This window comes from Alphaproteobacteria bacterium, from assembly GCA_030680745.1.
Classification (GTDB): domain Bacteria; phylum Pseudomonadota; class Alphaproteobacteria; order JAUXUR01; family JAUXUR01; genus JAUXUR01.
Map to the genome: position 1 here is coordinate 57672 of JAUXUR010000073.1, position 57671 is coordinate 115342.

General features: G+C 34.0%; 50 protein-coding genes and 1 riboswitch (2 of these 51 cut by a window edge). Of the genes, 29 read left to right on the top strand and 21 right to left on the bottom strand.

From position 1 onward, the window contains the following. The 3 genes in view from Q8L85_08505 to Q8L85_08515 are tightly spaced (each overlapping or abutting the next) and all read left to right on the top strand, a layout consistent with a single transcriptional unit that may run on beyond the window. Positions 1-60 carry the end of a proline--tRNA ligase gene (locus tag Q8L85_08505; GenBank protein ID MDP1724724.1) on the top strand. It extends 1248 nt beyond the left edge of the window, so only the last 60 of its 1308 coding nucleotides appear in the window; the start codon falls outside the window, past its left edge; it ends in the stop codon at positions 58-60. Next, positions 57-1295: a lipoprotein-releasing ABC transporter permease subunit gene (locus Q8L85_08510; GenBank protein MDP1724725.1), complete on the top strand. Its 1239-nt coding sequence runs from the start codon at positions 57-59 to the stop codon at positions 1293-1295. Before Q8L85_08505 ends, Q8L85_08510 begins: the two co-directional genes overlap by 4 nt. Then, entirely contained in the window at positions 1288-1986 is a 699-nt protein-coding gene (locus Q8L85_08515; protein MDP1724726.1) for an ABC transporter ATP-binding protein, read from the top strand. The genes Q8L85_08510 and Q8L85_08515 overlap by 8 nt, the downstream gene beginning before the upstream one ends. Before the next feature lie 145 nt (positions 1987-2131). On the opposite strand, the gene Q8L85_08520 is transcribed toward Q8L85_08515, so the two are convergent. Beyond that, a complete protein-coding gene (locus Q8L85_08520; GenBank protein ID MDP1724727.1) occupies positions 2132-4816 on the bottom strand; it encodes a hypothetical protein in 2685 nt (894 codons plus the stop codon). A 605-nt stretch (positions 4817-5421) separates the two neighbouring features. Here Q8L85_08520 and Q8L85_08525 point away from each other — a divergent pair. From Q8L85_08525 to Q8L85_08560, 8 genes are all read left to right on the top strand, one after another. Beyond that, positions 5422-7386 carry a DUF2608 domain-containing protein gene (locus Q8L85_08525; protein ID MDP1724728.1) on the top strand — a complete coding sequence of 655 codons (1965 nt, stop codon included), beginning with the start codon at positions 5422-5424 and terminating at the stop codon, positions 7384-7386. Between the two features lie 246 nt (positions 7387-7632). Further along, positions 7633-7803 carry a hypothetical protein gene (locus tag Q8L85_08530; protein MDP1724729.1) on the top strand — a complete coding sequence of 57 codons (171 nt, stop codon included), beginning with the start codon at positions 7633-7635 and terminating at the stop codon, positions 7801-7803. Positions 7804-7845: 42 nt separating this feature from the next. After that, positions 7846-9696 carry a lipase family protein gene (locus Q8L85_08535; protein MDP1724730.1) on the top strand — a complete coding sequence of 617 codons (1851 nt, stop codon included), beginning with the start codon at positions 7846-7848 and terminating at the stop codon, positions 9694-9696. A 164-nt stretch (positions 9697-9860) separates the two neighbouring features. Next, positions 9861-11045 carry a hypothetical protein gene (locus tag Q8L85_08540; GenBank protein MDP1724731.1) on the top strand — a complete coding sequence of 395 codons (1185 nt, stop codon included), beginning with the start codon at positions 9861-9863 and terminating at the stop codon, positions 11043-11045. A 78-nt stretch (positions 11046-11123) separates the two neighbouring features. Beyond that, on the top strand, positions 11124-11615 hold the full coding sequence (locus Q8L85_08545; GenBank protein ID MDP1724732.1) for a YbgC/FadM family acyl-CoA thioesterase: 492 nt from the start codon (positions 11124-11126) through the stop codon (positions 11613-11615). Positions 11616-11643: 28 nt separating this feature from the next. Then, positions 11644-12327: a protein TolQ gene (tolQ, locus tag Q8L85_08550; protein MDP1724733.1), complete on the top strand. Its 684-nt coding sequence runs from the start codon at positions 11644-11646 to the stop codon at positions 12325-12327. A gap of 2 nt (positions 12328-12329) precedes the next feature. Further along, positions 12330-12800, top strand: a complete 471-nt coding sequence (locus tag Q8L85_08555; protein ID MDP1724734.1) for a biopolymer transporter ExbD — start codon at positions 12330-12332, stop codon at positions 12798-12800. Further along, positions 12800-13756 carry a hypothetical protein gene (locus Q8L85_08560; protein ID MDP1724735.1) on the top strand — a complete coding sequence of 319 codons (957 nt, stop codon included), beginning with the start codon at positions 12800-12802 and terminating at the stop codon, positions 13754-13756. Before Q8L85_08555 ends, Q8L85_08560 begins: the two co-directional genes overlap by 1 nt. Positions 13757-14080: 324 nt before the next feature. Here the strand turns inward: Q8L85_08560 and Q8L85_08565 are convergent, their stop codons facing one another. Next, entirely contained in the window at positions 14081-16543 is a 2463-nt protein-coding gene (locus Q8L85_08565; GenBank protein MDP1724736.1) for a hypothetical protein, read from the bottom strand. A 444-nt stretch (positions 16544-16987) separates the two neighbouring features. Between Q8L85_08565 and tolB the strand changes: the two genes are divergently transcribed. Beyond that, positions 16988-18310 (top strand): Tol-Pal system beta propeller repeat protein TolB, encoded by a 1323-nt coding sequence (tolB, locus tag Q8L85_08570; protein MDP1724737.1) that lies wholly within the window; start codon positions 16988-16990, stop codon positions 18308-18310. 121 nt (positions 18311-18431) lie between these two features. Continuing rightward, positions 18432-18938, top strand: coding sequence for a peptidoglycan-associated lipoprotein Pal (gene pal, locus Q8L85_08575; protein MDP1724738.1), 507 nt, complete (start codon positions 18432-18434; stop codon positions 18936-18938). Between the two features lie 48 nt (positions 18939-18986). Here pal and Q8L85_08580 read toward each other — a convergent pair whose 3' ends face one another. The 8 genes from Q8L85_08580 to Q8L85_08615 all read right to left on the bottom strand — a co-directional run bounded on the left by Q8L85_08580 (position 18987) and on the right by Q8L85_08615 (position 28028). Next, on the bottom strand, positions 18987-19286 hold the full coding sequence (locus Q8L85_08580) for a hypothetical protein (GenBank protein ID MDP1724739.1): 300 nt from the start codon (positions 19284-19286) through the stop codon (positions 18987-18989). A gap of 428 nt (positions 19287-19714) precedes the next feature. Next, a complete protein-coding gene (locus Q8L85_08585) occupies positions 19715-23338 on the bottom strand; it encodes a vitamin B12-dependent ribonucleotide reductase (protein MDP1724740.1) in 3624 nt (1207 codons plus the stop codon). A 282-nt stretch (positions 23339-23620) separates the two neighbouring features. Further along, positions 23621-23938 carry a hypothetical protein gene (locus Q8L85_08590; protein MDP1724741.1) on the bottom strand — a complete coding sequence of 106 codons (318 nt, stop codon included), beginning with the start codon at positions 23936-23938 and terminating at the stop codon, positions 23621-23623. A gap of 267 nt (positions 23939-24205) precedes the next feature. Then, positions 24206-24511, bottom strand: a complete 306-nt coding sequence (locus tag Q8L85_08595; protein ID MDP1724742.1) for a hypothetical protein — start codon at positions 24509-24511, stop codon at positions 24206-24208. 81 nt (positions 24512-24592) lie between these two features. Beyond that, positions 24593-25042, bottom strand: a complete 450-nt coding sequence (locus Q8L85_08600) for a hypothetical protein (GenBank protein ID MDP1724743.1) — start codon at positions 25040-25042, stop codon at positions 24593-24595. A gap of 657 nt (positions 25043-25699) precedes the next feature. Beyond that, complete coding sequence (locus Q8L85_08605; GenBank protein ID MDP1724744.1) at positions 25700-26905, bottom strand: porin; 1206 nt, start codon at positions 26903-26905, stop codon at positions 25700-25702. A gap of 89 nt (positions 26906-26994) precedes the next feature. Next, positions 26995-27495 (bottom strand): hypothetical protein, encoded by a 501-nt coding sequence (locus tag Q8L85_08610; protein MDP1724745.1) that lies wholly within the window; start codon positions 27493-27495, stop codon positions 26995-26997. A 20-nt stretch (positions 27496-27515) separates the two neighbouring features. Next, the gene (locus Q8L85_08615) at positions 27516-28028 is read right to left on the bottom strand and encodes a response regulator (protein MDP1724746.1); all 513 of its coding nucleotides are present in this window, start codon (positions 28026-28028) and stop codon (positions 27516-27518) included. A gap of 95 nt (positions 28029-28123) precedes the next feature. Between Q8L85_08615 and Q8L85_08620 the strand changes: the two genes are divergently transcribed. The 5 genes from Q8L85_08620 to Q8L85_08640 all read left to right on the top strand — a co-directional run bounded on the left by Q8L85_08620 (position 28124) and on the right by Q8L85_08640 (position 32541). Then, entirely contained in the window at positions 28124-28873 is a 750-nt protein-coding gene (locus Q8L85_08620) for a YebC/PmpR family DNA-binding transcriptional regulator (GenBank protein ID MDP1724747.1), read from the top strand. A 143-nt stretch (positions 28874-29016) separates the two neighbouring features. Next, a complete protein-coding gene (gene ruvC / locus Q8L85_08625) occupies positions 29017-29520 on the top strand; it encodes a crossover junction endodeoxyribonuclease RuvC (GenBank protein ID MDP1724748.1) in 504 nt (167 codons plus the stop codon). Between the two features lie 142 nt (positions 29521-29662). After that, positions 29663-30292: a Holliday junction branch migration protein RuvA gene (ruvA, locus tag Q8L85_08630; GenBank protein MDP1724749.1), complete on the top strand. Its 630-nt coding sequence runs from the start codon at positions 29663-29665 to the stop codon at positions 30290-30292. A gap of 68 nt (positions 30293-30360) precedes the next feature. Then, entirely contained in the window at positions 30361-31332 is a 972-nt protein-coding gene (gene ruvB, locus Q8L85_08635) for a Holliday junction branch migration DNA helicase RuvB (GenBank protein MDP1724750.1), read from the top strand. A gap of 162 nt (positions 31333-31494) precedes the next feature. Then, positions 31495-32541 (top strand): GGDEF domain-containing protein, encoded by a 1047-nt coding sequence (locus tag Q8L85_08640; GenBank protein ID MDP1724751.1) that lies wholly within the window; start codon positions 31495-31497, stop codon positions 32539-32541. On the opposite strand, the gene Q8L85_08645 is transcribed toward Q8L85_08640, so the two are convergent. The 6 genes from Q8L85_08645 to Q8L85_08670 all read right to left on the bottom strand — a co-directional run bounded on the left by Q8L85_08645 (position 32542) and on the right by Q8L85_08670 (position 38481). Continuing rightward, positions 32542-33114, bottom strand: a complete 573-nt coding sequence (locus Q8L85_08645) for a hypothetical protein (GenBank protein ID MDP1724752.1) — start codon at positions 33112-33114, stop codon at positions 32542-32544. It lies immediately after the preceding gene. 341 nt (positions 33115-33455) lie between these two features. Beyond that, positions 33456-34064 carry a COQ9 family protein gene (locus tag Q8L85_08650; protein MDP1724753.1) on the bottom strand — a complete coding sequence of 203 codons (609 nt, stop codon included), beginning with the start codon at positions 34062-34064 and terminating at the stop codon, positions 33456-33458. Next, on the bottom strand, positions 34065-34277 hold the full coding sequence (locus Q8L85_08655) for a hypothetical protein (GenBank protein MDP1724754.1): 213 nt from the start codon (positions 34275-34277) through the stop codon (positions 34065-34067). Positions 34278-34285: 8 nt separating this feature from the next. Continuing rightward, positions 34286-35515, bottom strand: a complete 1230-nt coding sequence (locus tag Q8L85_08660; protein ID MDP1724755.1) for a phosphoglycerate kinase — start codon at positions 35513-35515, stop codon at positions 34286-34288. Continuing rightward, on the bottom strand, positions 35505-35972 hold the full coding sequence (locus Q8L85_08665) for a cyclic nucleotide-binding domain-containing protein (protein ID MDP1724756.1): 468 nt from the start codon (positions 35970-35972) through the stop codon (positions 35505-35507). The genes Q8L85_08660 and Q8L85_08665 overlap by 11 nt, the downstream gene beginning before the upstream one ends. Beyond that, on the bottom strand, positions 35962-38481 hold the full coding sequence (locus Q8L85_08670; GenBank protein MDP1724757.1) for an ABC transporter transmembrane domain-containing protein: 2520 nt from the start codon (positions 38479-38481) through the stop codon (positions 35962-35964). Before Q8L85_08670 ends, Q8L85_08665 begins: the two co-directional genes overlap by 11 nt. A 124-nt stretch (positions 38482-38605) precedes the next feature. Here Q8L85_08670 and Q8L85_08675 point away from each other — a divergent pair, with 124 nt between their 5' ends. The 5 genes from Q8L85_08675 (at position 38606) to Q8L85_08695 (ending at position 43390) form a co-directional block, all read left to right on the top strand. Continuing rightward, positions 38606-39784 carry a hypothetical protein gene (locus tag Q8L85_08675; protein MDP1724758.1) on the top strand — a complete coding sequence of 393 codons (1179 nt, stop codon included), beginning with the start codon at positions 38606-38608 and terminating at the stop codon, positions 39782-39784. An 8-nt stretch (positions 39785-39792) separates the two neighbouring features. Beyond that, a complete protein-coding gene (locus tag Q8L85_08680; protein ID MDP1724759.1) occupies positions 39793-40830 on the top strand; it encodes a COX15/CtaA family protein in 1038 nt (345 codons plus the stop codon). Positions 40831-40981: 151 nt separating this feature from the next. Next, positions 40982-41737 carry a uracil phosphoribosyltransferase gene (gene upp / locus Q8L85_08685; protein ID MDP1724760.1) on the top strand — a complete coding sequence of 252 codons (756 nt, stop codon included), beginning with the start codon at positions 40982-40984 and terminating at the stop codon, positions 41735-41737. A 446-nt stretch (positions 41738-42183) separates the two neighbouring features. Then, on the top strand, positions 42184-42636 hold the full coding sequence (locus tag Q8L85_08690; GenBank protein ID MDP1724761.1) for a MarR family transcriptional regulator: 453 nt from the start codon (positions 42184-42186) through the stop codon (positions 42634-42636). After that, positions 42629-43390 (top strand): glutathione S-transferase family protein, encoded by a 762-nt coding sequence (locus tag Q8L85_08695; protein ID MDP1724762.1) that lies wholly within the window; start codon positions 42629-42631, stop codon positions 43388-43390. The genes Q8L85_08690 and Q8L85_08695 overlap by 8 nt, the downstream gene beginning before the upstream one ends. Positions 43391-43470: 80 nt before the next feature. On the opposite strand, the gene Q8L85_08700 is transcribed toward Q8L85_08695, so the two are convergent. Beyond that, positions 43471-44352 (bottom strand): DMT family transporter, encoded by an 882-nt coding sequence (locus tag Q8L85_08700; protein ID MDP1724763.1) that lies wholly within the window; start codon positions 44350-44352, stop codon positions 43471-43473. A 231-nt stretch (positions 44353-44583) separates the two neighbouring features. Between Q8L85_08700 and Q8L85_08705 the strand changes: the two genes are divergently transcribed. From Q8L85_08705 to Q8L85_08720, 4 genes are all read left to right on the top strand, one after another. After that, the gene (locus tag Q8L85_08705; GenBank protein MDP1724764.1) at positions 44584-45693 is read left to right on the top strand and encodes a glycosyltransferase 61 family protein; all 1110 of its coding nucleotides are present in this window, start codon (positions 44584-44586) and stop codon (positions 45691-45693) included. 121 nt (positions 45694-45814) lie between these two features. Beyond that, a riboswitch (cobalamin riboswitch) is annotated at positions 45815-46030 on the top strand. 112 nt (positions 46031-46142) lie between these two features. Further along, positions 46143-47948, top strand: a complete 1806-nt coding sequence (locus Q8L85_08710; GenBank protein ID MDP1724765.1) for a TonB-dependent receptor — start codon at positions 46143-46145, stop codon at positions 47946-47948. 228 nt (positions 47949-48176) lie between these two features. Then, a complete protein-coding gene (locus Q8L85_08715; protein ID MDP1724766.1) occupies positions 48177-49883 on the top strand; it encodes a hypothetical protein in 1707 nt (568 codons plus the stop codon). Between the two features lie 369 nt (positions 49884-50252). After that, the gene (locus Q8L85_08720; GenBank protein ID MDP1724767.1) at positions 50253-51305 is read left to right on the top strand and encodes a hypothetical protein; all 1053 of its coding nucleotides are present in this window, start codon (positions 50253-50255) and stop codon (positions 51303-51305) included. Here Q8L85_08720 and Q8L85_08725 read toward each other — a convergent pair. Continuing rightward, complete coding sequence (locus tag Q8L85_08725; protein ID MDP1724768.1) at positions 51298-51549, bottom strand: hypothetical protein; 252 nt, start codon at positions 51547-51549, stop codon at positions 51298-51300. The two genes, Q8L85_08720 and Q8L85_08725, sit on opposite strands and share 8 nt — an antisense overlap. 116 nt (positions 51550-51665) lie before the next feature. Here Q8L85_08725 and Q8L85_08730 point away from each other — a divergent pair, with 116 nt between their 5' ends. Beyond that, on the top strand, positions 51666-52595 hold the full coding sequence (locus Q8L85_08730) for a hypothetical protein (protein ID MDP1724769.1): 930 nt from the start codon (positions 51666-51668) through the stop codon (positions 52593-52595). Here the strand turns inward: Q8L85_08730 and tmk are convergent. Genes tmk through Q8L85_08745 form a run of 3 tightly spaced genes read right to left on the bottom strand, consistent with a single transcriptional unit; the run spans position 52592 to position 55702 of the window. Then, positions 52592-53260, bottom strand: a complete 669-nt coding sequence (gene tmk / locus Q8L85_08735) for a dTMP kinase (GenBank protein ID MDP1724770.1) — start codon at positions 53258-53260, stop codon at positions 52592-52594. The genes Q8L85_08730 and tmk overlap by 4 nt on opposite strands. Continuing rightward, positions 53261-54541, bottom strand: a complete 1281-nt coding sequence (locus tag Q8L85_08740) for a D-alanyl-D-alanine carboxypeptidase family protein (protein ID MDP1724771.1) — start codon at positions 54539-54541, stop codon at positions 53261-53263. A 6-nt stretch (positions 54542-54547) separates the two neighbouring features. After that, positions 54548-55702, bottom strand: coding sequence for a septal ring lytic transglycosylase RlpA family protein (locus Q8L85_08745; protein ID MDP1724772.1), 1155 nt, complete (start codon positions 55700-55702; stop codon positions 54548-54550). A gap of 581 nt (positions 55703-56283) precedes the next feature. On the opposite strand from Q8L85_08745, the gene Q8L85_08750 reads away from it, so the two are divergent. Beyond that, on the top strand, positions 56284-57671 hold the 5' portion of the coding sequence (locus Q8L85_08750; GenBank protein MDP1724773.1) for a hypothetical protein. It continues 355 nt past the right edge of the window; 1388 of the gene's 1743 nt are visible here — the first part of the coding sequence; the start codon lies at positions 56284-56286; the stop codon falls past the right edge of the window.

Below are 57671 nucleotides of genomic sequence, written 5' to 3' on the forward strand. Positions count from 1 at the left end.
GAACTTAGCCTTGAATCAGCGCTCAATCACATGACTAAAAATAATGCGAGAGCTGCATGAGGAGTCTCGTTGGCTTTATCGCATGGCGTTATTTACGCTCTAAACGAGATGAAGGCTTTATTTCTATCATCGCATGGCTTTCATTGATTGGCATCATGCTTGGGGTTGCAACACTTATTATTGTAACCTCCGTCATGAGTGGTTTTCATAAAGAATTAATACGCAACTTTATCGGCTTTGGCGGCCATTTAACTATTAGTGAACCTTATGGCCTCATCAAAGATTATGATGATCTGTCTTTAAAAATAAAGACAATCAAAGGTGTCACCCACGTCTCGCCTTTTATACAAGGCCAAGTTTTAGCAAGTGCCAAAGGCAATGCTGCAGGCGCGCTCGTTCGTGGCGTTACCCCCGAGGATATGGAAACACGAGACGCCTTTCGCAATGCAATTGTACAGGGATCATTAGATGCTTTTAAACAAGGTGGCATTTTAATTGGCCATCGATTAGCAGACCAATTAGACCTTCATGAAGGTGACCGGATTGAACTTGTTGCAGCAATCGGCAATGTAACCGCTTTCGGGACTATTCCACGCTCAAAATCTTATATTGTGGGTGGCATTTTCAATCTAGGTTTTCAACAATATGATCTAGGCGTCATTTTTATGCCTTTAGAAGAATCCAAAGTCTATTTTAAAAAATATGACGGTGTTGATAGTCTTGAAATTTTTACAAATGACCCTGAAAACACTCATTTTTTCAGACATGAGATCGTTAAATTAGCTGAACGCGGTCTAAATGTTCTTGATTGGAAACAAATGATTGGCTCGCTCGTCAATGCGCTTGCTGTTGAACGTACAACCATGTTTATTATCCTAACCATGATTATTTTAGTGGCCTCTCTTAATATTATTTCAAGCATGATTATGCTTGTTAAAACAAAAGGTAAGGATATTGGCATCTTGCGCACCATGGGCGCCACACGCGGTTTTATTATGCGTGTCTTTTTTTGGAGTGGTGCAAGTGTGGGCATTATCGGCACTATCTTTGGCACCATATTAGGCATTGTATTTACCAAGAATATTGACGCAATGCGGAAATGGGTTTTATCCTTTAGTGGTGTCGACCTTTTCGATCCGCATGTATATGGTTTTACTAAACTACCCGCTGAACTTAATTTTCTAGAAATTTTACTCATTGTCAGTATTGCATTAGGACTCACATTTTTAGCAACCCTGTATCCATCCTGGAAAGCCGCGAAACTTGATCCTGTTGAGGCTTTACGCTATGAGTGATCCCTTTTTAACATTAGAACATATTTCACGCACATTCCATCAAGGTGATCGCGATATCCACGTCCTGAATGATGTGACGCTTCATCTTTACCCCAAACAAATCACGGCCCTGTTAGGACCATCTGGTGCTGGCAAATCAACCATTTTACACATTGCAGGATTGCTTGAAAAACCGAGCAAAGGTGACGTCAAAATTGCGGGCAAATCAACACGTCGTGCCTCTGACGGAGACCGCACCAAAATACGTCGTCAGCAACTTGGTTTTGTGTATCAAGCGCATCATTTATTGCCTGAATTTTCAGCCCTTGAAAACGTCATGCTACCATTGCTTCTAAATGCTACCCCTAAAGATAAAGCAAAAGATAAAGCAACTCAACTTTTGGAACGTGTCGGTCTTAAAGATAGACTTAACCATCGCCCAGCACAAATGTCGGGTGGGGAACAACAACGTGTGGCCATCGCACGCGCGCTTGCCAATAAGCCAAAGCTTTTACTCGCGGACGAACCCACAGGAAATTTGGATCCGCATACTGCAGAATCCGTCTTTCAAATGTTAATTCAAATTGTCCGAGAAGAAGAATTATCGATTCTTATTGCCACCCACAATCATGAATTATTGCCCTTCATGGATCGCATTTTGAAAATGGAAGATGGCAAGATTATTGAAATGAATGCGACACGTGTGGATTGAGGCTTTTTACAGCCCGAATCATTCAAACAAAATTACTCACAAGCCCCACTTAGCTTTCAAATAGCTAGCGGGGCTTCTGAATTTGTATGCACGTACCTACAAATGAGAAATTTCTATCTTACACTCACGTGCAAAAAAACCTTAATCACTCCTCCTCAGAAGAAGTGTCTTCAGAACTTTCAGAATCATCATCCTCTGACGCATCATAGGAAGAACTTGAAGAAAAAGATCTTTCATTTTCCTGAAGACCAAACAATTCTGCCTCAGCTTCTAAATCAAGATCTGAAGTGCCCGTCTCTTTCATCAAAATGGATTTTATACGGTTACCAATATCATCACCCTCTAAAGAGCGCTCATGCAGTTTTTTAAACAAAGGAACTAGTGCACCTTCTTTACAATCGCCACCATGATTTTTAAAAGTGATGGGCTTCATAGCTGAAAAGCGAATCATAGCATGACCGCCTTTTCCTTCATCTGAACAAAACCTACCACCCATTTTTGTGACCATGGATTCTATTTGATCTGGCCGCCACTTTATCTTTGCAAGTGATTTTACGCGACCAAAAAAAGTTTTTATCTTTTTACCCGCACGAAACGCTTTCGTCGCGAAATCTGGCAAAAATGTCGAACCATAAGAAAAAGCAGATCTTAAAGATGAACCAACATGATCTCGTTGTTTGGAATCAACCTTATTTAATGCCTTGCTAGCCTGCAAATCTAATTCCTTCATATTTTCAAGACTATCGTCTTTTTTTGTCTTTTTCTTTTCCTTTTTAAGTGAAAGATTTTGCACATAAGTCCGTGCGCTTTGCCCCATACCAGAGTTATCAGCACGCGGCATATTTGTACCATAAGCTTCACTGACTATAGACAAGTTTGAAAGAGAAACAGATGACGCTAAGCTTGAAAGTGGAACAGATGACGGCACACTTGAAGAAGAATCAGCGGAAGATGAGCTACCAAACCATTTTTTTCGCTTACTCCTTTTGTCGGACTCAGAAGAAGAACTTGAATAGGAACTGCTTCCGCTAGAATTTTTTTGAGTTTTGGCCTTACCACCTTTTTTACCTTTTTGAAGTTTTTCAGAAACAAAAGCTTTCACTTTTTCACCACTAGACTTCGTACTTTTCTTTAAATCTTTAACTATTGAGGGCGCCTTATTAACATTCTTCGGCAACTCAACGCCTAAAGAGGGCGAATATGAGGAAGATGGGGAAGCTGAAGAGGAAGAGGAAAACACAACATTCAAAGAATATACAATTTTTTTACATAATATTGCCATGTGTGTACCGAAGCCCCTCAATTGTTTCTTAATACTAGCAAGGCAAACTTCATCACAAGAAACATCACAATCATCTATAAGTGGAATAATAAGGAGAACGTTATATATTTCATCTTGATCAATACATTCACCAGCTTCAACAATCTTAACAAGCTCTACACAAACAGCATCAAACACACTCTTGAATCTTGCCAAACGTTCCCTTAAACTATCATTAGAAAAATTTTCTCTAGTAAATACATCATAATAATAATTCACCAAAAACACCAAAGATCTTGCACCACCCCGTTGAGCACTTTTCGTAAGTACTTTGGCAAAAGAAGATATATCTTCATCATGCTCAATGGCTCCTTCATAATTTTTTGAAACACATTTTAAAAAACCTACACCTTCATAAATTTTTCCAGCCTTAACAAAACAACCAATGTCTTGATAAATCTTTGCAAAAAAGGAGACTAAATCAATATTTTTTTTTATAATATTAAAATCATCATTTAGTATATTTTCGAAAATACCTTTTTTTTCCAAATATCCCATAAGGGTTTTAATACGATTTTTTTCTATTGTATAATCTTTAAAAGTAATTTTTTCTCCAACACAACAAATAATTCTTACAATTTCTTTATATATTGGATTTTCTTTATCACTCTTAAAAAAAACATCAGGAAGAATTCCAATAATATCAATCAAGTGGTCTGACTTACCCACTAAAGCAAGATCCTTAATAATACATAAAACATCTTCTTTAAAATCATCTGAAATTCTATCAGCGTATAAATTAAAAAATTTTTTTTGATAGTTATTAAATTTTGAAAATCCATTCAACCTTTCTCCATCTACATAATATGTAAATATTTTTAAAATCAAATCAATTGGATCCAATGTAGATAGTAATTTTTCTGTAAATTTATTTTTGTGCTTTGCATTACAAAGAAAATCAACCAAACAAAGATTAAGCTGAATCGCTTCGTCAGTTTTTTCATTGTATTGCTTCAGCTGTGCCAAAAGTCGATATACCGAGGACGAGGCCGCCAATATATCGTTATCCATAATTAAATATCCAGATCTATTTCTTAGTATCTCAAGGTCATTTTTAAATTTTTCAAATATAGGAATAAAATGTATATTTTTATTAAATTCATTTGTACCCTTAAGAAAATGCCCCATCACAATAATAAAAAGATTTATTTTTCTTATTATTATCGCATCGTTTAAATCCGACAATTTTGACTTTCGATTGAAAGCCAAATGCATTTCGCTATTGTTGTTTTTAAAAACATGCCCATTTAAATTTTTAGCAATAGCGTCTTCAATTAAAGTTTCATAATCATTATCTTGAACAGACCCATTTTGCATTATTTGTTGTCTAAGAACTGTAAAAAAAGCATCACATTCCACAAATAAAGAATTAAGCTCTAAACGCGGATCGGAGATAGAAGAAGAACTAGAGGAAGAACTAGAGGAAGATTCATCACCAATTGCATAAGAAAAGCCCTGATGGGCAAAAACACTAAAGATAAGTGACGCCAGAAATAGTTTTAGTTTCATTTTAAAATTCCTTTCAATTAAAAATAATAACAAAAATTATATTAGTATTTTTTTTAAAAAAAATCAATTATTTTTATAAAAAAAATTCATACATATAAATAATAAAAATAAACTTTACTTTATTTAAAATTAATTTAGAAAGTTAATACATTAAAAAATAAAAATTAATTTATAAATTAATTAAAAAATATAAAATACCATTTTATTAAAAAAGAAAACCTATTAGATAATAAGTAAATAAACAAATTATAACATCTTTAATAAAAAAAACGTTTTTTCTAAAGAAGTAAAAAACTTTCAACACATATTCCACTATAAAAAGACCCAGAAAAAATCTGCGCAATTATTGAAACATCTACACCACCATCCTGATAATAAAATTTTACATTTTAAAAAAAATTTGACATAATAAATCTTACTCTATACAAAGATTAAAATAATTATTTGGCAAACACCCACCTACTTCAAACGATGGAGGGCACAAAGATGTATAATTTTAGGTTCGCAATTCAGGCCCAAAGAATACCTGTATTTGTGTGCACTTTTTCCTCTTGACGCACATTTCATAATAATTCAAGTATATATACTTAAAAAATGAGGATATCATGCGCATTTATTTACTCCTTTTTATGCTTTTTTGTATCAAAAATTCAGCGCATTGCGAAATAATAAAAGTCTCAACTTATGAAAAAGCAGCAGCCATTATTTCTACAGCAGATGAAAATACCTGGGTTATTTTTGACGTTGATGAAGTGCTTATTACTTTTCAAAATCCACTTATGCCAAAACATGTAGATCAGCTCAGTCAATACGTTTATGCACAAAACAATGATTTTAATCTTATTGATTTATTATACACACCCTACAAAATGAAACTTATTCATGCTGAATGGCCCAGTCTTATTCACTCCCTACAAAGCAGAGACATTAAAACAATTGCACTCACCAAAGCATCAACTGGCAAATTAAGTCATTTTGAAAATCTTACAGACTTAAGATATGATACGTTAAAAAAATTCAATATTCATTTCAATCGCTCTTTTCCAAATCTTGAATCTAAGACATTCGCGAAACGAGATCCTTATAAAAGTTATGCTTTTCCATTATTTTCAAATGGCATTATTTATACCTGCGGATTTTCAAAGACAGCATATCTAGAAGAATTTATTAAATATTCAAAGCAAAAACCAACCAAAATTATTTTTATTGATGATCAAGAAAACAATACAAAAGAAATGGAAATATTTTGTCGAAAAAATAATATTGAATCTATAAGCATCCATTATACTTTCATTGAAGAAAACGAGAAATCTACTTTTTCTGTGGAAAAGGCTCAACAAACATTTGAACAATTGCAAAAAGATAATATATTTTTGAGCTCAATGACCCCTCCCATTTTTCCACAACAAGAACCCACTCTTTTAAACTTAATGCAAAGTGCAACAATAGATAATATTCAAGACGCACCTTTTGTTGATCATGTTGAATGGGCAAAAGAAATTTATACCTCCATTCAAGAAACCATGGAAAATAGAAAAAAACGTGACAGTCTAACACAACCCAACATATCACTTTTACACAAGTTATTTACTGAAACAAAAAAAACAACGGCAGAACAAAAGGATTTTGATGACGTTTCTTCTGAACCCAATACAAAATCACAAGAAAATCATTCTGAAATTTCCCTTCCGCCCCAAGAAAAGATATCGGCACAAAATATCCTTGATAAATTTGATCAAAGGGATGCAAAAGACATTTTAACGCCAATGTTAAAAAGAATTTTTGAATTCAAGTTCGGACTTTATGAAATTGGCTCTTTATTTCTTCCCTATAGTCAATTACAGCAAAAAGAAGATTATGAAAGAAGTGATCCAACTTTTTTTACAGAACATCAAAACAAAGAACATGTTTTTAATGCCGCAAAAAAAACATATAACCATATTAAAGGAAATGTCTTGTTTGTTTTAGGTCAAGCACCTGCTTATCTGGGTATTACGATTCAAGAAATTGCGCACACTCAAAGTGATCACGACACAACAATTATCAATGTTCCATTTTCTGGCTGTCCTGATTACACAAAAAAAATCCCTGAACATTACAAACCAGAATTATCATATCTAAATATTCTTACCCATAATAAGGAATCCATATTCCGCAAAATGCTTTATGAACATCAATTCAACCCCAAACTCATTGATTCAAAAAAAATATTTATTGTTGATCATTCCAATGGTCATTCTTTCGAAACCTTTATCAATTTACTCAAAAGATGGTTTGATGATGAGCACGTCACTCCACCAGAAATACATATTATACATATGGGAAGCCCTACAAATCTTAATATAACTGATATTCATTCTCAAATTTTCTTAGAAATAGACCATGAATTACTTCATGCTTTTAACTCATTAGAAGATAATTTACGTGTTGTACCACGTTTTACTACATTATATTGGCGTGACAATTATCAAAAACTTTTTAAACAATACCCAAAATTAGATGCTATCCCTTTGATGGAACAATATAAAAAATTTACACGTGAAAAAATATCAGAGGATATTTTAAATTAATTAAGAGTCCTACCTATAAAATTTCAAAAAAAAATATAGGAATCGAACAATTTTGATCAAAAATATTTTTAAAAAAAAGTAATAATTAACGTTTTTTTTACTTCTTTTCTACAAAATGAATATATAAAACGAGTGCAAATAAAAATCAAAATGCAACAAAAACATAAAGATAGATCACAAATATTTAAATGTGTGATCTATTTTTAAGGCGAGCCATTCATTCATGGAAAGCTAGAGGAGATAAAAATGCAAAGAAACAACAACATGTTAAATAAAATTTACCAAGATTATATTTTAGATCTTGACAAACTTCTCTTAACAAACACTATTCTTCCAAACAACAATACAAAACTCTTTTTTATTACACCAATTCTTAAAAAAGATGTTGACAGGACAATTTTAATGACCTATAATTAAATTATATTAGAACGTAAACCATTTTTGAAAGGACTATTTAAAATGAAGAAAATATTTTCACTAGCAATTTTCGCACTGGCCATTTCCTCGGCTAATTTTGCCAATGCAACAAAAGAAACAAATCCAGTCGAAGCACTCGAAACATTAGTGCAAGATTACAATTCAGCAAAACCTGCCTATGAAGCGCTTTTTAAAGGTGAAAAAGTGGGTCTTGGTTTTTATACTGATAATTTAAAAAAACCAGGTCTTGATGATGCTTTCATGGATCAAAATAATTTTGTAAGTCAAATTGATGCCGACTATCTTAATAAAACCATGCGCCTTAACAAGCTTGCTTATGATATTTCAATGAATGCAGATCTTGATGTTGCAACAATGGCGCAAGCAAAAATTGACAGACGCCAAAAAGCGCTTGCTCAAATTAAAGCTGCACATAAAAATGCCACTACTTCAAAAGGATGGATTTATAATTCAGATAAACTAATGTCTCTTGAAGAACGTAAATCCATTAAAGACATTGTTGTTAGTACATTTGACAGCCCAAACGCTTCTAAAGAACTTAAAGACATTATTACTGAGCTTAAAAAGGACACATTGCCGGCAACTGACTTTGAAGATAATCTCGATAAATTTGAAAAACGCGTAAAAAATGAAACAAAATCATCTTTTATAGATCGTGAAATTCAAAATGATTATAACGACGCTATAAGAAAAGATCAAAACCTTATCGCTTGGAATCATGATTTTAAAGGATATGAAGTAGTTGATAGTTTTCTTAGAAATGGCATAGAATTCGGCGGATTTATCCTTTACAACAAAAATATAAACGACATGATTGTTGTTGTTCCTGGTACAAAATCTTTAAGGGATTGGTTTAAAAATGTTCAGGTCTGGGGTAAAAAGGGAAATGCTTCTACAGGTGCAGGTGTTGGTTTAAATATTCATAAAGGCTTTGCTGTTGCTTATGAGCAAAGCATTGGAAGCATTAAAGCTGCATTTAATACATTTCTTGAAAAAAACATGGACAATATTAAGTCTGCAAAAAATCCATTTACTTGTCATGTAACAGGACATAGTCTTGGTGCTGCAATTGCTACAATTTTGGCCTATGACTTTAAGACAAATCTTTTACCTGCAAAGAAAATTGGTGCTGATATTAAATTGGTAACAGTTGCATCACCAAGGCTTTTTGATGCAAAATCAGGGAAAAAGGTTGAGGAAAAGCTTGGTCGTGGTAACATGCTTCGTATTTTCAACGTTTGGGATGCTGTTCCTACAATCGTTCCTGAAGTATATAATTCAAAACATGTTGGTGTAGATTTCCCATTATATGATTCATTAATTGATGAAGCTTATATGGGGCCAATGGTTGTTAATCACTTTATGGATCGTTATACGAACATAATTGAAGAAGGATTTGACTTGCTCAAGAAAAATCTTGCTGAGCGTATCAGATTAGAAAAAGCAATCGATGATTTTGGACAAAACTACGCAACAGCCTATAACGACTTTAAAAATTACGTTAATGACAATGATGCACATGTTAAACATGTAAATCAAATTAAAGCAGAAGCCTCTGATAGCGATTCTGACTCTGAGTCTTATGACAACATGAGAAAAGAGAAACGCAGTAGTGCTAAAGCAAAAAAAATTGAAGCTGCTAAAATTGCCAAGCAAGATCTTGGTAAAGCTAAAAACCTAAAAGCAGAAGCCGATCGTCTTGAACAAGACGCAATGATGGCTTCTATCATGTTTGAACATGCTAAAAACAAAGACTATAGCAAAAACAAGCAAAGTGAAGAAGAATTAGCAAATTTTTATCAAGAACTTGGTTTGGATATGGATGATATTGGCGAAGAGCAACCAACTCCGGATGCTATTGAAGCTTACTAAAACTTTAAACTAAAACTTTAAAAGGGGTGCCAACAGGCGCCCTTTTTTTATACTTACAAAAATTAAATAGTCACACTAATACCTTTTTAAACAAAAAAAAATATAAGTGATTAAAATTTTAATTTTTGTTATAATGATATTGTAGCTATTAAATGAGGTGTGTTATGAAAAAATTTTTGTTGTTTATTTGTATTACTTTAACGTTTTTTTCTGCAACAGCTAATGAAAATGCTGAAAAAAATAAAATTTTTAATAAAATTCTTTTAAGTATTGAAGATAAAAAAAGCGAAAAAGATCTTAAGTTTTATTATATGAAGAACCTATATAGTCGTTTATTTGAAAAATTTCAATCAGTTTCCAGAAGATTCAACCAATCGCATTCAAAATTTAACGATATTTTTGTTAATGAATATTTTAAAGAGAAACAAAAAGAAAGAAAAACAAATCTTGATATTCAAAAAAAACTTTATTTGAGCAAAATATCAAAAACTGAGTTACAAGAAATTGAACAATTAAAAATTCATCCTATGGTTTTAAAATATGCCCTTAATATTGTTGGATCGAATTTTGATAGCAATGATTTCAAACTATTATTAAGTCAAAATTCTATTTACAATCCAGCAACACCAAATTTATTAAAAGAAATTTTGACCGATGTTTTTCAAAAAGCGCAAAAAGAAAACATTAATACTGAAAAATTAAATATTTTTGAAAAAGCTGTTTTTGACGCTTTTGAGTCTGAAGAATTTCAGAAAATGCTCACCAATTACATTACAACAACAGATAAAGACATGCGCAGTTTTAATTACTCAGTAGCAACTGATCTACGAACACCTGAAAAAGAACAGCTTGCACAGGAAATAGCGGATGAAGAGCTTGCTTATTTGAATAATCCAGAAATTTATCGTCTTAACAGATTACTTGTTACAATTCTTTATAAAGCGAAAAAACTACTTAATGGATTAAATGAAGAGCAAACTAAATTTTTTCCTGTTTTTAAAGATTATATTAAAAACGAAGGAAGAAAAAAAATAATAGATTTTTACCAAAAATCTTTTATTAAAATTATGGCAACTGCCATGCCAGATGTATACACTTTACAAGAACTAAAAGAAATTAAACATTTCAATAGGTTGGAATCTGTTAAAAAAATACGTAAGTTAAGCGCAGAACATCATAATCAAGTTAAAAACAAACTGATTAAAGACATAAAAGCAGGTAAAGCACCTTTTCAAATAGCCCTTGTTAGAGCATTAAATATCGCAAAAAAACAAGGATTAGATTCAAAAATAATTAATGAGGAACTTGCAAAACTTAAAGTAGAATTTAAGGCTTTAAGCAATGATTGATTAAATTTAAACGGCTACACTTTAAAAAACGCCTGTAATGTGAGAGAATCAATAAAAACAAAATGAGCTTTAAAACCAATGCACCAACCTCAACAGCTCCAACTGCCTTATGACCTAAATCGGGGTCGATGGGAAGATAAAGTATTTATTTGGCCATTACGTGTTTATTACGAAGATTCAGATATGTCTGGCCATGTCTTTCACGCGAATTATTTGAAATATGCTGAACGCGGTCGTTCTGAAATGATTCGTGCCATGCATATTCCTCCGTTATATTTACGCGAAAAAGAAAAAATATATTTTGTGATTCGAAAGATCGAAGTTGATTTTATAGCTTCTTGTTTCGTTGATGATTTCCTTGAAGTAAAAACAGATGTTTTGAAATTCGCACCCACTAATGTTTTGTTTTCTCAAGAAATAATGAAACAAAACAAGTTAATAGCATCTCTCAAAGTACATATGGCATGCATGAATTTAGAGGGTAAAATTACAAAACTACCCGAAATAATTAAAGAAATTTATAATCAATTACCCGATTTATCTTTTGCTAAAAATAGGGTATTAATATAGCAACTTAAATTCAACTTAGGCAAGATCGATGATTCAAGGCAGCGAAGATTTTTCATTTATAGGGTTGTTTTTACGCGCAGATTTAGTTGTAAAAACAGTCATGATCGTCCTTATTTTAGCATCCATTTGGTGTTGGGCAATTATTTTTGAAAAAATAACCCGTATACGTAGACTTAATAAAAGCGCCAATGAATTTGAAGATCGCTTTTGGTCTGGACAATCACTTGAAGATCTTTTTAAGCAAATAGGCCCTCAACCAACTGACCCTATGTCTTCAATTTTTGTATCCGGCATGCGCGAATGGGCACGCTCCTTACGTGCATCCAACCCTGTGCAAGGTTTACAAGCGCGCATTGAACGCGTTATGACCGTTACCTTAGGGCGCGAAATGGAAGATCTGGAAAAATATATGAGCTTCTTAGCCTCCGTTGGCTCAACCGCGACTTTTGCAGGCCTTTTTGGTACTGTGTGGGGTATTATGAGCTCATTCCAAGCCATTGCAGTCTCTCAGAACACCTCCTTAGCCGTTGTAGCGCCCGGTATCGCCGAAGCCTTACTTGCAACTGCTTTAGGGCTGGTTGCAGCCATTCCCGCTGTTGTTGCCTATAATAAGATTTCAAATGATTTGAATCGCTACGCAAAACGATTAGAAGCCTTTACAACAGAATTTAGTTCGATTTTATCACGTCGCGTTGAAGAGAAAGCAGCTTAAAGATGGCAGGACCTTTAGTAAGCCGTCGTGGCAGAGAAAATTATAAGCCATTATACGAGATCAACGTCACCCCTTTTGTTGACGTCATGTTGGTATTACTTATCGTTTTTATGGTTACTGCCCCATTAATGAATGTAGGCGTCCCTGTTGATTTGCCGAGCACAAGTAGCGCTGTGTTAACAGATCAAGTTGAACCATTGGTTGTCTCCGTCAATGCAAAGAACGAAATTTACATTCAAGAAACGCAAGTGGCTTTAGAAGAACTCGTCCCAAGATTATTAGCAATTACCGAAAATAAAGACGATACCAAAATATTTGTACGAGGGGATGAAGCCCTACTTTATGGTCGTGTTATGGAAATTATGGGGCATATCAGTGCTGCAGGTTTTAAAAAAGTAACCTTGGTCGCGCAAATGCCTCAAAATAAAGTGAGTGCAAAACCTAATACAGCATCAAAAGCTAAGCAAGAATAATGTTCAGCCAAAACGATAATTTCCAAAATAATGAAAGCATGAGCAAAGGTTTTATCTTTTCAATCATCTTTCATATAGCAATCTTACTTTTGATGATTATAGGACTTCCTTTTTCGCTTGATAAAGAAATTATTATGCCGGAACTTGTCGGTTTTGAAATGGTAACGTCGCTCCCTGAAAACCCAGAAATTAAACAAGTTGTGCCAGAACCCAAGCCTGAACCCATCATCGAAAAACCAACACCTCAACCGCTTGTGCCACCTGAACCCGAATTCGTGCCTGAAGAGACAAAAATTGGTGCAATCGAAGATCAACCAACACCCCCTCCTCCTGCACCTATTCCAGAACCCGATCCAATCCCAGCGCCTAAGCCTGAGGTAAAACCGGATATTAAACCAGAGATCAAACCAGATATTGTGCAGAAACCAGCGCCCGTAAAAGACATTAAACCTGAGCCAAAACCAATGCTCAAACCTGTTCCACAAGCGGCTGCCATTAAACCCATGCAGAAACCTAAAAACCCAAATGCACCCAAAACAAAAGAAGACAAAGAATTCGACGATGTATTAGAATCAGTTTTAGCAATGGATGAAGCGCCTAAAGTTGCACCCAAAAAACCAACCGAATCAGGCGGCAAGCAAGGCCCTAAGGGCTTGGATGATTCTGATATTGCCATGATTGCAAAACAAATTGAACCATGCTGGGAATTCCAGGAAGTACGCGATGTGAATATTGTCTTTAAAGTTGACATCAGCAAAGATGGCCATTTCACCAATCCTAAAATGGATGAAACCTACGAAATAACATCTAATCCCGTAAATCGTGCGATAGCAGATGCAGCACACAGGGCTATATTAAATCCAAAATGCAATGATTTTGGCTGGCTGAAAAAGAAATACGCTGATGTTTCATCGCTTAAAGTGAACTTTAATCCCAGAAACATGGTTGGATATTAACCTTCATTCTACTCCCCGCGGACTTCCCCACGGGCATATCATCACCCAAAAGTGTTTCAACCTATTGATATTTAATAACTATTGCTTGCTCCACCTCCTACATCCCGCGACTTGATCGCGGGATCCAGACGATCTTTCCTAAAGTTAACATTGTATAAATTAAGCAATGACATCTTCTTTATTTACTTTCTGGATCCCGCGGACAAGCCGCGGGACGTAGGAAGAGAGGTTTATAATTATGGGCAATGATATGCCCAAGGGGGGGGCAGGAAAGTGACCAATATCCATCAACCAATAGCATTTTCAAGTTGTTTTACTATGCTCTTATGAAAGAAACATATCATCAATTTTAATATCGTTTAAGTTCCCAAGACATTCTGATTTTTTCTCTAACAATCCATCATCTAATTCTAATAAATCATTTAAAAAGTTTAAATCTCCATAATCTTTATCTTGCCCCACAAAAAGTGGCATCACGTCTTTAAACGCTTCAGCCTCATCTTCTTTAAAATTTTTCCATGTTTTTTTTGCCTTTTCAAAACTTTTCATTACATCTTGATCTAATTCATACCTATTAATCAACTCACTATTTTCCACAAAAAAACTACGCATGGATCTTAAAAAAGCAAGATAACTTCTTTTAATTGTTAGATCATATGATCTATAATAAGATGAAAATTTCAACAACAATTTTTTGTAACTTCCAAGTAGTTCAGGCGCAATTTCAGAGGGATCACTCTCCACAAACTCTTCCATAATTGGATTCTCATTTGGATGCTCATTATGCATTTTTTTCGAAAAATGAATCCAATTTTTATAATCTCGTGCAAAGCCTTTTGCAAGTTGATCATCCGTAATAGGTTCAGATTTAATCAGCGACATAAGATAAGCAGGTTCATTTTTAATCGCATAAAAAACACAAAATATATTTTTCAATTCTTCTTCACTTAAGACACGTTTTTTTTCATGTTCCTGATGATGCATCTCCGCTAAAAACAATTGTTCGGGCGTTGCAGAAACGTCATTTTCATAGGATTTTATTAATCCCATCAAATTAATCCATTTTGAAAGTGCTACATTATGAACAATTTTATCTTTTTTCATAAAATCACGTATCACTGAAGAATACGTTAATAATTCTTCGAAATGATTTGGTGCACCATGCCCTGTATTAAGAAGTTCTTTTGTATTACACTCAATGCCATTATACGTAAACCATGTTTTAACCAAACGTTCTTTACCCATTTTTTTAATTTTTTCGTAAAAATTAGTCCAATCCCGCATATTAACATTATTGTCATATGCATTTCCAAGTACTAAAAGAACATCATTAAAATTACTCGGATCTATTTTAAGGTTATATAGACGTCCTAAAATATCCCATTTTTCATTTTCACCTGAAGAGAGCCAACCATTATGAGAAATATACCCATCCCAACTATTAGGATATTTTTGTGCTTGCATCAACGCAGTTAAACCACCAAAACTAGCACCATATAGGTATTTAGGAACATTTTTAATATTATTTAAAGATGGATGAATAGATTCAGGATGTGTATTAATGACATGCAAAAAACTTTGAATACAATATTGCAATTTATTCATATAATTTTCAGTCATTTTAGATTGATGAATTTCATTATCTAACAAATCAGGTAAATTTAAATTAATAATCATAATATTTTGACGTGCTAAATAAGCATCAACACCTTCTAACACTGAGGGTTTATATGCCCGTTTAAGACGCGCATCTTTTTTCCACCCACCATAAACATTAACTTTAATGGCTTCAATTTTACATGGATTTACAGGAAAATGAATTGTATATCCAATAGGACATATAGATCCATCTTCAAATAGTACATTTACGGCCTGACCAACCTTAAAATTAACATTTACCCCTATACCATCATTGTATTCTTGTTGATTAGAAATAATTCCGGTACGCACTGGGGAAAATTCATCAGACAAAGTCTCTTTATCATCAACATTATCAGAAAACAAATATTTATAAAAATCAGCATAAGGAAGTGGCACTATATTTACAGCATCTTTTTGACCATGTTGCTCTATAAAATTATTAACATTAGTGTCAATAGTACCAAAATTTTTGTTATTAAATTTTAAAATAAAAATAAAAACATCAAAAATTAATTCAAAATGTTTTCTTTTTTTTATTAAATCATCAATTATATTTTTAATATATTGAATTTTTTCTTTGGTAATTTTATTTTTAGAACTCACAATGCAATTAATATAAGGTGCTGCGGCTTGAGAAATTTCATCTGAATAATTAAAAATTTTACCTAAAACATCTATTAAAGACATATCATTATCAATTTCAGATAAATAAACCTCTTTCATATATTTTGCCAAAGATATTAAGATAGTACCATTTTTTGTAAGTGTTAAATTTTTATTGTATAATTTCTTAAATGCACTCAAAAAAATTATGCGTTCATTTTCTTTAAGTTCTTTTTTAACATAATCCCCCCATATATTTGTTATTTTTTCTTGAAGAACAGACACCATTTTTGCCCATGTAAGTTGATTAGGATAATCAAAACTTTGTTCTATCCTTACAGTTTCTTCCGTATATGTTTCTTTTATATTTAATTTTTTCTTTTTTTTATGATTTTTTTGTTTATTAACAACTTCATTTTTGTTTTCAAATTCATCATAAGTTCTTTTGCCTGTGTTTTTATTATCCTCCGTATCATTAGCATGTAAAGACATTGCCGTAAAAAAAGATACAAAAACAAATAAATATGATAATACTTTCTTCATAAAAATCTCCGGTGTAATAAAATTTAAAATATCTAATATATAGAAATTATTTTACAATAAAATAACTATTAATACAACATAATTATTATTAATAGTTATTTAATAAATTATTTTTATAAAATAAATGAAGTTTAATTTAAAAAATTTATAATTCTATTGCAACAAACACAAATTACATAGCCACATTAAATTTAATAAACACCTGACATTGATTGAGATTAGAAAATACACCTAATTTTAAATTCTAAAAAGCATTCTTCAATCTCAAAAACCTATATAAAGATTAAAAATAAACACCCTATTGCACTTTTAAGCTTTTAAAAAACTTTAAGTTCATTACACTATGATTGGCAATTGTGATTCTATCAAAATGCATTGATGCCTCACAAAAACCATATCTAGTATCCTATTGAAACGACGTTCTTATTTTACCCTGGAGGTTTTATGCGTTACTTTAAATACAATCTTGTTTTTTTACTCTTTATCAATTTATTGATTATCCAACCAACGTGCGCCGAAGAATTCGAAGTGCACATCACGCGCGGCAAAATTGAAGCATTTCCAATCGCTATCCCCGCAATGTTTGGCGATCAACATGCTCAAGAAATCACCGAAATCATTAAAGCTGATTTACATAGATCCGGCATTTTTCGTTTACTTGATCCACGTGCTTTCATTCAAACGCCTGAATCCCTTAAAGCAGCACCCCGTTTTTCAGATTGGCGCTTAATCAATGCCAAAGCTTTAGTAACAGGTCATGTGACGCCTGATGTTGGTGGTCAATACAGAATTTCGTATCAATTGTTTGATGTCTATTTAGATCGTGAAACAGATCGCTTCGAAAAAGTCTTTACACTTGCTGACCTCAGAAAAGTTGCGCATGCAATATCAGATCGTATTTATGAACGTATCATCGGCATCTCCGGCTTTTTCAACACCCGTATTGCTTATGTTGCTGAATCTGGTCACCCTAAAAACCGTCAAAAACGACTCGCACTTATGGATCAAGATGGTTTCAATCAAGAATTTTTAACTAAAGCTGAAACAGGCATGGTCGTTAGTCCTCGTTTTTGCCCAACGCGCCCTGAAATCACTTACATGGCCTATCGTAACAATCAAGCACGTATTTATGTCATGGATTTAAAAACACGCCAAGAACGTCCACTCGGCTCCTTTGCCAACATGACTTTCGCCCCACGTTATTCATTAGATGGCAATAAACTCATTATGAGCTATGCCGAAAATAATGGAGACTCTGATATATACATTATGGATCTAAAAACACGTCAAAACAAAAGATTAACAGCAAATGCAGCCATCAACACCTCTCCTTCTTTATCCCCAGATGGATCAAAAGTTGTATTCAATTCTGACCGTGGTGGATCGCAACAACTTTATGTCATGAATGCTGATGGCAGCGATCAAAAGCGAATTAGTTTTGACGGTGTTAAATACGCAACACCTGTTTGGTCCCCTTTAGGAGATTTAATAGCATTTACAAAGGTTTTCAACGGTCAATACCACATTGGTGTCATGCGTCCAGACGGAAGTAACGAAAGAATTTTAACAAAAGGTGATTATATGGTTGAAGGGCCAGAATGGGCGCCTAATGGAAGATTACTGACCTATTATCGCCAAAGTCGTAGGGATAGACAAGGAAAAGCGCAGGTTAACCTTTATACAATCCACGTTTCGGGTGAACACGAACAGTGGCTCAGAACTACAACAGATGCATCTGATCCTTCGTGGTCGCCCTTGATTAGATGATCAAGACAGAGTATGATGCATTCATGAAAGATACTTACGTGTTTGAAAACGTTTTTTAATATGTGTTAGTATCTTAAGTATATTAATTTTGTTTGTAACAGTTTCTGATGGGGAGCTCCTCATGCGCCTAAAACATTTATGTCTGCTTTCACTAGTAATAATGGTAGCAGCTTGTGCTGATAAAAAAGCACCCGTTCAACAAGCCAATGTTGATCAACCACAATACGAACCTTATGTCGAAGATGGACATAATGTTCAACCAGGAAGTATTGAAGATTTCCGCGTTAACGTCGGCGATCGCGTATTTTTTGGATACAACCATCAAGATTTAACACCTGCAGCACGCGAAACTTTAGAGCGTCAAGCTGGTTGGCTTAAGCAATATGCTGATGTCAAAGTTATTATTGAAGGTCACTGCGATGAACGTGGAACACGTGAGTACAACTTAGCCCTTGGCGAACGTCGTGCACATGCTTCTAAACACTACCTTATCAGCCTAGGCATTCCAGCGAGCAGAATCCAAACGTTGAGCTTTGGTAAAGATAAGCCAGAAAATCCAGCTTCAAACGAAGAAGCTTGGTCACAAAATCGTCGTGCCGTTACAATTATTACTGAAGGCGCTCATTGAGCTTCCTCTAGTACTGGTTGATTCAAAAGGGAGCTTATGCTCCCTTTTTTATTTTGAGGTTAATTCACTATTGTCTAATGCTCCTGTGTTTTTCTTTATGTTTTTATTTTTATTTCTTTTCAAAGGCTCTTTCACGATTGGTTTATTCATAGGTTCATTTAATATTCTATTTTCATTAGGGATCTGCACATTCGGTTTTATACTTTCATGATGCATAGCTTCCCTCTCTACCTTTCTACTTTCAAGTGTTGCATTCATCGCCAATTTGTCACCAACAGCATAAGTTTGTAATGGCGCAAGCATTATAACCGTGTATATTATAGCAAATATTAATCCGGTGGTTTTCATTTATCCCTCCATCAATTAATTATATTACCTAATGTAATTATAACAGACTATACTTAAATAAAATGTGAAAAGTAAATAATTTTAATAAATTATTAATAATATTTTGATAAAATTGTAATAAAAAAATATATCTACATAAACATATTTAAAAACAAAAATAATTTTTATTTTCTAAATGAATTTAAAAACTTCAACATCTTTAAAAAAAACCCTAGATATCCTTTCAGATACCCAGGGCAAGTTGTCGAGGAAAAAATGTTACCCGAATAATTTTGAAAATATTTGGGTAAATTATAGTCGTTTAACTATCCAAATTATGAGGCAAAGTCTAGAAAGGCTAAGAGCCGGAACGAGTGTACCTCTTTGTACATGAGTAACCGAAACGCGAGCCTGACGACGAATTTGTCCATAATTTTGATAGTTATAAATCAACTGCAGCCGCTTGTATGTCCACAGGTAACACATTTAAGACATGTACCATTACGCACAAGCGTGAAATTACCGCAATCACCACAAGCATCACCTGCATAACCTTTTAAGCGTGCCTGGCGACCTTGCTCATAAGCATCGCTTTGAACAACTTGACTTACGCCTACTGCAAACACTTTACTTTCAACATGTTCGGGTTCAACCGCAAAAGCTTGAGATCCACCTGACAAAACCGATAAACGATTACGCACAAAACCTTTACTCGCAGCAAGATGAACAGCTTCCATGGTTGCAGCACTTGCCATGTGATGTGTCGTTCCTTCATGGCTGCCGCGACCAACGCTATCGGGTAATAAATCGGATGCTTCGGCATGTGCCAAATCATTACGTCCTAAATACGAAATAGCGAGTTCTCTGAAGATATAATCAATAACAGAGGTTGCCATTTTGATCGTATCATTGCCCTGCACCATGCCTGATGGTTCGAAACGTACAAAAGTGAAAGCATCAACGAATTCTTCTAAAGGCACGCCATATTGAAGACCCATTGAAATTGACATCGCAAAAGCATTCATTAAGCTTCTAAAAGCAGCCCCCTCTTTATGCATATCGATAAAGATTTCGCCCAATGTGCCATCATCATATTCACCTGTGCGTAAATAGACTTTATGGCCACCAATCGTTGCTTTTTGCGTATAGCCTTTTCGACGTTGTGGCAATTTACGACGATCCATAACGCGTTCAATAATTCTTTCAGCCATTTGAATAATTTTAGCACTTTGAGGTTTTACCTCTTCCGCATCAATATCATCATCTATATCGCCCACTAAAGAAGAACTTAAAGGTTGTGATAGTTTTGATCCATCACGATACAATGCATTACATTTTAAACCTTGTCGCCAGGACAATAAATAGGCTTCTTTACATTCTTCAACACTTGCCGAATTCTGCATATTAATTGTTTTGGAAATAGAGCCCGAAATAAATGGTTGAGCAGCCGCCATCATACGGATATGACTTTCAACAGACAAGAAACGTTTACCTATAGAACCACAAGGATTCGCACAATCAAAAACAGATAAATGCTTATCTTTTAAATGAGGCGCGCCTTCAAGCGTCATCGTCCCACAACAAAAAATATTCGCTTCCTGAATCTCAATACGTGAAAATCCTAAATGCGCTAAAAGATCAAAACTTATATCTTGTAATTGAGTATCTGTTATATGAAGAATATTCTTACAGAAATCTTCGCCTAAGCTCCATTTATTAAACATAAATTTAATGTCAAAGGCAGATTTCGCTGATTCCTCAAGTGATTGAAGTATCGCATCTGTAAACCCTTTTGCCTTCAAGCTGTCATGATTAATATGAGGCGCATTTTTAAGCGTCCCATGACCCACAGCATATGAAATCATTTCATCAATTTGATTTTCTTTATAGCCTAAATTTTTAAGGGCTTTTGGTACCAATTGATTAATAATCTTAAAGTATCCGCCACCTGCTAATTTTTTAAATTTAACAAGTGCATAATCAGGTTCAATCCCTGTTGTATCGCAATCCATAACAAGACCAATCGTCCCCGTCGGTGCAATCACTGTTGCTTGCGCATTACGGAAACCATATTGCGTTCCACTTGCAACCACATCATCCCATACTTTTTGCGCCGCTTTCACAAGGGGTTTCGACGGACAAGAAGTTGTATCTAAAGGAACAGGCGCAATCGCCATTTGTTCATAGCCGGTCTTTTTACCATAAACGGCCTTTTGATGATTACGCATCACACGCATCATATGCGGCGCATTTTTACTATATTCTTGAAATGCACCAATTTCTTTTGCAATTTCAGAAGACGCCAAATAAGAAACACCTGTCATAAGGGCTGAGATAGCACCGCCTAACGCACGGCCTTCTGGGCTGTCATAAGAATGACCAGATACCATTAAAAAGCCGCCCAAATTCGCAAAACCAAGTCCTAATGTTCTGTATTTATAAGAAAGTTCAGCAAGCTCTGTACTTGGAAATTGTGCCATATAAACCGATATTTCAAGCACAAGCGTCCAAATACGTGTGGCATGTATAAAGGAATCAACGTCAAACGCTTCTTCTGGTTTTGCTTTATCATCATAAAAACGCATTAAGTTTAAAGACGCTAAATTACACGCTGTATTATCCAAGAACATATATTCAGAACATGGATTTGATGCATTAATACGGCCGCCCTCTGGGCATGTATGCCAATCATTAATGGTTGTATCGAATTGCAATCCTGGATCAGCGCAGGACCATGCAGCATAGGCAATAGATTCCCATAAATCGCGTGCTTTCACCGTTTTAAAGACTTTACCATCTTTACGGCGAATCAAATTCCAATCTTCATCTTTCAAGACTTTTTCTAAAAATTCATTGGTCAAACGGACCGTATTGTTAGAATTTTGGCCAGAAACAGTACGATACGCTTCAGAATCCCAATCTGTATCATAGGATTTAAAATCGATATGCTTATAGCCTTGTTTCGCAAATTGGATAACGCGTTGAATATAGTTTTCTGAAATCAAAGACTTACGTGCTTCGCGGATAGCAGTACGTAAAGGTTTATTGATTTTAAGATCAAAGGCATCTTCTTTATTGGCACCCGTTACATAATGATGGCACGCATCCATAATGTCATTCAAATGCTTATGCGCTAGTTTTGATCCAGCAACGAGCGCTAAAACTTTTTGCTCTTCAATAACTTTCCAATTAATAAAATCTTCAACATCTGGATGATCGATATTAACAATCACCATTTTAGCAGCACGTCTGGTCGTCCCACCTGATTTAATAGCACCTGCTGCACGGTCACCAATTTTCAAAAAGCTCATAAGGCCTGAAGAAACACCACCGCCTGATAATTTTTCACCAGCGCCACGAATATCCGAAAAATTCGATCCAGTCCCAGATCCATATTTAAATAAACGGGCTTCTTTCGTCCATAAATCCATAATCCCGCCATTATTCACGAGATCATCTTTAACACTTAAAATAAAACACGCATGAGGCTGCGGACGGGCATAAGAGGAGCTTGAAAAAATAAGTTTTTCAGTTTCGGGATCAATATAAGAATGACCTTGCGCCGGGCCATCAATACCATAAGCCCAATGAAGACCTGTATTAAACCATTGCGGTGAATTTGGCGCACACATTTGTTTGGCAAGCATATAGCAAAGCTCATCATAAAAAGCACGTGCATCATCTTCCGAGGTAAAATAATTACCCTTCCAACCCCAATATGTCCAAGCACCAGCCAAACGATGAAACACTTGTTTTGCGCTTGATTCAAACGTATAACGTTCTTTTTCAGGGCATTTAGAAAGTTTCGCCTCGTCAGCTACTTGACGCCAAAGCCAAGAAGGCACAGCATTTTCTTCAACAGGTTTTAAAAATTTAGGGACGCCTGCTTTTCTGAAATATTTTTGCGCTAATACGTCTGTTGCAACTTGCGACCATTCTTGCGGCACTTCAATGTTTTGAATCTGAAAAACAATAGACCCATCTGGATTTTTGATTTCGCTACTCGTCTCATGAAATTGGATATTATCGTAGGGCAAGGTGCCAGATTGTGTGAAACGACGCGCGAATTTCATGAGATGCTCCATATTCTCTCTTATACTATATGTAGTATGTAATACGAAAAATACCCCCATGACAAGACTAGAAATAGTTTTTTTTATGTGTTAGGATTGGGTCACCAAAGATGATATATCTGTAAATTCAATATGTTGAATTGGTTTAGGTCATGCATATAGATTTTATGCAAAAAAATTTATTATTTTTTTCAAAAAGGCTTACATGCAGCCGAACAAAATATATAAAAGACCTTCAACTGCATGCAACTAGGGAAGTCACAAAAACGTCAATGTCTTTTTTTACTTCAACAAAGTATCAGCCTCAACAAAAAGTTCTTTTAATTCCCTATCAATTACCTTGCAACTTAAACCACGCGGACCTTCTTGCATGCTTATAAATTGAGCAATTGTACCCAAAAGATGTTTAACCTTTCCTGTTGCACCAAACTTTTCTTCCAATTTCCTTTTTATTTCAGTTTGCTTCAAAACATTAGCTTCGTGATTCTGGCAAAACTCTACAATAGGGGTCCTATACGATGACATTTTTTCGCCTACTGCATAAGAGTGTCCTGCAGCTAACAAAATAACCAACGTTAAGAAACAAGTTGTTTTTTTCATGTTTGATCTCCCATCTTATTTTTTAATTTATTTGGTCTACTTTCTCAGTATAATCTCAATGTATTAATTTTACGTTAAAAATATTACAATTTATCAAAATTATATATCAGTAAATTCAATACAATTGCATTAATACAAAAAATATATATGGAATTTTAATTCGACAATCGCATTTAATACTTTTGACTATGTGGTTAGTTAACTTTTAAAACTCTTTCACCAATCGCATACAATATAAAATCATACACACATCGCCAATCAAACAATCTATTTACCGGCTATCGACCTGTTTAATGCAGCAGAAAGCTGCATAAATTCTCCTCTGTTTGCTGTACATTCTTTACCATCTTTTAAACGTACCAAAGAAGTATGCAACCCAAGATAATTTAATGTTTCCTTCATAGGAAATTTGTCCTGACCTCCAAATTTTTCATGTAAGGCAGCACCTATTTTGTTATATGAAGCTAGATTTTCTTTATATTTTGGACAAGAATTTGTCAAAGGACTAAGATCTGTTACATTTGAAGAACTTTTAAATTCTTCAGGAATCAAAGAATAACTATAAACATCCATAAAAACAAACCCTAGACTTAAAAGACAAATTTCTTTTTTTATTTTATTCTCCTTTGTTTGTTTTATACAAAACTTAATCTTTTATTTAATCTGATTATAAGGCAAACCTTCAAAAGCATTTTTCTTAATGACCTTTAACTTGCCATCAACTTTTTTAACTGCTTCATCTTTTGTAAAGTCATATTTTTGATTTATCTTACCCAACAATTTTTGTTTATATGTTTCAAGCTGATCTATACGTTTTTTTATATCGCCCACTAACTTTTCATATTCACCAGGAATACCTTCTGAAGCATCATCTTGGCCACGTGCCTTAAGATAATTATCCAATTTCATTTTATATTTATCTATTTTTTGCGTTACTTTTGAACGCATTTCCTCCTTTATTTTATTAACTTTATCCACATCCGGCTTTACAGCTTCCACTTTTGGAACCACTGCCTGCATTTTTACCTCTGGTTTCGCATCTTCGGCATAAGCAACCTGCCCTAAAGATAAAGCGACGAAAGATGAAAAAAGAATGATACGCATGATGTAATCCCTCACTAAAAGATCTAAAAAGATCATGTTTATAGTTTAATTTTAAGGGAAAATTGTTAAAAAATCATTAAAATTATACATCATATTGTTTTTATTAATGACATTTTAATGAGAATATTATACTTACCCTGCCAAACAATTTTTCCGTGGTAATAAGCTGTAATCGATAGACTTGAGAAGCAGACAAGGAACAACGAATGAAGTGGATCCTTATATACATGAGTAAGGCGTGACTATGTATCTTTCCAACGTCTATCGACTACATTTCTAAACTTATCCCCAAAAACACTTAACAAGTCTGTGGATAAGAATGAGTATAGATAGGGATAAAAGCTTTTCATGGAATGCGCTTTAATAGCAAAAAAACCTTGTTATCTTTAAATAAAAATACTAAATACTTAAACATAAAATAAATTAAATACACAATATATCATAGAAAGACAATATAAGTAAAGAAAGTAGCTTTTTTAATCACCGCCTTAACTTTGCACTCAGATCCTCATGTATAAAGAATACACGAAGGAACCCGTGCCGAATCTTCTATCACTCGCCTCACATTAGCGAATTTCGAAAGATGTCTATTGACTCTCTTCCCACGTAAGTGACGAATAACGCTTTATAACTTAAAGCGAAAATATTATTACATTGTTAAAACCTAACTTTAGCGCCCAGAAATCCTGCAAAAATACTATGAAATTTGGTTTCAAAGCGTTTTAATTTATGGTGTCTAACGCCCAAATAAATTTCAGTTGCGGCACTATCAATATTTTGCACAAGAAAAGCACCTGTTAAAAAACAAAGATCTCTATTTTCTTGAATGTGTCTTGCAATACCACGATCAACTGATATAGCTGTATCGCCTATTGCAAAAGGTTTCATTATATACCCGATTTTTCCATGATAGAAACGTGGATGGTGACGATGAGAATCGTGACGATGGATTGCTATTTCTCGGAAGCCTGACCCTCCTCCTATATTAAACCCAGAAGGAAAAAGAATGGAGACAGATCCATTTGTTTGTTTATATTTTTTACGATTTTTAGCATGTGCGACTGAACCTTGAATTTCAGTACCGTAAACTTTGCCATTGTAATTTAAACCCATATCATAGGAATTTTGCATAACATGACTACCACCAATACTAAAACCATACACATCTGGGGAATCCCATCGAAAACGATCACGCCTTGAAAGCCCATCCATAGAATTGTAAACATCACCAACAATCGGCCCCTCATTGTCTACTTTTTTGACATGTTTTTTTCTAAAACTAAGTCCGCCAGTCATTGCATCTGCTGAACAGCCAAGTGCTACGACATCTGTTTTAGATAAATCGTTTTCTGATGTTGTATCAGATCGCGTATGACCATGACCAATTGAAAAAGTACCAAAATCTTTGCTTATAAAGACCGCTTCAGTTTCACGTTGAAGAAAATGTACGGCACCGCTGTCGCTTGAAATATCAGTTTCAGAACTATCATTCGATTGCATTTCAAATGAAAAATTCGCACCGATCGTAAAACTGTCTGATACTTTTGAACGACCATAAACTTTTATACGGCTAGAACTGTTATCATTATCAACATGAAGTAAACGTTGTTTTATACCATTATCAGCATAAGTCATTGCACGATTAACATGACCACTTAAAGAAACAGATGCAACTTCAGTCCCAGATCTAACCAATAATTTTTCAGGCTTAGCTTTTTCTTGAATGGGTTGCGTTTTGATTATTTCATGTGGAAAAGGAAGGGGTGTGAAATGTCTTTTGGATTCAAGTGACCCCGCGTAAAGGTTAGGTGAGATATTTCCGAGCAAAATGATTATAAAAAAGAAACGTAAAGAATGGACCATTTTTCTTCCCAATATTTTTTGTGTTTACATTACGTTGCCTGAAACAAAATAAGGGGTCAACGTAATTCGAAAAAAAATGCTTAAACTATTTATCCTAGTGATTTTTGAACAATATTTTCAAGACTTATACATAATTCATTCGCGATTGCGTTATCTTTTGATTTGATGCCGTGTTTTATAATAACGTGGAGTGCATCGATATGTGCTTTAAGAACAATCGGATTGAGAGGTAAAGTTTTATGGATTTCAAGATAGACGTTTAAGTTTTTTGCAATATCGCTTATGAGAGGATGACCAAAAGTAGCGCCTTCGCCTTTAAGTTCATGTGATATATTTTCAATAATCGTTCTTAGTGCTTTAGATATGGGTTCTGTTGGATTTTCTGCAATTTCATTGCACGCTTTTTGGAGGTTTTGGATAACAATATTTGCTTTAGAAATGAATATATTCTCGTATTTTTCGACTAGAGAATTTGCCATTTCAAGAGACATTTTTGAAACGCCACCATTTCCTATTTTTGCTTTTAAATTATTTGGAGGAATAACAATTGTATAGTCATTTTTACCAGGTTTTTTATTTTGTTGATCCATTTAGTTTTTCCTAATCTAAATTAAGCTGCAGCCACTCTTCTATCTTCACTTTGTTGTGGAAAGTCTTTAACGCGCCGATCTGGTCCAAAATATGTTTTTGTTTTGATGAAAGGACGGGGCGCTTCAATGATTGTAGCTAAGATTCTTGCTAAAGATGCCGGCGTGAAGGGCTTTGTTAAAAAGGCATTTGCACCCGCATCACGTGATTTTTTTATATGATCGAGTGTTGAATGTGCTGAAATCATGATAATGGGGACGTATGGATCTGGGCTGTTATCTGGATTACGCATTTGTTTTAGAAATTCAATGCCATCCATTGGCGACATAACCCAATTGGTGAAAATAACATCGACGCGACTTTGCTTAAGTGTCGCTAATGCTTCACTGCCGTCACTTGCTTCGATGACGCGTGTGCACCCAAAACAAAAAAGGACGTCTTTTAAAAGTTTACGAATATGTGCGCTATCATCAACAATTAATGGAAAAATCTTATCAAAACGATAATTGCCATAATGTGGTGATGCTGCATTCATAAGTTTTTTCCTTTTAGACCCTTTCTTATGATTATAGTACGCGCTATAAAAGAAGAAATAGTTTTTTTCATCCAGAATGCAAATAGTGGGACATTATGGCAGGACATTCACAGTTTAAAAATATTATGCATCGTAAAGGTGCTCAGGACAAAAAACGTGCTAAAGTTTTTACAAAACTTATTCGTGAAATCACAGTTTCAGCCAAAACGGGGCTCCCTGATCCACAAGCAAATCCAAGATTAAGGGCTGCAATATCGGCAGCAAGAATAGCCAATATGCCCAAAGATACGATCGATCGTGCGATTAAAAAAGCAATCGGTGGTGATGATTCTGCAACATATGAAGAAATTCGTTATGAGGGGTATGGACCAGCGGGTGTTGCTGTCATCGTTGAAGTACTGACAGATAATCGTAACAGAGCAGCATCCGAAGTGCGTGCCGCTTTTTCTAAATACGCAGGTGCTTTAGGTGAAACTAATAGTGTTAGTTTTATGTTTGATAGGTTAGGATTGATTACATATCCCGAGCAAATAGGTGATTATGAAAAGGTGTTTGAGGCGAGTGTTGAAGCTGGTGCTGATGACCTTGAGCTCAATGACGATATATACGAAATTACTTGTGCACCTGATGATTTAAATCAAGTGCGTGAAAATTTAGAAAAAACTTTTGGTGAAGCCTCAACGATGAGCCTTACATGGCGTCCTAAAACTTTATCGCCTGTTAACGAGAAACAAGCAGAAACATTGATTAAGTTGATTGATGTTTTAGAAGATAATGATGACGTTCAAGATGTTTTCGCAAATTATGATATGCCGGCAGAGTTTATTGAAAAACTTAGTAAATGACTTACTCACATATGATTAGTAATTGTTCATATTATGAGGCAAAGTCTAGAAAGCACGAGAACTGGAACGGAATGTACTTCTTTATACATGAGTACCGGAAGCAGAGTGCTGACGACGAATTTGGCCATAAAAGGGACAATTAAATGGCTTCTAGGCTTATTTTAGGATTAGACCCCGGCTTACGTTTTACAGGTTGGGGCATCATAACCGTGCAAGGCTATGCATTACGCGCTGTTGCTAATGGTGTTATTGCTGTCCCTGTTGATCTGCCTTTGCCTGAACGTTTGGCTTTTTTATTTCGGGAATTATCGATTGTTATTACGGAATTTAAACCAGAAGAGGCTGCCATTGAAGAAACATTTGCTAATACAAATGCGGCATCGACGCTTAAATTAGGATTGGCACGTGGCGTTGTTATGTTGGCCCCTGCGCATTTTGGCTTAAAAGTTGCAGAATATACAGCGAATCAAGTAAAAAAAGCTGTTGTTGGTAAAGGTCATGCTGATAAAACACAAGTTCAAATGATGGTGAAGATGATTTTACCTGGTGTTGATTTTAAAAAAGCAGATGCAGCAGACGCTTTAGCGGTCGCCATTTGTCATGCGCATCATCAGTCAACTTTACGCCAATGGAGCAAAGCGTTATGAAAAACAAGCTAAGCATACCCGAACAGTTTCAATATGTGGGTAGGAAGATGAGCGGTAAGGCACGCGGAGTGTATTTCTTCATACATGAGCATGTCGAATCCCGAAATCTGACGCCCTCCACAGATTGAAAGAGGAGGGTATAATGATTGGTAAACTACGCGGCATCCACGATTCATCAAGTGCTGATTCTGTTATTTTAGATGTATCGGGTGTAGGCTATTTAGTTTTTGCGTCAACGCAAACTTTGCGTGCATTACCATCTGTGGGACAGGAAGCCACACTTTTAATTGAAACGCATGTACGTGAAGAGTATATTCATCTTTATGGGTTTCTCTCGAGTGATGAACGTTTATGGTTTAGGCATCTTTTTACCGTGCAAGGTGTAGGCGGGCGTGTTGCATTGGCTATTTTGTCAGCTTTGCCTTTAAATCAATTGATTAATGCGATTGCGAGCGAAGATAAAAAAATGCTTTCAAAGGCTGATGGTGTTGGTCCCAAATTGGCTGTGCGTATTGTGACGGAACTTCGTGAAAAAGCCCGTTCTTATCTAGGTTTTGCAGGTATTTCATCAAAAGCTGTTGGTGGCGAGGATGTTGTGGTTTCTATGACAGGTAGTAATGCAAATACCCATGATGCAATTTCGGCGCTTATCAATTTAGGCTATGGGCGTCAGGATGCATTTACGATTGTGCACCAACAATTACAAAAACAACCCGATTTAAGTTTAGATTTACTTATTAAAGCAGCCCTTAAGGAATTAAGTCAAAAATGAGCTCAACTAATTTAGCCCAAAATTTAGACGATTCCCTTGATGATAATCGTGTTATTGGCGCGCGTTTTATGGATGAAGATCATGTTGAAAAATCTTTACGTCCTCAAACCTTAGAAGAATTTATTGGTCAAGATAAATTGCGCGATAATTTACGTGTTTTTGTGCAAGCAGCACGTGAACGCAAGCAATCACTTGATCATGTTTTACTTTATGGTCCACCTGGTTTAGGTAAAACAACACTCGCTCAAATTGTAGCACGCGAAATGGGTGTGGGATTTAAAGCAACTTCTGCACCGATTATAACAAAAACAGGAGATCTTGCTGCAATTTTAACGAATTTACAACCTAATGACGTATTGTTTATTGATGAAATACATCGTTTGACGCCCCAAATTGAAGAAGTTTTATACCCTGCAATGGAAGATCAGCGTTTAGATCTTATTATAGGTGAAGGACCATCCGCTAGAACTATCCAAATTGATTTGGCGCCTTTTACGTTGGTAGGTGCTACAACACGATCCGGTCTTATTACAATGCCACTTCGAGAACGTTTCGGTATTCCCTTGTTATTAAGTTATTATACGCATGATGAATTGGCATTGATTGTATCGCGTAATGCAAAATTGTTGGATGTGAAGATTACTGATGATGGTGGATATGAAATCGCAAAACGATCACGCGGCACGCCGCGGATTGCTGGACGCCTTTTAAGACGTGTGCGTGACTTTGCATCCGTTCTTAAAAAATCGCCTATTACAGCACAAATAGCTGATGAAGTGTTATTGCGGTTGGAGGTTGATAAAACAGGTCTTGATGCCTTGGATCGTCGCTATTTAAAATGTTTGGCTGAAAATTATGCAGGTGGTCCTGTGGGTGTTGAAACCTTGGCGGCGTTTTTATCCGAACAACGGGATATGCTTGAAGAAGTGATTGAACCTTATCTGATGCAAAAAGGACTCATTCAACGGACACCACGCGGTCGTATGTTATCAAGTTTAGGGTATGAACATCTAGGGTTGAGTCGTTTAACATCAGAATAAAAAATGCTATTATCACTAGGTTTATCTTAATTCTTTTTATAGTTATAAAAAAAACATTATAATTATTTCCTTTTCTCATTAATATGATAACATGAATAGTAATACCTTAATGCAACCTATAGTTGTATTCTTGTCAAAATAAAAAAAATGATAGGAATTAATATGTATCCCGAAAGCCTTGAAGAATCTGAAATAAAAGCAAAAAAAGCGTTCAGTAAAATAAAATTACATTCCTTGAAGTGTCACCCTAATAACTTTGCCATATGGTATGAATTTTTTGGTGGTAGATATAAAGATTTACAGACAAAAATTGATCAGTATGAAAAAAGTGAAAAAACACTTGATGATAAAACCTGTGAAGAATTGTATGTAGAATTTTTTACCTTTCAAAAAGAGCATGAAAATGTTCTCGATATTTCAGGTAAAATTACTGATTCAATTGGATCTATTGGGGATCAAGTCAGTGCCGTTCTTAAATCGAGTTCTGCGTTAGATAAAGCACTTGAATATACAAGTAAAAAAATAGAAACTATTTCTACGATAACAGAACTTAAAGACATTATTTCAGATTTAATCAAAAAAAACAAAGATGTCTATGATCAAAACAAAAAATTTAAAGAAATAGCTGAAAAAACAAACCAAGATATTTTGGGGTTAAAAAAAGAATTGGAAGATTCTTATGTAAAAGGTGCAACGGATTCTTTAACAGGGTTAGGAAATTATAGGTTATTTCAAAAAAAACTTATCCATTTTTGTGATATAGCGCGTAGTTCCAATTCTGCTTTATGTGTTTTATTTGTAGATATTGACAATTTTAATGCTTTTAATAAAAACTATGGTCTTAAAAATGGGGATCTTGTTTTAAGATTTTTAGCACGCATGCTTATGAAAATATTTGGAGAAGAATGTTTTATTGCGCGTGCAGCTGATGATGAATTTGCAATCATTCTCCCTAAAGAAGATTTAAAATCAGCGAAAGATAAGGCTGAACGTATGCGTATTTTGTTAACGCAAAATAATATTATTAATAAAGCCACAGGTGAAGATCTTGGCAAGATAACTGTTTCAGTAGGTCTTGCTGATTATAATAATGAAGGTTCACTTCATTTGTTTTTAGAAAGAGTAAAATCTGCTCTTTTCGTAGCACGTCAATCAGGATGCAATCGGGTTGTTTGTCAAAACAGAAGAAAAAATAATCAATTTGAGTGATTATTTTTTAACAAAAGGATCTGATAATCTTAAGCATTTTTGACGTTCATTTAGATCTTGAAATGAAGCGCAATTATTGCTTGTTGTGGATTGATGCAGTGTTTTAAACATTTTTTGAGCTTGTGGCTTTTCTTTATCAGATATCTGAATATCTTCTTTATCTTTTGATTTTTTATAGACTTTAAAGCCTCTCATATCGTCTGAGCTTGGTGGTAAATATTCTTTATTTTTTGGGCTTTTAAAAGATTTGGCTGAAAGTCCTTCGGCATTATCAAAATAATTTAATAACCCTTCTTCGTTTGTAGGGTTAAGACTTTCACGATAAAGGTCAGCTGCCGCTTGATCGGTAAAGAAGTGATTTGGCATTGGTGATACTTTGATTTTGTTTGGATTTGATTGTTCATTATTATTTTGTTCTGGTTGTTTTTTTGTATCGTTCATTTCCGATGTTTTGTTTTCTGAGGGGCGTTGATTTTTTTTGAGTAATTCTTTTTCAAGGACATCAAGTGCAAAAGAATGCGTACTGACCAAGGAGATCATTATAAAAGTAAAAAAAGGTATTTTTTTTAACATGTTTACTTCTTTTTTTATACGTTTCATTGTGAATGTTATAGATTATCAATCTATGGAACAATTTTTATTTTTATGCCAGAAATTTGCCTACACACCTTTGTTTTCCTGGACTCGTTGAAGCGAAGCTTCATACGTAGATCCAGGATCCAAAACGAAACTCATGCTCGAAAGAGCATGGCAAAATTATTTAAATAACGTCATGATCTACGATCATGAGTGTTAATTGGACCCTGAATCTGTGCTCGAAGCTTCGCTTCTCGCCTGTTCAGGGAAACTACTAGTGTTTGGTAAGTTTCTATCCAAATTAAATTTTTGTCCAGTAGATTGTTACACCCTTAATCCTACCGAAAAGAAAACGAGCTGAATAGCGTTTTTATACGTTTTTTAATATTTGGTATAATTTTAAGGCTTTCAAGTCGGCGATCTATAAACATATTTGTATTGATTATGTCTTGGCTTTCATCTTTAAGCCAATACCCAAAACTGCTTGTATAGATTGCTGAAAGAGTCAGTCTTTTGGTATAAAAATTGAAATCGCTTGTTTTATCACCGATTGCAAACCAAATTGTATCTACTGTTTTGTATATATTTTTGAGTGCTTGTGACAAATGAAGCGGATTTTTAAAATATTGTTGCTCTTGAGATAATATATCCTTATAAGGATACATGAGTTCAAATCTTTTCATTAAGGCCGTTTTTATTTTTACAGGTATCTTCATTTGTGAAAGATCTGCTTGTTCTAGGACGTTGATCAAATCGTGATTAAGCTTTTCATTTAAGAAGTTTATTAAATCTGAAATACCTTCCGGAAAATGTAATTGAAGCAAAGCCTTATCATGGGTGGTTTCAAATGCCCATTGATTGATGGCGTCTATATGCCATCCTTTTTGGGCGATGAATGGAAGAAGGCTTTCAAAAAGTTCTGTTTTTTGAGTGTGTAACTTGTCCATTTATATCTCTAAATCTAATATGTGTTCTGGTTTATCCGATGATTCTTTTTGGATTGGTTTTTTTTGCTTTTTGTCAGGATTTGTTTTTTCATTTGTGTGGGTAGATTTTACGGCCTCTCGTATCTGAGGTGACGTTTGAACAGGTTGTTGTGGTGAATGTGTTGCAATCACCTGGGATTGAGGAATAGGAGGTGGGGGAGTAATTGTGCTCATTGATTCACTTAAAATAATATTGCGCGACTTGCAGGATTGTTTTTAAACAACACCTCAAGTCCAGGCATGATACGACCTTCGATCCATTCAAGAAAAGCGCCACCGCCTGTTGAAACATATGAAAAATCTTTTTCAAGTCCTAAAGAGGCTAATGCAGCGACTGAATCGCCACCACCTGTAATTGAGGTGATTTTTTTTTCTTTGGTAAGAAGGGTCGCATATTGTGCGAATTGATTCGTACCTTGATCGAATGGTTTTGTTTCAAATGCACCTAAGGGGCCGTTCCACAATAATGTTTTAGATTCATTTAATGCATTTTTAAGCAATGCGATTGTTTTAGGTCCTATATCAAAAATACAGTCATTTTCAGAGAGTTCGTCAATGTTTTTGATTGTCACTTTTGTATTGGGTGATAATTCTTCAGCAACAACAACATCGATAGGCAAAATAACTTTTTTATTTGATTTTTGACATTGCTGAAGAATGTCTTTGGCGATCGAGATTTGTCCAGCTTCAGCTAAAGATTTACCGATGAAATATCCTTGCGCTAAAAGGAAAGTATTGGCCATACCACCACCAATGCCTAGGATTTGAATTTTAGGGATAATTTTTTTGAGAACTTCAATTTTGCTAGATATTTTAGCGCCCCCGATCATTGCCATAAAGGGTTGTTTACCTTGTATATAGAAATGATAAAGGGATGTTAGTTCAGATTCTAAAAGGCGTCCTGCAAAAGAAGGTAAAAATTGTGTGATGGCAACGATGGAGGCATGGGATCTGTGGCAGGTAGCAAAAGCGTCATTGACCACGATATCTGCGAGTTGGGCTAATTTTTTGGCAAAGCCTATATCGTTTTTTTCTTCATCTTCATAAAATCGAATATTTTCAGCCAGTATAATCGTATTTTCATCAGTGTTTTTCCAGAAATTTTCTGGATTTTGAATATAATCACCCTCTTTAAAAACGATAGGTGTATTTGGAAAATATTGTTCCAAAACCTTTATAAGAGGCTTCAAGGAATATTTAGGATTAACGCACCCATTGGGTCTACCTAAATGTGAAAATAATGCAATTCTCCCACCTTTTTGTCGAATTTCACGTATCGTGGGGAGGGATGCTTCTATACGCGTGCAATCGCCAACAACACCATTGTTAATAGGAATATTAAAATCGACGCGCAAAAAAACCTTTTTGTTTTGAAAGTCAATATCATCAAGGGTTCTAAGATTAAGAGACATTGTTATCACCATGTAAGGCTATTTTTGCTTCAAATTGTTCGATTGTATTGGCTAAACGTTTTGCTAAATCATGAATGATTTGGACGGCAAGATCAGGTATTTCACGAATAAGTTTTAAAAAAAGTTCTTTTGTAAGGGACAAAAAGATAGAATCAGTGCGTGCAATCAGTGTCATAGTGCGTGGAATATTGCAAAGGGTTGCAATCTCCCCAATGATTTCACCTTTTTTGACAATAGCGATAGGTTCAACATGTTTTTGTGTTGGCAGTACAACATTTGCCTCGCCTTCTAAAATGATCATGATGGTTTGACCTTCTTCGCCCTTGTTAAAGATAACATCACCTTTTTTAAAGATAAGCCTTTCACCTGTGAAGGCAATAAGTTTTAATTTATTAGGTTCTATTTTTGAAAACAAGGGTATTGTTTTCAATAGATTAACATCATCTTCAAGCAACATGGATGACTCCTAAGTTTTGCTCTTGGTCATAAAGCTTTTTAAACGCACCGTCAAATTCTAATAATTCTTTGAAATTTCCCTGTTCTAAAACACGTCCATCTTTAAAGAGCAAAACAGTATCAAAGCGTTTCGCCATTTGAGATTCATGAACAGACCAAATAACGCCTTTTTTAAAATCCTTACTTAAAACATAATCTAGAATTATGCGTTGATGTGCAACATCTAATACGATTGTTGCTTTATCAAGAACTATAAGTTGTGCTGGACTTAAAAAAGCGCGAGCAATACCAATGAGTTGCCGTTGTGTGCGTGAAATATTGCGACCTCCCAAGCCAACGTTGTAATTAAGGGCAAGTTCAAGTAAACAAGATTTTAAGGTTGATTTTTCAAGTATGGTTTGGATAATAACATCTATTTTTGATTGTCCTGCAGCGAGTCCGTAAATCATTTTACCAAATATGATGTTATTCCAAATGGGCAAAAGAGGATTATATTCTTTTTCATCGTAATAAAGAAACTCATCTGGATGTTCTTCATTAAAAAAGGCTTTGAATTCTTCTCGGAAAAGTACAATTTTTTCTCGAATGGATTCGGATATATTTGTAACGCGGTGACGCGCAGGCGTAAATCTAAAGCATAAACTAAGCAATTTACTTTGATCTTCAAGAATTATATTGGGGTAATTTTCGATAATTTTTTTATAATCTTTAAGCTCTGGCGCTTTAATTAAACTAAACTCTTCTAAAAAAGGATGGTTTGGCGAAAGATCAGCAAACATGTCAAACATGGTTTGCGCGATGTCATAACCAATTTTAAGAAAAATATCTAGCAACCCAACTTGCCGAAGTAGTTTTTTAACATATTTTTCCACTTCTTCGATAGAATATGTGTGTATAGCGAGTCCAAAAGTAAGGTTTTCAAATAGAGATAGATTTTGATTGAATTTTTTATTTTCATAAAAATCAATCATTGTATCTCCATATTGTTCAATGATGTATTTTTTGAATGTTTGGCGTAATTGAATAATTTCATTTTTAGTAGAATGTGTTAAATTAGAAAACAATTTAGTGAGTCCTATATATTCAAAATCTTTTTGAAGATTTAATTTTTGAATGATTTCGATAATTTTTTCTTTAGATGGTTCGCTATGTTCGTGAGCGGCAGCATAGGGTAAAAGAAGATTTTCTTTGATGCTCCCTGAAAAAATATATGCTTCACGATCAACAAAATGAATTTCATTGCCTAATAATTTTTCTGGTTCGCTTAAGAATGTATGATTTGAAAGATATAATTCACCAGCATCTGGATAATGAAGACCAGCTAGAAGTTGCGTAAAAACACCTTTTCCTTCACCTGACGATGACACAATAGCTGTCTTTTCAAATGGCTTTAAGGTGAAGCTTGCGGCCTCAACAATCGGATTGCCTTTCATGATTGAAAAATAAAGATTTTTTCCTACCAAAACTGTTTTTGATAAATCAGTAGGTTCGTTTTGTATGCTAGGTTGAGTAGGAATTTGGCTTTCAGGTGGTACAGCAAGTTTTTTCTTTAAATTTTCGTAACGTATTTTTGTATCATCTAAACGTTGATAATAATCTAAAAGCTCAATCCAGGGTTCTTGAAGATCTTTATGTGCTGCTAAAATTGAAACAAGTGCGCCTAAGCTTAAATGGCCTTTAATAACAAAATAACCGCCGATCGCATAAAACAAAAAAGGGACAATGTTGCCAATAATATTATTAAAAAGTTTAAGTAAATATTTTTCTTTAAAAAAATTGCTTTTAATTTCAAATAGATTTTTGGCTTCATTGTCATAAATTTGGGTGAAACGGTTTTGAAGCGCATAAGATTTAATATCAATAATGCCTTCAGAGGCTTCTTGAATTTTTTCGCCAAATTGATGTTGAGCGTGTGATCTTTTACGCGTGAGAATATTCATTTTACGCTGAAAAATGGGTACCAAATACACTTGAAGGGGATAAAGTGAAATGGCGGCAAGCCCCATATAAATGTCTTGAATAAAGACGAATAAAAGTAAGGTGAGCAATGTACCACCTTGACGAAAGGGAAGTGCAATAGATTCACCAACAAAATTGCCAATGGGTTCAACTTCAGTTGCCATAATGTGGATAAGTTCAGACGAAGAATAACGTTGAAAATGGGACAATCTAAATTTGATAATATCGTGAAATATTTGTTCGCGTAATACATAGCTTGCGAATTCTGTTGTTTTGCCTTGGGAGTAATTCATAAAAAATTTGAGTGTGCCATTTAATAAAACAAGTATAAAAAAAATAATACTTAATATAAAAAGATAATTTATTTGATCGAGATGAAATCCACTATATTCTTTGGGGAAATGCTTTCCACCAAGCGCATCATTAATAATAATTTTGGGGATATTTAAAAGAGCATAAAGAAGCGGGAATGATAATAATGTCAAGCAGATCAAAAAAATTTGCTGGCGTTTGGTTTCAATGGTGATGAATTTAAAAAGTGTTTGTTGCAAGTGACATTCCTTCCTCTTAGCAGGGTAACTTATTATGAAGATAAAAAAAAGTTCTAGACTTCTGACTCATTTCGTCCTAACTAGTGGAAAAGTATAATGATACGATGAGTTTTGGATAATGGGATTGCGTAAGAAAATTCTTCTTTATAGCCATGATAGTTATGGTTTAGGACATTTAAGGCGTTCGCAAACAATTGCGCATGCTTTGATAGATTTCATGCCAGAATGTTCGGTTCTTATTGTGTCAGGTTCGCCAGTCGTAGGGCAATTTGAATGGAAACATGGCGTCGATTTTATGCGTGTCCCTGGCATTACAAAATTGCACAATGGCGATTATGAAAGTCATCATTTAAATATTGATATTCAAGAGCTTATTAAGCTTCGTGGGGCACTTATTGCGCAAACGATTGATACATTTGAACCAGATTTGATTATTGTTGATAAAGAACCTTTAGGTTTAAGGGGTGAACTTACTGAAGCATTAACGAAAGCAAAAGAAAAAAATATTAAAGTTGTATTGGGGTTACGTGATGTTTTAGATGATATCACTTCGTTGAATATTGAATGGCAGCGTAAAAATATTTATCCTCAATTGGATAGATTTTACAATGAAATTTGGGTTTATGGCGTTGAATCAATGGGTTCTCCCCTACAAGGTTTACCGATTTCAAAAGAAGTTGAAAGTAAAATAGTATTTACAGGATTTTTAAATAGGCTTGGCAATAGTGCATCATTTTCGACGCAAAAAGGTCTTAAGAAAATTGACCATGATAAAGATTTTCTTTTAGGCATGGTTGGCGGTGGGGGTGATGGCGATGAATTGATTGAAGCGCTTATGTCGACTTACGAGCATGGTGACGAAAAACTTTTGCCCATTGCGTTGATTTTAGGGCCCTTTATGGTCAAAGATGCTAAAAAATATTTTTTAGAACGTGCAAAAAAACTTAAGAAAGTTGAAGTTTTATTTTTTTCCTCTCATATAGAATGTTTGCTTCATAAAGCAAAAGGTATTATTTCGATGGGTGGATATAATAGTTTTTGTGAAATCCTATCATTTGACAAACCATCTTTAATTTATCCACGTATTGTCCCACGACGAGAACAATATATTCGTGCAGAGCGTGCTCAAAAAGAAGGTTTAATTGGGATTTTAAGCGAGGAAGATTTAAAAGATCTAGATGCATTAAAAGCTAAATTGATTGATTTACCCTTTGGACAAAAACCTTCGGAAAAACGAAATCTTGACCTTCTTTTGGGTGGGTTACCTTGGATTTCTAATCGTGTGCGTGGTCTTTTAACATGAGGAATGAAATGTTAAGTAAAGAATTAAAATCAAACAAATCAATAGCTTTATGGCTTATTTTTTCAGCTTTTCTGGTGTTGATGATGATCGTCATTGGCGGTATTACGCGATTGACAGATTCTGGTTTATCGATTGTTGAGTGGAAGCCCATTGCGGGTATTTTGCCCCCTTTAACCTTGTCTGATTGGGAATCATTATTCGCAAAATATCAAACCTCGCCAGAGTTTATTAAATTACATCCTTTGATGAATTTAGATGAATTTAAAAGTATTTTTTGGTGGGAATATATTCATAGGGTCTTAGGACGTGTGATTGGCATTGTTTTTCTTTTGCCTTTTTTATATTTCTTGATGCGTAAAAAAATCACGAAATCCCTTGTGCCGCATTTGCTTATTATGTTTATTCTTGGTGGACTTCAAGGGTATATGGGCTGGTATATGGTTAAATCAGGGCTTGTGGATGATCCTTATGTCAGTCCTATAAGACTTATGCTTCATCTTGGCTTGGCTTTAGTTATTTATGGTTATATGCTTGTTATCGCGATTAAAATTTTAAAGCCTGTTATCATAATTGATAAAATAAGTGCAAAAAAACTTCGAATAAAAACGCATATCATGTTGATGTTAATTGGACTTACTATTTTATCGGGTGCATTGGTTGCGGGGCTTGACGCAGGTCTTGTGTATAATACTTTCCCGCTGATGGAAGGGCAATGGATACCGCATGATTATGCAGTGCAATCGCCTTTTTACGTTAATTTATTCAGGAATATGGCTGCCGTACAATTTAATCATCGGGTTTTGGCGATTTTAACTTTTTGTTTTGTCGTCTTTTTTTGGGTAAAAAGTCTAAATTTAATTTTACCAAAGTCTTTAAAAATGTTATGTCATTTGTTAATGTTTGTAGCTTCGTTGCAGGTCATCCTTGGCATTTTAACGCTTCTTTTGGTGGTGCCTTTAACTTTAGCTATTCTGCATCAATTGAATGCAATTGTTCTTTTTACGATTGCTGTCATTTTATTCGTAATCATACCTAAAAGGAGTTAGTTACCAATCCTATAGACAAATTCTTCGTCAGGCTTCCGTTTCCGGTACTCATGTACGAAGAAGTACATTCCGTTCCGGTTCTCATCCTTTCTAGACTTTGCCTTATAATCTTGGTAACGCGTCTTGAGTATTCACAAAAGGAGTTTATACATTGAAAAAAGCTAAAGTTTTAATTATTCTTTTAATGGGGTTGATGTCTTATCCACTCTTAGCTGAAAATGTTCTAGCGATCGCAAAAGAAAAAGAGCAAAGAATCGTGGATTTACAAAAACAATTTCCAAATCTTTATCATGTATCGCATCCTTTGGTGCAGCATAAATTAAGTTTGATGCGCAAAAAAGATGCATCTACCAATGAGTTTCGTAGGCTTTTAAATGAAATAGCATTATTGATGAGCTATGAAGCAACACGTGATTTACCCATCGAATATAAAGAAATAGAAACGCCTTTAGAAAAAATGAATGCGCCTTTCATTGCAGGTAAAAAAGTGATGATTGTACCTATTTTACGTGCAGGATTAGGGATGACGGATGCTTTGTTAGAGCTTATTCCTTCAGCGCGTGTGGGGCATATTGGTCTTTATCGTGATGAAGTGACAAAGCAACCCAAGGAATATTTTGCAAAAATTCCAGATCCAAAAGGTCGTCTTATAATTGTTGTTGATCCAATGCTTGCAACAGGTAATTCTTCCTCTTATGCGATTGATTTGCTTAAAAAACGTGGTATTGCTGAAAAAGATATGCGTCTTGTGTCACTTGTGAGTGCGCCTGAAGGTGTTAAAAACTTCTGTACGAAACATCCAGAAGTAAAGCTTTTTACAGCAAGTATTGATCGTCAATTAGATAAAAATGCTTATATTGTGCCAGGGCTTGGGGATGCAGGTGATCGTTTATACGGTACGAAGTAAGTACAAAAACGCTACTACTGCTGCCGATTGATGCGTTGCTTCGGTACTCAGATCCGTGATGTTATAAGAATACATTGCGGTCTTGGGTGCCGAATTTTCTATCACTCGGCTCACATCAACGCGTTTCGAAGAAGCCTAATGAACAAATTCGTCGTCAGTTCGAAGCGAAGGTGCTGCTGTATAGTCAAATAACTTGAAAATGCTACACGTAAAAGGCCATTGCCCTTCAACTTCTAGCGTTTTCAAATCATTTCTTGTCTGAATTTAAAGTTATTTCGTTATACATCTCTCTAGATTGAAAAATAAATCAAAATTAATATGATAATAAATTTTCAAACCGTCCAAAAACATAATATATTGCGTCAAATAATATTTTACAAAATTGTATTGCGCAAAATATATTTATCTGCTATAAGTATTATATTGAAACAAAAAGGAGAAAAAGGATGACAAAAATTGAAAGCATGACCTGTTTTTCAATCTATGCCTTAGATCGATTAATCAATCGGGTTTATGGACCTTTATTGAAAAAAATTGATCTAACATATCCTCAACTTATTGTCCTTTTGGTTTTAGGTGAAAAGCAAGTTCAATTTGTAGATCAGCTCTGCACAAGAACCTATCTTGATACAGGGACCTTGACACCTCTTTTAAAAAGATTAGAGGCAAAAGATTTTGTAACACGCATACGTGATCTTAAAGATGAAAGACGTGTTTCAGTTAGGATTACCCCCAAAGGTCAACAGCTTTTGGAAACACAAATTGCACCTGTCTTCAATGAAATAAAATGTGTTTTTCAATTAGAGGAACATCAATTTGATACTTTAAACAATCTATTAGAGATTAGTTTAAAAAATATTTATAATAACTTAAACATAAATGGAGAACGAAATGTTTAAAAAATTTTTAACTTTAGCCGCTTTTTTGGTAATAACACAAACATATAATGTGAACGCAACGCCACATATCGAACAAAATACAAAAACGCAATCCGAAACAATTCAAAAAGAAGAACGCGTTTTATACGGTGTTAGTGTTTCGCCTTATGTTCGTAAAGTAAAAGTAATCCTTGACGAAAAAAAACTACCTTTTAAACAAATTGAGGTGTTACCTTTAGTGCTCCTTAAAGCTACAAACAGTGAAATCCCACAGGATTATATTAACGCAAGTCCTTTAGGTAAAATTCCAGCTTATAGCGAAAAAGATTGGTCAATTGCTGATTCTGGTGTTATTAGCGATTATTTAGAAACGCAATATCCCTCTATCGCCCTTTTGCCTACGGACCCAAAAGAACGCGCACGCGCAAAATGGTTTGAAAAATATGGTGACGAAACATTAGCAAGTGTCATTCATACTAAAATCTTTGTTGAACGTGTTGTTAAACCAGTTGTTTTAAAACAAAAAACAGATGAAACAATTGTTGAAAAAGCTATTAAAGAAGAATTACCTTCTTTATTTAATTACCTTGAAAAGGAAATCGGCGATAAGCAATATATTTCTGGCAATCAATTCTCAATTGCTGACATTGCTATTGTGACGCATTTTGTGAGCCTTGAAAAATCAAACGTAAAGCTTGATGCTCAAAAATGGCCAAAACTTGCAGCTTATGTTCAACGCATAATCAAAAGAGATAGCTTTCAAAAAGCCCTTTAATAATATAGTCGCACCCTTTGTTTTCCTGGACGCGTTGAAGCAGAGCTTCATACGCAGACCCAGGGAAACAATCGAGATTATTAGAGCTGTACTTTGGGTTTAATAATTTGTATCGCAAAAATAGAAACAATCACTAGCCCTGCCCCAATATATTGATAAAAAGCCATTTTTTCATTCAAAATCAAATACGCTAAAATAATACTAAAAACGGGCTCTATATTATTATATAAAGAAGCTTTGATAGGACCCAAATGAATCATACCTGCAAAAAAACAAAACAACCCTCCAGAAAACAAAATAGCCGCTAAAAACACATTACTCCACCCCAAAAAACTATGAGGGAAAGTTGGCGTATCAACCAACATGACAGGAAAACAAACGATAGCACATGAAATCATCATTAAAAGAGTAAACGTTTGATTGTCCATATTTTTTGTAAGACGGTTACCATAAAAAACATTTAGCGCAATACCAAGACCTGCACATAATCCTAATAAAATACCTTCCCAAGCAAGGCCTGTAAATTCTGTGCCGATAGTGAGCACAAGCCCTAAAAAAGCAGCAATTAAACACCCAATTTTTACTTTATCAATAGTCTCTTCTTTCGTTATAAAGGCTAAAAGAACAATCCAAAAAGGAAAAGTGAATAATAAAAGCGTTACAAGGCCTGCAGGAATAAATTTGACTGCAGCAACATAAAGAAATGAAATAGCGAAAATGGTCAGACCTAAAATAAAAGCCATTATCACTTGTTTCATTGTCGGTTTTGTTGTTGGACGTCGCCAAAAATACACACCTAACAAAATAATCGTTGCCACAAAAAAACGAACAATTAAAAATGAAAGCGTATCACCACCTTCTTGAAAGTGAAGCTTCCCTAAAGTTGGATTTGTGCCATAAAAAAGCCCCGAAAGAAGAACAAGAAGAATCCCAAGACCCTGATTTTTTTGAAGCGTTTCCATATGAAGATCCTGACCCTATTTTTGAAATATCAAAATTATAGAAGCCTTATTTTCTTTTAGCAAGGGGCAGCAATAAAGCATTCATGAGAAGACATAAATCCTCGTAGGCAACTCGTATTGACATTTTGTATATAGTACATTAAATTTTACAGTTAGTTGAAACATACTGATTACAAAAAGTTTTCAATTGCAATAACTATACAGTAATTTTTATATTAAGGAAAAATTTAAATGCTAACACAAAAATTTAAGTCTATGTGTTTTATTTGTATGTTTACTTTATTTTCCACACATCTCGCTTTTTGCGTTGAAATACAAAATCGTCGTGAATACATCAGCTTAGATGAATTATCTCAATCTAACGCTAAAATTTTAGAAGTTTTTGTCGAAAATAATAGCAGTCAAAATGTGCTTGAATTAAAAGATGGTGTTGTTCTTAATGAAGGCATTATTTTAACTTCAGACGGCAAAACACTTAAAGATGTTCAAACCTCTTTAAGACCTCAATCTGCTGTTTTCAAGGACAATTTTGATATTAATAATGAAGAACTAATTGTACATTTTAAAGGAAGACTTGTTAGTATTTCCTCACCCGGCAGTGAAAATTGGTATCATTGGTTATTACAAATTCTTTCAAGACTTTATATTGTACAAGAATCAAAAATAAGTTTTGATAAAATTTATATTAACAATTGTCAGGCCCCATGGCAAATTTCTTCATTAAATATTGTTCTAGAGAAGCTAGGTATACCAAAAAATAAAATTTTAACCATCAATAATGATACTACGGTTGTTAAAGCTGATACTTTAATTATTCCTTCAATACCCTTTATTCCTTGTAAAGGACCCAAAGTACGTTTACCTGAATGGCTTAAAAAGAAACTAAATGAAACTTTCCTTGATTCATCAAAAGCAACAATTGCACCATTTGAAAGAATTTATATTTCACGCTCAAAAGCAAAAAGTCGTAAAATTACGAATGAATCAAATCTAATTGATCAACTTGAGCAACATAATTTTAAAGTTATTTTTCTTGAAGATTTATCTCCTTTTGATCAAGCACATATTTTTAATAATGCAAAAATCATTGTGGGCCCTCATGGTTCTGGTTTTACAAATTTAATCTTCAGCAAACAAAAAACCAAAATTATTGAAATAGATCACGGATCAATCAATGAGGATGAACAACGAAGTTTTTTTAAGCGTTTAAGTACATTAATGGGATGTGATTATCACCCTTTTTATGTTGACAAAACAAGTGAAGATCACTTTGAGGACGATATGATTGTTAATATACCTCAATTTATTGAATATATTAATCAAGTTATAAGTAATAGTTAATATATAAAAAGTTAAAAATTCTGTTGCTGGCGCTGGAATTGTGACAGCCGTTTATTAATTTAAATTAAAGCAGGGTAATCACCCTGCTTTTTTTATGCTTGAATTTGAAATCAAATTCGATTACAAATCATCACAGAACGGTTCCCCTTTAGGGGTGAATAGGGAATAAGGGATTTTAACCTTAGCTGCTCTCGCAACTGTAAATGTCGAGTTTCATACAATAGTTTTTTTTAAGATCACGTAGATTTAAATTGAACTAATAGCCACTGTGAAAACGGGAAGGCGTATAAAATGATGACGCATAGCCAGGAGACCTGCCATTCAAGCGTCCGATTGATTTCTAAGCGAGATGATTAGAAAGGCGAGTGATACTCAATTATTCAAAAGAAACTGAGTGTTTTTTCGTTTTCAGACGTGATTAATCACAATGAAAATGAAAGGACGCCACAATGCGTAAGCCTATATTATTGCTTATATCTTTATGTTCTATTATCCCCAATCTTTCAGCTGAAATTATTACTTCATTAGGAACATTTCCTGTAACAGCGACCATTACTTCAAAAAAAGAACTTAAAGGCAAAAATTTTCAAGAAATCAATCATAAAAAAATTGAAGAAACGAACAAAAATGATCTTTCTTCTTTACTAAAATCCGATGCACAATTTGCTATTAAACAAGCTGGTGGCATAGGTGCACCAACTTATATCGAAATACGTGGGTTAAAACATCGTTATGGAAGCGTTTTTTACAATGGCATAAACCTTAATGATCCTAGTGCACTCGATAACGCTTCATGGATTGACGGATTCTTGCTTGATGATATTGAAAAAGTTCAGATCATTAAGGGCCCTCATTTTATAAAAAGCCCTGATCCTGTTTTAAGCGGTGGGATCATTCTTGAAAAAGCGAAACCTAAAATGGGATGGCACTTAAAAACGCGTGAAGATTTTGGCTCCCATGGTTTAGCGCACCAACATTTAACAACTTCTTATGCAGATACCAATTTTGATTTTTTAGTGGGTGGCACAAAACTCGCAACACAAGGACACGAAAAATTACAAGACCAATTTAAAGAAAAAACACGTAAAAATTATAGCAATAAGAATACAAATATTGCGTCCACCATAAAACCAAGTGATCGCTTTCAATGCGGTTTTTCAAGTTTATATCAACATGAAAATCAAAATATAGACAATCGAAAAGGATGGTTTCATGATCATTTACGACATAAGCTTTTTTTAGGCAGAAGCGAGGCTGAATTCTCCTTTTTAAAAGATCAAGAATGGCTTCAAAAAATTGCTATAAATCATGCTGTTCACGAAAGACATTATCATTCTTATAAAAAAAATCCCTATTCCATTTGGGGTAAAAAAACTACTTTTGAATATCAATCAATCTTTACATTAGCAGAAAATTACATCTTAGACATTGGCGGCGACAAAGTTATAGATAAAGCCAATATTGATAAAGATTTCAAAAAAAATGAACATCAAAATGGCGTTTATACACAGCTAAACCTAAAACCTATCCATTGGCTTCAATCCAATGCGGGTATTCGTTATTATGAACATTTAAAAGGAAAAGCTAGCTATTCCCTGGCAAATCAAATTGAACTTATTGAAAAAAATCTTTTTATAAACGCTTCCTTTGCGCGCGGTTTTAAACGACCTAGTTTCTTTGAACTTTATGATAAATATTCTGGAAATCCTGATTTGTGTATTGAAGAGAACAGAGCCATTGATGCAGGCATTACTTCATATTTCTGGGATCAAAAACTAAAAGTAGAAGCAAATGTTTTTTTAAATAAAATCGTTCATCCGCTGGCATTTGATTTCAAAACTTATAAATACAACACAGAAAAAAACTATAAAACAAAAGGCATTGAATTAGGTTTCGAAGCACAATTATTTGATCCACTCAAAATATCATTGTATTATCAACATGTGCAAAATCGTCAAACCTACAAAGGATTAAAACCCTTAACGCCTAGAAATGTCGTACGCACAAGTGTTGAACTAACCCCCGTAGAAAAAATGACGTTGTGTATTTATCCTCGCTACCAATCCAAATATATATCAGGACCAGAGCTCATCAAAGGCAATTTCGTTCTAGATAGTGCTATGAATTATAGCATCAAAGAATATCTAAAATTACATGGAAAAATAGAAAATATATTCAATAAAAAATATTCAGAAGTCTATGATTCAACAGCGCCCGGTTTATCTTTTACGATGGGGTTCACATTAAAAATTTAAAAACTACCACTCCCTTTTGTTTCCCTGGATAAGTAAGAGTCCGAAGGACTCGAACCAGATCCAGGAAAACAAATTGGTGCCACCTAAACACTTAACTTATTCTAAATGAAATACAATATTATTAAAATAAATCAACCTTATTAAAGAGGTAAATAAAATGACTTCTTTACAATAGGTGTGCAATGCTGTACTTTTTGTTACGATAATGGTTTTTTACAGGAAATTAAAATGAAACTAAAAATATGCTTATTAGCTTTGCTAACATTGCTCAATTATACGGTAAATGCTGCTGGAGATGAAGACAATCTTGCCAAAAGACCCCTTCCCGAAGAAAACGACCATCCATCAAAAAAAAAATGTCTTGAAGAAAATAATAATAATAATCTAGTCAAATACGAATATTCTGAAATTAACAAAAATGAAGAAGAAAATACACTTAACAGCAATAGAGTTACCGTTGGGGAATTTATAGATGCCTCTAACGAAGAAACAGAAAATGAAGTAGATGATGGATGGGATTTTCACGATATTTGCGAAAATCCGTATTATTTATTAAGTGATATTGAGAAGCAGGATAAAGAGAAATCATTAAAGATAAAAATTGAAGACATAAACACCGAATTTAAAAACGGTGCAATCGATGAAACAGCAAGAAGAAGACAAATCATTCTAGCAGTTTCAGAAAGTTTTAATGTAAAATTATTATATCACTTTGGACGTGAAGGAGAATTAACGTATAGATATACTGACCTTAATACGAATGATATCATTCATCCTTGTGAAGACTTTGAGTTTGATGATAAACATACTCAATATTTACAACAAAAATTAAAAGAAAAAGATATTGAATTTATAAAGAATTTTGAGTATTTTTCTATAAAAAACACAAACGCTACATTTCTTCATCCTGAAAATTTTAATAAATTTCTTTTGTATTTTCCATGGATCAAAAAAATAAATTGTGATTTTTATTCCGATGAAAGTGGGTACACAGAAAATGTATTCAAAAAAATTAATGCAGTGTTTCCTAATATCGAACATCTTCCTCTGATAAAAGAACTTAAATTAAGAGGCATAGAAGACACAAACATCGATAAAGAAAATTTGCCTGAATGGGTTCGTAAAATAGTTAAATACGAATATTCTGAAATTACAAAAAATGAAGAAGAAAACACAGTTGACAGAAATGAAGTTACCGTTGGAGAGGTTATTGATTATATTAATAACAACATGGTTTTTACTAATATGTTTCGTATAAATGCCTCTAACGAAGAAACAGAAAATGAAGAAGATACGGGATGGGATTTTCACGATATTTATGAAAATTCGTACTATTTATTAAGTGACAATGAAAAGCAAGATAAAGAAAAATCATTGAAGATAAAAATTGAAGACATAAATAGCGAATTTAAAAACGGTACAATCGATGAAATAACAAGAAGAAAACACATCATTCTAGCGGTTTCAGAAAGTTTTAATGTAAAATTATTATATCATTTTGGACGTGATGGAGGATTAATGAGTGGATCTATTGACCTTAATACGAATGATATCATTCATCCTTCAGAAGACTTTGAGTTTGATGACGAACATGCTGAATATTTACATCAAAAATTTAAAGAAAAAGACATTGAATTTATAAAGAATTTTGAGTATTTTTCTATACAAAACACAAACGCTACATTTCTTCATCCTGAAAATTTTAATAAATTTCTTGTTTATTTTCCATGGATCAAAAAAATAAATTGTAATTTTTATTGCGATGAACACGGGTACAAAGAAAATGTATTCAAAAAAATTAATCCAGTGTTTCCTAATATTGAACATCTTCCTATGATAAAAGAACTTAAATTAAAGGGCATAGAAGACACAAACATCGATAAAGAAAAATTGCCTGAATGGGTTCATAAAATAGAAAAAATTACTATTATTTAAACATTAAAATAAAAAATAGGGCATTGTAAATGCAATGCCTTATTTTCCTTTAAACCCTCTAAAATCTTCTGAAAAACATCCTCTATCGTGCTTGATGCATCAATGACAATCATTCTTCAAGATATCTTTTGGCAAGATCCAAAAAACCTTTTCTTAAACGCACATGAAAATTTTGTTCTTTGCTTTCAAAACGATCTTAGGGTAAGCCTCAAGTTTGCATACGTCCTGAACTTAACGCAACATGCAAATCTAAAACAAATTAAAAGATGAAATACAATCAACCCTCTATATATTATTAATAAATATATAGACTATATGTCAGCAATGATGCACTATATTAAAACAATTAATGATTAAATGGATGTTAAAATGAAGTTAAAAATATACTTTATCGCTTTACTTACTCTTTTAAATTTCACAGTCAATGCTGCTGGAAATGATGATGATAATAACAGCAAATCGCGTAAAAGAAAAAAATTTGAAACAACTGAAGATGAAAACATTGCCAAAAGATTTTGTCCTGCGCAAGAAGACGATATTGCAAGCGATAATGAGATAAATAACAATAAGACAATTGATGATTGTGAACATGACAAGAAAAAAAATAATAATATAATTGATGGTAATGAATACGACAATGAAAACAATAATAATAATATAATTGATGATAATGAATACGACAATGAAAACAATAATAATATAATTGATGATAATGAATATAATCAAGAAAACAAAGATCCTACAGATGACGGAACATTTTTTCATGATCACTATCAAAATTTTTATAATTTATTAACTGATCTTGAAAAATGGAAAAAAGGAATGTTATTAGTATCAAAAATTGATACCATAAATACTGCATTCAAAAGTGATACAATCAATAACCCAGATGTTATACCCGATGAAATGAAAAGAAGAAGAGACATCATTCTAGCAGTTTCAGAATCCTTCAATATAAAATTATTGAGCCATTTTGGACATGGATTCCAAAATAATAATCATTTAGAAGACATTAATACCAACGATGTAATTAATTTTAAAGACGATATGATTAATCCTAATAATAATTTGTATTCTAATTTATATGCATTTTTGAAGCCTCAAAATTCGAATCGTCCGCCTCGCATGATATATGAGCAATTTTCGCTCCATAACTTGAATCAGAGATATTTACATCCTGAAACTTTTAATGAATTGCTTACTTATTTCCCTTGGATCAAAATAATAACCTGTAACTTTGGTATCCAAAAATCAGATTATGCACTAAAAATCTTCAATAAGATTGACGCACTATTTTCAAATATCAGACATCTTAAAAAAATAGAAAAAATTATATTATCCAATACAAATAATACAAGAATGAGTGTTTGTAAAAAGGATTTACCTAAATGGGCTCATAAAATAAATTTTGTTACTAACTAGTAAGGGCAAGGCATTGCAAATACAATGCCTTTTTTTCCTTTAAACCCTCTAAAATCTTCTGAAAAACATCCTCTATCGTGCCTGATCCATCAATCACAATCACTCTTTCAGGATATCTTTTGGTAAGATCCAAAAAGCCTTGTCTTAAACGCACATAAAAATCCTGTTCTTTGCTTTCAAAACGACCCTGGGGTAAACCTCGACTTTGCATACGCCCTGAAGTTAACGCAACAAGCAGATCCAAAACAAATTAAAAGATGGAATACAATCAACCCTCTATATATTATTAATAAATATATAGACTATATGTCAGCAATAGCGCACTATATTAAAACAATTAATGATTAAATGGATGTTAAAATGAAGTTAAAAATATACTCTATCGCTTTACTTACCCTTTTAAATTTCACGGTCAATGCTGCTGGAAATGATGATGATAATGATGACATTAAATTAGGTAAAAGAAAAAAATTTGAAACAACTGAAGATGAAAACGTTACCAAAATATTTTGTACTACTGAAGAAAACATTGTAATCGATAATCAAGAAAACAATAATAATATAATTGTTGATAATGAGTATAGTAATGAAATTGATGATACTGAATATGAAGATCCTGTCGATGATGGAAGCTATTTTCATGATCGTTATCAAAACCCTTATTATTCATTAAATGATCAAGAAAAAGTACAAAAAAGAATACACTTATTAGCAAAAATTGATGTCATAAATACTGCATTCAACAATGGTACAATTGATAAAGCAACAAGAAGAAAAAACATCATTAAAGCAGTATCAGAAAGCTTCAATATAAAATTATTGAGCCATTTTGGATACGTGTCACAAGCTGAAAGTGATGATTATTATGATCCTTCAAACGAAATTAATACCAATGATATAATTAATCCTAGTGATGATTTTGATATTAACGATGATTATATCGAATATTTAAATTATAGATCTTTTCATGAAGATGAAATTGAGCTTGTCAAAAACTTTGAGTATTTTTCGCTTAGTAACATGAATTTCTCATATTTACACCCTGAAACTTTTAATGAATTGCTTATTTATTTCCCTTGGATCAAAAAAATATTTTGTTACTTTGGTTGCGATGAAACAGATTATGAATTAAAAGTCTTCAATAAGATTAACGCACTATTTTCAAATATCGAACATCTTAAAAAAATAGAAAATATTACATTATCAAATACAAAAAATACAAGAATTTGTTTTTCTACAAGCGATTTACCTGAATGGGCTCATAAAATAAAATTTGATGTTTATTGCTAATATAGGCAAGGCATTGCAAATGCAGTGCCTTTTTTTTCCTTTAAAGCCTCTAAAATCTGCTGAAAGACATCCTCTATCGTGCCTGATGCATCAATCACAATCATTCTTTCAGGATATCTTTTTGCAAGATCCAGAAAGCCATGCCTTAAGCTTTCATGAAAATCATGTTCTTTGCTTTCAAAACGATCCTGGGGTAAACCTCGACTTTGCGTACGCTCAGAACTTACCTCAATAGGCAGATCTAAAACAAAGGTCAGATCAGGCTTAAGATCCCCTATAATCAGCGTATAAAGAGTCTCCAACAACGATAAAGACAATCCACCCGCATAACCTTGATAGACCAAAGTTGAATCAGCAAAACGATCACATAAAACAATTTTACCTGCATCAAGCGCTGGTTGAATTCTCTTTTTAACATGCTCATAACGTGCAGCATAAAGTAGCAATGTTTCGCTTAAAGGATCGAAATGATGCTGCTCACTTTTGAGAATAAGATCACGAATTTGTTCGGCTTCAGGACAACCGCCCGGCTCACGCGTCTGAATGACATCATACCCTTTTTGTTCAAAGGCAACGCGCAATTTTGTGATTTGAGTTGATTTACCAGCGCCTTCACCACCCTCAAAGGTGATGAAGAAACCTTTTTTGTCTATTTGATGGCTCATTTATGCTTTTGGTGTCATATCTTCAGGAAATTTCTTTGTTTCACTGACATTATTTTTGATATTCTCTTTATTATCATTTTTATCTGTTACTTCAGTTGTCGTTGGAAATTGCCTTTTATCCGCACCAAAAAGAAGATAATTGAAAGCAGCTTTAACGCGCGAAAATCCTCTTAATTTAGAGGAATCTTCTGCGGGATAAAGATGATAGGCTTTAACAGGCGCGCCTGGCGCTGTTACTTTCACCTGACCAACAGGGGTATCCTTATTAAAAGGTGCTACAAGTGGCGCATCATAGATAAGCTCAACCTTTAATTGTTGCTTAGATTTTTTCAACATATTCACAACGACTTTATCTTTAATGATAAGCTGGACAGAGGGTTTATCCCCCAACCAAATATCTGCCACATCGACAACATCGAATGGTTGGAAAAGTCGATAGTTTTTATATTTGCTAAAAGCCCATTCCACAATATGTTTTGAATCTTGCTCACGATTCCACATGGTTTTAAGACCGTTGATCACAAGCACAAGTCGGCGACCACCACGTTCAATTGATGCAACCAACCCATAACCACCCTTATCCGTATGACCTGTTTTAAGACCATCTGCAGGTTGGTCAAGCTTCAACAATGGATTTAGATTGGGTTGCGTAATATTATTGTAATTATATTCTTTTATCGAAAAAAGAGGATAATATTCTGGAAAATCATCCATAATTCGATTGGCTAAAATCGAAAGGTCACGCGCCGTCATCACATGTTCAGGATTAGGCAAACCTGTTACATTCCCAAAATGACTATGTTTAAGACCTAGATCTTTAGCCTTTTGATTGAATTTATCAACAGCATTTTGCTCACTGCCATACAAGCCTTCGGCCAAAGCAATCGCTGCATCATTCCCTGATTGAACGACGAGACCATGAATCAATTGATCCAACGTCACTTTTGAATCAGCTTTGAGGAACATACGAGAGCCCCTCATCTTCCAAGCTTCTTTACTGACTGTAAATTCATCAGTCATTTTGTTTTTGCCATTTTTAAGTCGGTCAAAAACCATATAAGCAAGCATAAGTTTACTCATAGAAGATGGCGCCATCAATTCATCTGGATTTCGTTCAAAAAGAACAGTGCCTGTTTCTTTATCGATCAATAAAACTTGTTTGGCGTGTGTTTCAATGTCACCAGTAGGCGGCACATCTATAGCAAAAAGGTCCAATGCAAAAAACGCAACGAGCACAAAAAATAAAGGCTTAAAAGCGCTTACATACGAACTTTTATACATAGAAAACTATCCTTCTGAAACAATCTTGGCATCACTATAACCTTGATGGACCATTTTACCAAGAAGTTGGTTTGCTTCAAGAGAAGTTTTTGCAGGGCCTACTCGTACTCTATAAATGTTTTTACCCTGAATATGAGCAGATATGATAAAAGCAGGTGGAAACTTAGCTGTCTTCTGATCGTTTAGCTTTTGGCTAAATTTTTGAGCATTTTCATAATTTGAAAAAGCACCGGCTTGTACATAAAAAGGTTTTGTCGAGGTAATATGTGTACCCGCATGATCAACAGGCGTAAATTGTTCTTTTTTCAAAGAAGCTAGCTGAATAGGCGCTGTTAGTGCAATTTTAGGTGCAATAGGCGCTAATGTTGGCATTTGAGGTTTATGCACACTCGATTGGACTTTACCCCCTTTTTGAGGAATAGGCATATACCCTAAATCACGTTGAATTTGGGCATCATCCCCTTTTTCAGACAATTCAGCTAATTGAACTGGTTGTTGCCATGGGAATGTATTATCAATACGTTCATCCAACCCATTGTTTGAATTATTACGTTGATTTTTGATATTGTTATTATTGCGAGGACCTACTGACTTTGGTGCATTTTTAGTTGAAAGACCTGCAAAACGCATGCTTTCTTCTTTTAAAATTCGAACACGCACTTGAGCCGTCCCATGACCTATAAAACCAAGCTGTTTCGCACCCGCATGTGATACATCGATAATACGGTCCTTAGCATAAGGTCCACGATCATTAACTTTTAAAACAACTTTACGATTATTTGAAAGATTGGTCACTTCAACAAGACTTGGCAAGGGCAATGTTCGATGCGCTGCTGTCATTGAATGCATATTATAGCGTTCACCATTGGCTGATTTTTTGCCATGAAACCCTGGTCCATACCATGAGGCCTTGCCAACTTCTTCATATTCGAAATCTTCGCAAGGATAATACCATCTACCCTTTATTTTATAAGGTTTACCAACTTTATAACGCGGATCCCTTTGGGTATAATCGCGTTTAGCTGTATCAGGTACAGGCGTGTAAGAGCCACAAAATTGTGCATTTTTGCGTGTAGGATCCTCTTGCTGTCTTGTTGAACAGGCGGCGAGAAGGAATGTCACTGCAAAAAAAGCAGAGGTTTTTAAAAGCTTTTTATTCATCGGTCCTTGTAAACTTGTTTCGGTTAACTTTATCCTAGCCATGCTTGCTGACAAAATCAAGCTATTGAGACCAAAGTTTAAAAAATCTCCGAGTCTTTGTGATTTAAAGGTCAAAAAATTAACTGAAATTTGAGATATTGTTTTATTTGTTTTTTATTTAATATGCATGTAATTCTTTAATTAGATTTACATTTAACAAAATATAATTCAACTTTTTTTATTTATGGCATTTTTTGGATTATACGATAAAAAAAATTGAATTTTACAACACATCAAATTTATGAATTGCCTACAAGATTGCTTTATTTTTATCATAAAAAACTTTTTTTGTTAAAAAATGATATTTTCATCAAATTAATTTAAAAAAAATTTTAACTTCACAATCTTTCGATAAAATAAAAATTAAATTAAAAAATTTTTTACTTTAATAATTACACATATACACAAAAGACTAAATATTATTTTTATCTATATTTAGAATTTAAACTATAAAAAAAAATTAATAAATAATTAGTTGACTTTTTAGTTATTTCTTGCTACGTTTACTTAGATTTAAATGTTTTTAATTATGGAGATTCACAATGAAACTTAAACTTTTTTCACGCACCGCATTCGTAATTGCTTCTTTCTTGATTTTTACACATCAAGATTCAAACGCATTTACATTTGAAATCACACCTACTTCCACGACAGAATCGTCTTCGTCATCTTCTTCGTCTTCGTCTTCTTCTTCTTCTTCGTCTTCGTCTTCGTCTTCATCCGCAGATACAAGAGAAGAATCCTCTTTATATAGATTTATCGAAGTATTTGCACCTCGCGAAATGAATTGGGAGCTTTTTACAACACTCAGGGATGTAGGGAAAGCAACTTACAATCGGTTTGTTTATACAATCGACGACAATCAAAAAAAATCTATACCCGGTGAGATCAGACAAAGCATAAGCAGCTGGATTCCAACTTTTTTAAACCCTGTTTCAACATTTGGAGACAATCTTAAATTTGTTAAAGCTTCCTATCAAAAAGACAATGATTTTATGGAACTTACCTACAAGTATTATATTCCATCATTATTTTCATGGACCGAAATTGTTATTAAATTAACAAATATTGATATTGAAGATTTCAAAGAACGTATGGAAGCAATCAACAAAGCTACAAAGAACCCATCAAAAAACCCATCCATCTTTAAAAAAACACAATACAACAGAGAAATTCGCGTTTATGCAGACGGCACAAGAACTGATCTAGGTTATAAAAAAGATGCTCTTAAGTCTAACTTTTGGAACAATATACTGATCTCAGCAAAGGAAAAAGAAACTTCTTTTTCAAAACCTTTTTATAAAAAAATAGTTGCTTATTTAGAGAACACAAAAGAAGAATTGTTCAAAATTATAGACGATCAAAAATCTATAAAAAAATTAGATGCTGTTGATAATCATATTAATGGATTGCAAGAATGTGTTAATACATTAATTGAAAAAGAAGAAAATCGAAAAGAAAGTATAGATAAAGTTCTTGTTGAAAAAGACCATTACGAACAAGACATGGATCTTGATGCTTCATTTGATTGTTCAGGATTTGAAAAATTATACAATTTATTCCTTGAAGATAAAAGCATTAAAGCATTATTCGAAAATGAAGAAACATATGCTGACGATATAATAAACAAGCTTCCATCAATTGAAAATTTAAAATTAAATTTAGGCTACCTCATATACCTACAAAATTATCCTTGTGTCTTAAAAAATACCCCTGAAATAATTTGGGATGAACTTTCATCCAAAATAAGCGCCCTACCAAATGAATTTCTTGTCAAAATTTTAGAAAAAGGCCAAAAAAGACCGGTTTTTTCGGCTATAATGCAACATGCACTTTCTACTGAATTTTTCACAAGAAAGGAACAAATACTTAATATCATTGATGGTGCAAAAAACTGTGGTAATTTGACAAAAATTGAAAACATTCAAAA

What these genes read in the sequence shown, in the direction of transcription:
- Q8L85_08510 (MDP1724725.1), top strand. Translation starts at nt 57, where the DNA reads ATGAGGAGTCTCGTTGGCTTTATCGCATGGCGTTATTTACGCTCTAAA.
- Q8L85_08515 (MDP1724726.1), top strand. Translation starts at nt 1,288, where the DNA reads ATGAGTGATCCCTTTTTAACATTAGAACATATTTCACGCACATTCCAT.
- Q8L85_08520 (MDP1724727.1), bottom strand. Translation starts at nt 4,816, where the DNA reads ATGAAACTAAAACTATTTCTGGCGTCACTTATCTTTAGTGTTTTTGCC.
- Q8L85_08525 (MDP1724728.1), top strand. Translation starts at nt 5,422, where the DNA reads ATGCGCATTTATTTACTCCTTTTTATGCTTTTTTGTATCAAAAATTCA.
- Q8L85_08530 (MDP1724729.1), top strand. Translation starts at nt 7,633, where the DNA reads ATGCAAAGAAACAACAACATGTTAAATAAAATTTACCAAGATTATATT.
- Q8L85_08535 (MDP1724730.1), top strand. Translation starts at nt 7,846, where the DNA reads ATGAAGAAAATATTTTCACTAGCAATTTTCGCACTGGCCATTTCCTCG.
- Q8L85_08540 (MDP1724731.1), top strand. Translation starts at nt 9,861, where the DNA reads ATGAAAAAATTTTTGTTGTTTATTTGTATTACTTTAACGTTTTTTTCT.
- Q8L85_08545 (MDP1724732.1), top strand. Translation starts at nt 11,124, where the DNA reads ATGCACCAACCTCAACAGCTCCAACTGCCTTATGACCTAAATCGGGGT.
- tolQ (MDP1724733.1), top strand. Translation starts at nt 11,644, where the DNA reads ATGATTCAAGGCAGCGAAGATTTTTCATTTATAGGGTTGTTTTTACGC.
- Q8L85_08555 (MDP1724734.1), top strand. Translation starts at nt 12,330, where the DNA reads ATGGCAGGACCTTTAGTAAGCCGTCGTGGCAGAGAAAATTATAAGCCA.
- Q8L85_08560 (MDP1724735.1), top strand. Translation starts at nt 12,800, where the DNA reads ATGTTCAGCCAAAACGATAATTTCCAAAATAATGAAAGCATGAGCAAA.
- Q8L85_08565 (MDP1724736.1), bottom strand. Translation starts at nt 16,543, where the DNA reads ATGAAGAAAGTATTATCATATTTATTTGTTTTTGTATCTTTTTTTACG.
- tolB (MDP1724737.1), top strand. Translation starts at nt 16,988, where the DNA reads ATGCGTTACTTTAAATACAATCTTGTTTTTTTACTCTTTATCAATTTA.
- pal (MDP1724738.1), top strand. Translation starts at nt 18,432, where the DNA reads ATGCGCCTAAAACATTTATGTCTGCTTTCACTAGTAATAATGGTAGCA.
- Q8L85_08580 (MDP1724739.1), bottom strand. Translation starts at nt 19,286, where the DNA reads ATGAAAACCACCGGATTAATATTTGCTATAATATACACGGTTATAATG.
- Q8L85_08585 (MDP1724740.1), bottom strand. Translation starts at nt 23,338, where the DNA reads ATGAAATTCGCGCGTCGTTTCACACAATCTGGCACCTTGCCCTACGAT.
- Q8L85_08590 (MDP1724741.1), bottom strand. Translation starts at nt 23,938, where the DNA reads ATGAAAAAAACAACTTGTTTCTTAACGTTGGTTATTTTGTTAGCTGCA.
- Q8L85_08595 (MDP1724742.1), bottom strand. Translation starts at nt 24,511, where the DNA reads ATGGATGTTTATAGTTATTCTTTGATTCCTGAAGAATTTAAAAGTTCT.
- Q8L85_08600 (MDP1724743.1), bottom strand. Translation starts at nt 25,042, where the DNA reads ATGCGTATCATTCTTTTTTCATCTTTCGTCGCTTTATCTTTAGGGCAG.
- Q8L85_08605 (MDP1724744.1), bottom strand. Translation starts at nt 26,905, where the DNA reads ATGGTCCATTCTTTACGTTTCTTTTTTATAATCATTTTGCTCGGAAAT.
- Q8L85_08610 (MDP1724745.1), bottom strand. Translation starts at nt 27,495, where the DNA reads ATGGATCAACAAAATAAAAAACCTGGTAAAAATGACTATACAATTGTT.
- Q8L85_08615 (MDP1724746.1), bottom strand. Translation starts at nt 28,028, where the DNA reads ATGAATGCAGCATCACCACATTATGGCAATTATCGTTTTGATAAGATT.
- Q8L85_08620 (MDP1724747.1), top strand. Translation starts at nt 28,124, where the DNA reads ATGGCAGGACATTCACAGTTTAAAAATATTATGCATCGTAAAGGTGCT.
- ruvC (MDP1724748.1), top strand. Translation starts at nt 29,017, where the DNA reads ATGGCTTCTAGGCTTATTTTAGGATTAGACCCCGGCTTACGTTTTACA.
- ruvA (MDP1724749.1), top strand. Translation starts at nt 29,663, where the DNA reads ATGATTGGTAAACTACGCGGCATCCACGATTCATCAAGTGCTGATTCT.
- ruvB (MDP1724750.1), top strand. Translation starts at nt 30,361, where the DNA reads ATGGATGAAGATCATGTTGAAAAATCTTTACGTCCTCAAACCTTAGAA.
- Q8L85_08640 (MDP1724751.1), top strand. Translation starts at nt 31,495, where the DNA reads ATGTATCCCGAAAGCCTTGAAGAATCTGAAATAAAAGCAAAAAAAGCG.
- Q8L85_08645 (MDP1724752.1), bottom strand. Translation starts at nt 33,114, where the DNA reads ATGTTAAAAAAAATACCTTTTTTTACTTTTATAATGATCTCCTTGGTC.
- Q8L85_08650 (MDP1724753.1), bottom strand. Translation starts at nt 34,064, where the DNA reads ATGGACAAGTTACACACTCAAAAAACAGAACTTTTTGAAAGCCTTCTT.
- Q8L85_08655 (MDP1724754.1), bottom strand. Translation starts at nt 34,277, where the DNA reads ATGAGCACAATTACTCCCCCACCTCCTATTCCTCAATCCCAGGTGATT.
- Q8L85_08660 (MDP1724755.1), bottom strand. Translation starts at nt 35,515, where the DNA reads ATGTCTCTTAATCTTAGAACCCTTGATGATATTGACTTTCAAAACAAA.
- Q8L85_08665 (MDP1724756.1), bottom strand. Translation starts at nt 35,972, where the DNA reads ATGTTGCTTGAAGATGATGTTAATCTATTGAAAACAATACCCTTGTTT.
- Q8L85_08680 (MDP1724759.1), top strand. Translation starts at nt 39,793, where the DNA reads ATGTTAAGTAAAGAATTAAAATCAAACAAATCAATAGCTTTATGGCTT.
- Q8L85_08690 (MDP1724761.1), top strand. Translation starts at nt 42,184, where the DNA reads ATGACAAAAATTGAAAGCATGACCTGTTTTTCAATCTATGCCTTAGAT.
- Q8L85_08695 (MDP1724762.1), top strand. Translation starts at nt 42,629, where the DNA reads ATGTTTAAAAAATTTTTAACTTTAGCCGCTTTTTTGGTAATAACACAA.
- Q8L85_08700 (MDP1724763.1), bottom strand. Translation starts at nt 44,352, where the DNA reads ATGGAAACGCTTCAAAAAAATCAGGGTCTTGGGATTCTTCTTGTTCTT.
- Q8L85_08705 (MDP1724764.1), top strand. Translation starts at nt 44,584, where the DNA reads ATGCTAACACAAAAATTTAAGTCTATGTGTTTTATTTGTATGTTTACT.
- Q8L85_08710 (MDP1724765.1), top strand. Translation starts at nt 46,143, where the DNA reads ATGCGTAAGCCTATATTATTGCTTATATCTTTATGTTCTATTATCCCC.
- Q8L85_08715 (MDP1724766.1), top strand. Translation starts at nt 48,177, where the DNA reads ATGAAACTAAAAATATGCTTATTAGCTTTGCTAACATTGCTCAATTAT.
- Q8L85_08720 (MDP1724767.1), top strand. Translation starts at nt 50,253, where the DNA reads ATGAAGTTAAAAATATACTTTATCGCTTTACTTACTCTTTTAAATTTC.
- Q8L85_08730 (MDP1724769.1), top strand. Translation starts at nt 51,666, where the DNA reads ATGAAGTTAAAAATATACTCTATCGCTTTACTTACCCTTTTAAATTTC.
- tmk (MDP1724770.1), bottom strand. Translation starts at nt 53,260, where the DNA reads ATGAGCCATCAAATAGACAAAAAAGGTTTCTTCATCACCTTTGAGGGT.
- Q8L85_08740 (MDP1724771.1), bottom strand. Translation starts at nt 54,541, where the DNA reads ATGTATAAAAGTTCGTATGTAAGCGCTTTTAAGCCTTTATTTTTTGTG.
- Q8L85_08745 (MDP1724772.1), bottom strand. Translation starts at nt 55,702, where the DNA reads ATGAATAAAAAGCTTTTAAAAACCTCTGCTTTTTTTGCAGTGACATTC.